The following is a 55,294-nucleotide window of genomic DNA, read 5'->3' on the forward strand; positions in this document are numbered from 1 at the left end:
CCGAGAGAGTCTTGGATTTGCGGCATAAACCAGTCCAAGTATTTATCCGCACCCCCCTCGGGTCAGACTTCAGCGCAATTCAAAAAACTATGTTTGCCGCGCACACAATTTCGACGGAGTCCAACACACTTCACTCAACAGTCACACTCTTCGCAAGATTGCGCGGCTTGTCCACATCGGTTCCCTTGGCCAATGCCGTGTGATAAGCCAGCAACTGCAACGGCACCACATGCAACAGGGGGCTCAAGGCACCGTAGTGCTCGGGCATGCGAATCACGTGGATGCCTTCGCTGCTGCTCAGTCGGCTGTCGCTGTCGGCCAGTACATAGAGCACGCCGCCGCGCGCACGGACTTCCTGCAGGTTGCTCTTGAGTTTTTCAAGCAGGCTGTCATTGGGTGCAACGGCGACCACGGGCATGGCGCTGGTGACAAGCGCCAACGGGCCGTGCTTGAGTTCCCCTGCCGGGTAGGCCTCGGCGTGGATGTAGCTGATTTCCTTGAGCTTGAGTGCACCTTCAAGTGCAATCGGGTAATGCAGGCCGCGCCCCAGGAACAGCGCGTTTTCCATTCTTGCAAAGTCTTCGGCCCAGCTGATCACCTGCGGCTCAAGCGCCAGCACCGCGGACAGCGCTGCCGGCAGATGGCGCATGGCCTTGAGGTGCGCGGCTTCTTCCTCATCGCTCAACTGGCCTTTGCTTTGGGCCAGCGCGAGTGTCAGCAGGAACAGGCCTGCAAGCTGCGTGGTGAATGCCTTGGTGGATGCAACGCCGATCTCCACGCCAGCGCGCGTGATGTAGGCGAGTTTGCACTCGCGCACCATGGCCGAGGTAGCCACGTTGCAGATGGTCAGTGTCTGTGTCATGCCCAGGCTTTGCGCATGGCGCAGCGCAGCCAGGGTGTCGGCGGTTTCACCGCTTTGCGTGATGGTGACGACCAGTGTTTTCGGATTCGGCACCGAGGTGCGGTAGCGATACTCGCTGGCGACCTCGACCTGCGTCGGTATTTTGGCAATCGATTCGAGCCAGTACTTGGCCGTGCAGCCGCTGTAATAGCTGGTGCCGCAGGCCAGGATCAACACTGAGTCAACGTCCTTGAACACCCGGTAAGCGTCGTCGCCGAACAGTTCGGGCACGATACCCGCCACACCTTCAAGCGTGTCGGCAATGGCGCGGGGCTGCTCAAAAATTTCCTTTTGCATGTAGTGGCGATAAGGGCCCAGCTCTGCCGCGCCGCTGTGCGCCTGCACGGTCTTGACCTCGCGCTGCACGGCCTTGTGGCTGCGATCGATCACCCAGTACTTGCCAAGCTGCAGGTCCACCAGGTCGCCTTCTTCAAGGTAAACGATCTGGTCGGTCACACCGGCCAGTGCCATGGCATCACTGGCCAGGAAGTTTTCCGAGTGGCCTTTGCCCACACCCAGGATCAGCGGCGAGCCGGCGCGTGCGCCCACCACACGATGCGGCTCGTCCTTGCAGAAAGCGGCAATGGCATACGCGCCATGCAGCTGGGCAACCGCCGCCTTCAGCGCTTCAAACAGGTCACCGTCATACAGGCTGTCCATCAGGTGCACGATGACTTCCGTGTCGGTCTGGCTGTCAAAGACGTAGCCCTTGGCCTGCAGGCTGGCACGCAGCTCTTCGTGGTTTTCAATGATGCCGTTGTGGACCAGCGCGACCTTGCCGGGCTTTTGTGCCACATCACCAGTGCCATGGCTGAAGTGCGGGTGCGCATTGTGCACGGCTGGCGCGCCATGCGTGGCCCAGCGGGTGTGCGCAATGCCGGTGCCGCCTTCAATTTTTTCTGCGGCCACCTGGGCTTGCAACTCTGCCACGCGCGAAGTGCTGCGCGCACGCTTCAGGCCATCGGCGTACACCGCCACGCCGCAGGAGTCATAACCGCGGTATTCAAGCCGCTGCAGGCCCTGGACCAGGATGGGAACGATATTTTGGGTAGAAACCGCTGCAACGATGCCGCACATGGAAAGCTCCTGAAAAACAATGTGCAGATGCTACGTGCTGGCAGATTTTTAATGTGATTGATATTTCATTTAATTTGAAATTTTATTTCACATAAATTTCCATATTTACTTTTATTTCATTAATATCACATGAATGGAAGAAATATACAAGTCATTCGACCTGGATGCCATAGACCTCAAGCTGCTCGACGCCATGCAAACCGACGCATCGCTCAGCAACCAGGCCCTGGCAGAACGCGTGCATGTCTCGCCGCCTACCTGCCTGCGACGCGTCAAACGGCTGCACGATGCCGGCCTGATAGAGCGGCAGATCGCCCTGCTGAACCCCGACAAGCTGGCGGCAGTCACGGGCCACGGCCTGACGGCGATTGTTGAGATCACGCTGGACCGGCAGGGTGCCGAGCAGCTGGAAGCGTTCGAGACACGCGTTGCCGCAGATGAAGCCGTGCAGCAGTGCTACCGCGTCTCGCCGGGGCCGGACTTTGTGCTGGTGGTGCATGTGGCTGACATGCCGCGCTACCTGGCGCTGGCGCAGCGGCTTTTTACCAGTGATGCGAATGTGCGGAATGTGAAGGCGTTTTTTGCTGTCAAACGGGCCAAGTTTGAGCCGAAAGTGCTGCTAGCCGGCTGAACATGCACGTTGTTTGCTATTGAATTTATAGCGCCCTGCCATTCACTACCAGGCCGGGTCTCGCCCCGGCGGGCGAGTTACCTTTCTTTGTCTCGCCAAAGAAACCTAACGGAAAGAAAGGCGACCCGCAGTCTGGGTCCCCTACGCTTCGCTGCGGGGCAACCTGCGCTGCTCGATTCCGGCGGCGGTCCAAACAACTCGCCTTCGGCTCAAACAAGTTTGGCCCGACCTTCCGCCTCCATCTGCGCTGCTCGGCCCAGCCAGGACGGGGGTGGGAGAAAAATTCGGGGAGCAGAACGCGATGCGTTCTGCGGAGTCCGGCCCCGTATCTGTTCCCGCTCCCGCAGTGCCGTTCTGGCAGGGCTGAGCAGCACAGGAGGAGACGGATCAAAATTTCAGATGTCCGAAGGCTGCGCAGCAGACAAGTTTCTGAAATTTCCGGCTCCTCCGAGCAGCGCAAGGTATCGCGAAGCGACCCTGACTGCGGGTCGCCTTTTCTTTGCTTACTTTCTTTTGGCGAAGCAAAAGAAAGTGAGTCGCCCGCCGGGGCGAGACCCGGCCTGGTAATGAAGGCGAATCGCTATAAATTTAATAGCTGGCTACGCCCATTCCGATTAGGTCAGGAGCACAAATGGCACCAAAACGGCCAGTCCTCAACCCTTAACAACCTTAACAGGCCGCCTCCAGCCAGCCAAACTGATCTGCTTGCCACGCGCCACGCTAAGCGACTCCGGCGGCGTGCTTTTGGTGATGGTTGAACCACCGCCAACCGTGCCGCCCGTACCAATCGTCACCGGCGCCACCAGCACGCAATTGCTGCCGATATGCACATCATCTTCAATCACCGTGCGGTGTTTGTTGGCACCGTCGTAATTAGCCGTGATGCTGCCCGCGCCGTAGTTGACACGCTCGCCCACCGTGGCGTCGCCCAGGTAGGCCAGGTGATTGGCCTTGGCGCCTTTGGCCAGGGTGGAGTTTTTGACTTCGACAAAATTGCCGATATGCACTTCGGCGCCCAGTTGCGCGCCTGGCCGCAGGCGGGCAAACGGGCCTATCAGCGCGCCCTCGCCGACCTGCACACCCAGCTTTTCGCCGTCGATGTGGGTGAAGGGATGAATCACCGCGCCCGCGCCGATCACGCAGTTGGCGATCACGCAGTTAGCACCCACGCGCACGCCGGCAGCCAGGCTGACATGGCCTTCAAACACGCAGTTCACATCAATCTCTACATCCTGCCCGCAAACCAGCATGCCGCGCACGTCAAGGCGTCCGGGGTCAGCCAGGCGCACGCCCTGCTCCATCAGGGCCACGGCCTGCCGCTGCTGGTAAATGCGCTCCAGCTCGGCCAGCTGCACCGGGCTGTTGACCCCGGCGACCTGGGCCGCATCGGTGATCTGGTGCGCGACCACGGCCACGCCGTCGGCGACAGCAAACTTCACGATGTCGGTCAGGTAGTACTCGTTCTGCGCATTCTTGTTGTCCAGCCGGGCCAGCCAGCTGCGCAGCAGGCGCGTCGGCACGGCCATGATGCCGCTGTAGATCTCGTTGATCTTTCGCTGCTCGTCAGTCGCATCCTTGTGCTCGACGATGGCGCGCACCTGCGCAGAAGCCTGGCTGCCGGTACGCACAATGCGCCCATAACCCGTGGGGTCAGCCATGGCCAGCGTCAATAGCGCCAGCCGCTGGCCATCGCACTGGTCGATCAGCGCCTGCAAAGTCGCGGCCTGGGTCAGCGGCACATCGCCCGACAGTACCAGCGTGACGCCGTCATCAGCCAGCAAGGGCACGGCCTGCTGCACGGCGTGGCCGGTGCCGAGTTGCGGCTCCTGGCGTGCAAATTTCAGGTCAAATACGCCCCTGGCCCCCGCCATCATTGCGCAAGCCGCTTCAACTTCGATAGCACCGTGCCCTGTGATCACCACCGCCTGGCGCGCCGAAACCCCTGCTGCACAATCCATCACATGCGCCAGCAGCGCGCGGCCGCCCAATCGGTGCAACACTTTGGGCAGCGTGCTTTTCATTCGCGTACCTTTGCCTGCGGCCATGATGACGACATCAATCGGGAGTGCCATGCGTTTTCCTGTGAATTTTCTGGGTTGTACCTGTCCGGCCAAAAGAGCTGCGGTGGCAGGACTCGGCCGTATGACCCGAATTATCGGTCTGCTGGCGCTGGCCAGCCTGCTGCAGGCCTGCAGCGCCGTAAAAATTGTCTACAACCAGGCCCCTGACCTGGCCTATTGGTACCTGGATGGCTATGTAGATTTCAACGAAAAGCAAAGCCTGCAGGTCAAGGCCGATCTGGCAAAACTGCTGGCCTGGCACCGGCAAACCCAGTTGCCCGGCTACATCGATACCCTGCAAAAACTGCAGCAGCAAATGCCCTCGGACATGGATGCGGCACAGGTTTGCGAAATGTTTTTTGATGTGCGCCGCAAGCTGCTGGCCATACCGGCCCAGGCCGAACCCGCCGTGGCGGCCCTGGCGGGCACACTGGATGCCAGCCAGCTGGCGCAGATGGAGCACCGGTTTGCCAAAGGCAATGCGGACTATCGTGATGATTTTCTGGAAGGCCCTCCCAAGGCCAGGCGCCACAAGCGCTACAAGCAGGCCGTGAGCCGCGCCGAAATGCTCTACGGACGGCTGGACAACAAGCAGTTGGGTCTGATTGGCCAGACGGTGGACGGGTCGCGTTTTGATGCGGCAAGGTCTTATGCCGAAAGAGTGCGCCGCCAGCAGGATGCGTTGCAAACCCTGCGCGCGCTGCCGACCGACCGCCCTGCCGCAGCAGACACGCCCGACAAAAACCGGGCCGCCATACGCGCGCTGTTCGATCGCTCGTTCAACTCACCCGATGCGGCTTATCGTGACTATCTCGACAGCTTGACGCAGGACAACTGCAAAAACTTTGCCGACCTGCACAACAGCACCACGCCAGCCCAGCGCGTAAGGGCCGTGGAAACCATCAACAGCTACGAACAGGACTTGCGTGCCCTGGCGGCCCGGAACAAGGGCTGAAGCCAATCGCGCCAATCTCGTGTGAGTGCGGGCTCAGTTGCCCAGCACCTGCGGCGGTATCACCGGCCTGACAGGATTGACTGCGCCTGTGCCTTCGCCGATCTGGCTGGGCGCCTGAAACTCCCGTGAGCCGCTGCTTTGCTGCTGCAGACGGTTCATGACGCGCTGCGGTTGCTGCTGTTGCCGGCGGGGTGGCGACGTGGAATGCGGGGTGCTCATAGGGGGTCTCCTTGGCCTGTGGGTATGTCCTTGCACAAGCCCCGGGCCAACACGCATCGGCATCCCGCCGGTGCGTGGTCCTGAAAAGTTTGTGGCGAAACCCCAGCTTAGGAGCAAGCCCCGGGCGGCCTTGTCATCCCGCCTGATGGCTTGTTGTCAGCAGTGTCCTACAGAAGCAGCCAACTCCCGACCGCGTCAATTCTGCAGCGCTGCCCACATTTCCTTGTCGCGCTGGGCCGTCCAGATGCGCGGATTCTTGATGCCTTTGGCTTCGTCGAAGGCACGGCTTACGTCAAAGGGCAGGCAGTGTTCATAAATAAACACATGGCCAAAAATCGGGTCCATACTTTTGCGGGTGTGGCTCATGGCCGCTTTCAGGTCCATGCCGGCGGCGGCAGCTTCCTTGCCGGCCTGGTACAAGGTTTCCACCCAGCGTTTGGTGTAATCCAGCGCCTTGTTGACATTGGCGGCGCCCTTCATGGCCTCACCGCGGCCCGGCACAATCGCCTCGGCCTTCAGCGCACGCAGGGCTTCCAGCGTGGCAGGCCACTCCTCAAGCTGCGCATCGCCGGTATAGACGCCTGCCTCGTACTCCACCAGGTCGCCGGAGAACAGCACCTTTTCTTCGGCCACCCATGCAATCGTGTCACCGCGCGTGTGACCGTAGCCGGGCTGCCAGATCTGGACCTTGACGCCGCCCAGGTCCACCACCAGCCGGCCGGGCACCTCACCCTTGGCGGCATCGCCGCCGCCTATCACCAGGGTCGGCCAGGTCAGGCCGGGCACGCTCTCGGCGTTCTGGAACAGGCGCGGAAAACGCTCCATCTCGCTTTGCATGTCCTCGGCGCCGCGCTCCACGATCAGCTCGTACGTGCCCTGGCTGGCGATGACTTCCGTGGCACCCTCTGCAATGTAAGCGCTCGCCCCCAGCACACGAACTGCGTGGTAATGGGTCAGCAGCACATATTTGATCGGCTTGTCGCTTACGGTGCGGATACGGGCAATCAGGTCCTGCGCCATGGCGGGCGTGGCCGTGGCGTCGCTCACCATGATGAATTTGTCGCCGATGATCACGCCGGAGTTGGGGTCACCTTCGGCGGTATAGGCCCAGCAATGCGCGCTGAGCTGCTCAAAGGTGATGGTTTTGTCCGTGAGGTCGGATTGGGATGCAAAAGCTTTGGACATGGGGTTTCGTGGCTTTCCTGGTTTTATCGTGGCGGGGATTGCTTTCAAATTTTACTTAATCGTAATTCATTACGCATTGTTGAATTATTGAGGTTTTCCCGCTGCCGTTGCATTGCACCGTTCTCGTGGTGGTGCATCATTGCAGCATGGCTAAATTGAAAGACGACTTTGCAATTTATTGCTGCGAGCTTTTGGCGGGCGTAGGCCCCTGCACTGCAAAACGCATGTTTGGCGGTTTTGGCATCAGCACCTCGGGCCTGAACCTGGCACTGGTGGCCGACCTGGGCGGCGGCGAAAAGCTCTGGCTCAAGGCCGACGCGGACACCCGCAGCCAGTTTGAGGCAGCGGGCTGCGAGCGGTTCAGCTATGAAATCACCCGCAACGGCGAGAAAGCCGCGCACAGCCTCAACTACTACAGCGCCCCCGAAGAAGCCATGGAATCGCCTCAGCTCATGCAACCGTGGGCGCGCATGGCACTGGAATGCGCAGTAAAAGCACGTGCGGCACCCAGGAGGCGCGCGCAGTCAGCTACAAAATCAATAGCAAAGCCAGTTAAAAAGATCAGTGCTGGAACCGGGAAGTAGCGACCCTGACGCCACCCGCCAGGCCGCCCAGCAAACCACGTGTCAGCCTGCCCACAGCACCCACGACCAGCCCCAAGGCCATTCGCAAATCGATCAGCGGCTGGGCCACGCCCACAGGCGCCTTCACGGCAACAGCCGCAAACACAGGGTCCCAACTGAAATAAACCGGGGCCGCAGCCTGCTTGCCGGCAAAGGACTCCATCACCAGCGCCTGGCCCGGCAACAGTTGCAGGCGCTCGCCCTTGTTCAGGAAATAGTCACCAGCCCGCACCTTGCTGTCCTGCCCGGCATTGTCAAAGGTGACCCAGACCCGGCCATGTGCAATACGCAACTCGCCCGTCTGGCTGGCACGCAAGGTCATGGCGCGGCCGGGGGCCAGCTTCCAGCAACCGGCAATGTCGCCCACCTGGGGCGTGCTGGCATCTGTGGCCTGCTGCAGGTAATGAATGCTTGAGGAAGAGGTGTTTGCGTGGTCCATGCTGGGCTTTCAAAAATGACCGTTATCCATTGGCGGACAGTGAATGATCAGGCCGCGGGGCTTCCCAGTCCAATGAAATCGCGGTACGCTATTCATTCCATAAGCGCATCAATCACCCATCCCCGCCAATGCTGCACTCACAAACCCACCTGCGCTCACGGCCGATCTCCGCCGGCCAGCTGCGCGCTTTTGAAGCGGTGGCGCGCCACCTCAATTTCCGCGCGGCCTCCGAGGAACTGGCCCTGACGCAGTCGGCGGTGAGCCGGCAGATCCAGGGGCTGGAAGACGATGTAGGCGTCAGCCTGTTTCACCGCCATACCCGTGCGGTGGAGCTCACCAGTGCCGGCGGCGTGCTGCTGCGCGCGGTCTCGCCCTCGCTGGACCGGATCGACGGCGCGGTGCGCCAGATACGCCAGAGCGCCGGACGCAAAAGCGTGGCGCTCACCACCTTTGCCTCGTTCGCATCAATGTGGCTGATTCCCCGGCTGGAGGTTTTCCAGCGCGACAACCCCGACATCGACATCCGGATTGATGCGTCGGACGTGGCAGTCGACCTCGACATATCGGACATCGACCTGGCCCTGCGCTACGCCCCGGCCAGCCATGTGCCTCCGCATGCGATACGCCTGTTCGGCGAGCAGATCACCGCCGTGATCAGCCCCTGGCTGCTCAAAAGCGGCCCGCGCCTGAAAAAACCGGACGACCTGGCGAACTTCACCTTGATCGAAGCCGGCGATGCGCACCACACCCATCTGGAGTGGCTGACATGGCGGCGCTGGTTTGACGAGCATGCCACGCCCAAGCTGGAAGCCAAACGCTGGCTCTACTTCAACTACGCCTACCAGATGGTGCAGGCAGCGCTGACGGGCCAGGGCGTGGTGCTGGCACGCCTGCCGCTGATCGCCGAAAGCCTGGCCTCCGGCGACCTGGTCGAGCCCTTCCCGAACATGCGCATGGACTCCCCCATGGCCTACTGGCTGGTCATAGGCCAGCGCAATATGGCGCGGCCCGAAGTCGCGGCCTTTTGCGAGTGGCTCAGGGCACAGGCCAAGCTGACCCGCGAAGCGATCGGCGATGTGCCCGACCCGGATACGCTGGACAGCCTGGATTGATTTGGTGGGGCGCAGGAAATTCGAAAGCATCCCACGCGACATGTATGGGAAACAGATTCCAGGCAAACAAGGGCTGCAGAACCGGCTTCGCCGGGCCGCAGGCGCAGCGGCCTCCCAGGAGGGCAGGGAGTTACACGAAGTGAGCGACCGTGGGGGCCGCATCAGACCGGCCAGACCACCCCGTTGTCATTGAGCAGGGCATCCAGCGGAATGTCATGCGCCTCCGGCTCCATGTCCGGTAACCAGCCGTTGGTATAGCCCAGCCCGACCTTCACAGGCCTGGGCTGCAGGGTGGCCAGCGTGCGGTCGTAAAAACCGCCGCCATAACCCAGCCTGTAACCGCCCGGCCCATAACCCACACAAGGAACAAACAGCAGGGTCGGCACTATGAGTTCGGTGCCCTTGGGCTTGGGAATGCCGTAAGCGTCCTCTTCCATGGGGCAGCCCGGATACCAGGCGTGAAACGTGAGTGTTTTATGGACCTTGTCCACCACCGGCAGGCCGATCTTGCGCGGCGACCGGCTTGCTATGCTTTCAGTAGCTAGCTGCGCCCATGATTCGCCGGCCGGAGCGTTTTTTGACTGTGAATCCTCGCTCAGAATGGCATCCTCCTGCCAGCGGTAGAGCGCTGGCAGGGGGTCAAACTCGCCCTTGATGGGCCAATAAGCACCGATCACGGTATCCGTGCGCCCCACCAGCCAGATACGCATCACGCGCTGCAACAGGTCGGCGCGCTGTAAACGGTCGGGCAGATTGAGACGTTCTTCGATCAGCGCTTTGCGGGTGCTTAATTTGTCCATAATGTCCCGATGCTATCCAAATTTCTTTTCAGTGCCATCGCCACCGCCGCACTTTGGTCCCCGGCCATCGCCCAAAACGCCGCACCCGGAGCCAATTCCGCTGGTGACACCCTGATCCTGGAGATGAACAAGGCCTTCAAGCGCGGCGACAAAAACCGGTTGGCGCAGTTGCTGCCGCAGGCCAAAGGCCATGCACTGGAGCCCTGGGCCGCCTACTGGGAACTCAAGGCCAGGCTGGCCGATGCAAACGGTCAGGAAGTCCAGGACTTCCTGACCCGCTACGCGGGCAGCTATCAGGAAGACCGCCTGCGCAACGACTGGCTGCTGCTGCTGGGCCAGCGCCGCGACTGGGAGGCCTTTGCAGCCGAGCACCCGCAGTTCCGCATGGGCGATGACAGGGAAGTGCGTTGTTATGCGCTGCTGGTCGAGCACTTGCAAACACCCGGCACGGCGGCCAATTCGGCGCGTATCGCCGAAGAGGTCAAAAAGACCTGGTTCTCGCAGCGCGACGCGGACGACGGTTGCACCACCGCCGCCGGGCGTATGGTTGGCACCAAAAACCTCACGGCCGACGATGTCTGGCAAAAAGCCCGGCTGGCGACGGAGGCCAACCGCCCGCGCGCCGTACGTGATGCCGTGGCCATCGTCTCGCCCGAGTCGGTGGGTCTGGTGACTGAACTGTTCAACAGCCCGGTGAAGTTTCTCGCCGGCAACTCGATGGCGCTTCGCAAAGCCCGCAAGGAAGTCGCCGCACTGGCGCTGATCCGCATGGCCGCAAGTGATGCGGACGGTGCAGCCAACATGATGGACACCAAATGGGGCAACCAGCTCACCAGCGAGGAGCGCAACTGGGTCTGGGGCGTGATCGGCAAACAGACGGCCACACGCCTGGGCAACGTGCCGGGCAGCCAGGCATTGGGCTACTTCAGCAGGGTCAGCAAGGAAAGCGACCTCACCGACGACATGCTGGGCTGGAAAGTACGCGCGGCCCTGCGTGCAGGCAGCCAGCCCAACTGGGCAGCTGTTTTGTCCGGCATCAACGCCATGAGCCCCGATGCGCGCAACGAGCCGACCTGGAGTTACTGGAAAGCGCGTGCACTGCTGGCGACCGCGCCCGCAACATCGCCCCCCGCCGCCGGTACCGGCACCATCACGATTTCGCCGCAACGTGCCGAAGCACTGGCGCTGCTGCAATCCATTGCATCGGTGCGCGGTTTTTATGAACAGCTGGCACTTGAAGAACTCGGCCAGAAAATCACAGTGCCCGCCAGGCCGGCACAACTGAGCGCCGAGGAAAAAGAAGGCGCCCGCCTCAATGTCGGGCTCAATCGCGCAGCCTACGCCATCGCCATAGGCTTGCGCCCCGAGGGCGTGCGTGAATGGAACTACAGCACCAACCTGGCCAAACCCGGCGGACTGAACGACCGCGAACTGCTGGCTGCAGCGCAGTTCGCCTGCGACCGCCAGATCTGGGACCGCTGCATCAACACCAGCGAACGCACCAAGCGCGAGATGGACTTTGAGCAGCGCTTCCCCATGCCGTTCAGGGAAACCGTGGTCAAGCGCTCCCAGGGCATCAGCCTGGACCCGGCCTATGTCTACGGCCTGATCCGCCAGGAAAGCCGCTTCATCATGGACGCACGCTCCGGCGTGGGTGCATCGGGCCTGATGCAGGTGATGCCGGCCACGGCGCGCTGGACCGCCAAAAAAATCGGCCTGGAAGGTTTTACCGCCGACCAGATCAACGACCGCGACACCAACATCACGATCGGCACGGCCTACCTCAAGCTGGCGCTTGACGACCTGGGCGGCTCCATGGCCATGGCCGCCGCCGCCTACAACGCCGGACCGGGCCGCCCGCGCACATGGCGCAACGGGCCGGTGCTGGACGCCGCGATCTGGGCCGAGAACGTGCCGTTCAGCGAAACCCGCGACTACGTCAAAAAAGTGCTGTCCAACACCACCAACTACGCAGCCATCCTGAGCGGCCAGCCGCAATCCCTAAAGGCCAGGCTGGGCACCGTGGGCCCGCGCGATGCGGCCCAGCCCGACCCGGACAAGACCTTGCCATGAGCGGCAAGGTACTCAGCACGGTCCCCATCCTCGCCTCGCTGGACCTGGCCGAGAGCATTGCGTTTTACACCGGCAAGCTGGGCTTTGTGCTGATCGCGCAAATGGAGGACTACGCCATTCTCGGGCGCGACGGCTGTGAAATCCATTTTTACGCCTGCGACAACGCGCTGATCGCAGAAAACACGGCCTGTTATGTCCGCACACCCGGCACGGATGCGCTGTATGAGGAATTCAGGGGCCGCGGCACCACCGTCGGGCCGCCCGAAGTGCGTCCCTGGGGCATGAAAGAGCTTTACGTACTGGACCCGCACGGCAACCTGCTGAAATTTGGCGAGCCGGCATGACAACACCTGCGGGCAAGGCGCCCAAACAAGCCGTCGAAGCACCCGCAGGCCTGCCCGCACAACTTTTCAGGGACCAGAAAGCCTGGGCCGCATGGCTGCAGGCCAACCATTCGGCCAGTCCCGGCATCTGGTTGCGCATCGCCAAAAAAGCAGCAGATATCACTTCAGTCTCCTATGCCGAAGCGCTTGACACAGCGCTGTGTTACGGCTGGATAGACGGGCACAAAAAAAGCGCCGATGAGTCCAGCTACCTGCAGCGCTTCACGCCGCGCGCGGTCCGGAGCACCTGGTCCAAAATCAATTGTGCGAAGGCGCTGGCGCTGATCGCCAGCGGGGACATGAAAGCAGCCGGCCTGCATGAAATCGAGCGCGCAAAAAAGGACGGGCGCTGGGAGGCCGCTTACGATTCGCAGCGAAACATCGCCATCCCCGATGACCTGGCGGCGGCCCTTGCCGCGGCCCCACACGCCCAAGCCTTTTTTGCGGCACTGGACTCGCAAAACCGCTACGCCATTCTTTTCAGGCTGCAGACTGCAAAAAAAGCCGAAACACGGCTCAAGCGGCTCAACACCTTCATCGCCATGCTGGAACGGCATGAAACCCTGCATCCCGTCAGGAAAAATCAGGCCAGGCAGCCTTGAACACCCACGTGTTTACCAAAACGGCGTAAGCACGCAAAATGAATGTCCATGAAAAAAATCCTCATCCTCGGCGGCACAGGTTTTGTCGGCAGCCATCTTTGCGAAAAGCTGGCGAAGCTGCCCTGCCGCGTTACCGTCGTGACCCGCAGGCGGGACACGGCCAGGCACCTGCAGTTGCTGCCCATGCTGGACATCGCGGAAGTCTCGGCGCATGACAGCAGCTCGCTGGCGCCCCTGCTGGCAGAGCACGATGCCGTGCTCAATCTTGTGGGCATACTGCATGGCAACGAAAGCGCTTTTGAAAAAGCCCATGTGCAGTTGCCGCTGGAGCTGAGCCGCGCGTGTGAGGCGGTCGGCCAGCGTCGCATCATCCATGTCAGCGCACTGGGTGCCAGCCCCAACGCGGCGTCCATGTACCAGCGCAGCAAGGCGCGCGGCGAGGCCGTGCTGCTGGGCTCGGGGCTGGATGTGAGCATGCTGCGGCCCAGCGTGATTTTCGGGGCCGAGGACAATTTCCTCAACACCTTTGCCAGGCTGCAGCAGATATTTCCGGTCATCCCGCTGGCAGCCAGCCAGGCACGCTTTCAGCCCGTGTGGGTTGAAGATGTGGCCAGCGCGCTGGTGAAATGCATCGAGGACAAAAGCACCATCGGCCAGACCTATGAAGCCTGCGGGCCCGAGGTTTTTACCCTGAAGCAGCTGGTGCAGCTTGCGGGCCGCTACAGCGGCGTCAATAACGGCGACGGCAGGCCCGTCATCGGCCTGCCCGCTGCGCTGGCCCGCCTGCAGGCCTGGCTGATGGAGCTTGCCCCCGGCGAACCCCTGATGAGCCGCGACAACCTCGATGCCATGAAAACCGACAACGTCGCCAGCGGCAAACTGCCCGGGCTGGCCGCACTTGGCATCACCGCATCGGCGCTGGGTGCGATTGCACCGTACTACCTGGGTGCACAGGGTTTGCGCAGCGGCCTGATGGGCAAACGCAAGACGGCTGGGCGCTTTTAAATAGGGCACTCATCAATCCGGCAGTTCTTTTGCATCAATGGATTTTGCAAACCGCACTAGCATGGGAGACAGGTTTTTACCCACTGTTTCACAGGAACGCATGCCATGCTAAAGCTCTATATCGGCAATAAAAACTACTCCTCCTGGTCCATGCGGCCATGGGTGCTGCTCAAGCAGGCCGGTATTGGGTTCGAGGAAGTCATGGTGCGTTTCGGCGCCGACCCGTTCTCCGCCAATTCCAGTTTCAAGCAGGCCGTCCTGGCGGTGAGCCCCGGGGGCAGGGTGCCCGTGCTGGTGGACGACGGCTTCGCGGTCTGGGACACACTGGCCATCGCCGAGTACTTGGCCGAAAAATTCCCAGAGAAAAAACTTTGGCCTCAGGATGCGCGGGCGCGCGCCCGCGCGCGCAGCGTCTGCGCCGAAATGCACTCCGGCTTTGGCGCCTTGCGCGGCGCCTGCCCGATGAATATCGAAGCCTCGCTGCCCGAGACAGGGGCCATCGTCTGGCGCGACCAGCCGGCCGTGCGCAACGACGTGCAACGCATCGTGACCATGTGGACCGAACTGCTGGAACAGCACAAGGGCCCCCTGCTTTTTGGCGAGTTCACTATTGCCGATGCCTATTTCGCACCGGTCTGCATGCGCCTGAAAACCTATGGCCTGTCAGTGCCGGGCCATATCACCGATTACGTGAGCCGCGTCTGTGCCCTGCCCGGCGTGAAGGCCTGGATAGAGGACAGCCTGGCCGAGAAGGACTTCGTCGATGCGGATGAGCCTTATCGCATGGCACGGTAGTGGCCGCCATGACCGCACGCCGATGGGGCGCTGTCATGAGCGCCATGGTGACGCCGTTTGACGCGGCTGGCGCACTCGACCTGGACGCAGCGCAACGGCTGGCACGCTGGCTGGCCGACCACGGCAATGACGGACTGGTCGTGTCCGCCACCACCGGTGAAGCGTCCACATTGAGCGATGGCGAACGCTGCGACCTGCTGCGGGCAGTCAGTGAAGCCGTCACTATCCCGGTGCTGGCCGGCATGGGCAGCAACGACACCGCCCACAGCATCACACTGACGCGCCAGGCCCAGGCACTGGGTGCGGCGGGCGTGCTGCTGGTCAGCCCCTACTACAACCGCCCGCCGCAGGCCGGCATCGAGGCCCACTTCCGCGCCGTGGCTGCAGCTACACAACTGCCGGTGATGCTGTACGACGTACCGGTACGCACCGGGCGCCGCATCAGCCACGAGGTGCTGGTGCGCCTGCTCAGCGAGGTGCCCAACATCGTCGCGCTCAAGGACGCCACCGGCGACCCGCCGGCAGCGGCCGCGCTGCTGGCAGACGCTGGGCCGTTTGAGCTGTATTCAGGCGACGACAGCTATACCCTGCCGCTGCTGGCAGTGGGCGCTGTCGGCGTCGTGGGAACCACTACCCACTGGGCCGGTGCCGAGTTCCAGGCCATGATCGCCGCCTTTGGACGCGGCGATGTGCAGTTGGCCCGGGAGATCAACCAGCGCCTGTTGCCGTCCCTGCGTTTTGTCAGCACCGAAGACACGGTCTACTCCATGTCCATCAAGGCCATGTTGCGGACACTGGGACTGGATGTCGGCGAGTGCCGTTTGCCATTACCCGCAGCGCCGGCCGGAACGCAAGAGCTGGCCCGGCAGGTGTGGGCCGGCCTGAAAAACACCGGCGCATAAAGGCTGCGGTTTGCCCGCTTGTTGAGGCGCGGCCCCTGCAGGCCCCTACACTTGGGGCATGCAGATTTTTATGGTCGGTGGTGCAGTTCGAGATGCCTTGCTGGGCTTGCCTGTGCAGGACCATGACTGGGTCGTGGTCGGCAGCACGCCCGAAGAACTGGTGGCCCTCGGCTACCTGCCTGTTGGCAAGGATTTCCCGGTTTTCCTGCACCCCGATACCCGCGAGGAATACGCGCTGGCGCGCACCGAACGCAAGACCGCACGCGGCTACCACGGCTTTGAGGTCCACGCGGCGCCGGATGTCACGCTGGAGCAGGACCTGGCGCGGCGCGACCTCACTATCAATTCAATAGCTGCCCGCGCGCATACATCGGGGGCCACAAGCACATTTGATGCTGATTTAACGGCCCTGACCGACCCCTACGGCGGGCAAAGGGACCTGCAGGCCAGGGTTTTGCGCCATGTGACGGATTCCTTCCGCGAAGACCCGGTGCGCATACTGCGGCTGGCGCGTTTTGCCGCGCGTTTTTCCGACTTCAGCGTGGCGCCCGAAACCATGCAGCTGATGAAAGACATGGTGGCCGACGGCGAAGTCGATGCACTGGTGGCCGAACGTGTCTGGCAGGAACTTGCCCGCGGCCTGATGGAGGACAAACCGTCCCGCATGTTTGAGGTGCTGCGTGAATGCGGTGCGCTGCAAAAACTGCTGCCCGAGGTAAACAGACTCTGGGGCGTTCCGCAGCGCGCCGAATACCACCCCGAAATAGATACCGGCATTCACCTGATGATGGTGCTGGACATGGCTGCCCGGCTGGGTGCACCGCTACCTGTGCGTTTTGCCTGCCTGACGCACGACCTTGGCAAGGGCACCACGCCGGCAGATCTATTACCCCGCCACATAGGCCATGAAGAGCGCAGCGCCAGGCTGCTCAAGGGCGTTTGCGAGCGCCTGCGTGTGCCGGTTGAATGCAGGGAAATCGCCGACGTGGTGGCGCGCGAACACGGCAACATTCACCGCAGCAGCGAGTTTGGCGCGGCCGCACTGGTGCGCCTGCTGGAGCGCTGTGATGCATTTCGCAAGCCGCAGCGTTTTGCCGATGTGTTGCTGGCCTGCGAATGTGATGCACGTGGCCGGCTGGGGCTGCAGGACTCGGCCTACCCGCAGCGCCCGCGCCTGCTGGCTGTTCTGACTGCGGCGCAGTCCGTGGTGACGCACCTGATTGCCGAACAGGCGCAGGCGGACGGCCATGACGGCAAAAAAATCGGTGAACTCATACATGCGGCGCGGGTGTCTGCCGTTGCGGCGCAAATGGCCACGCACCCCTGATGTAAAGGAAAACAGGCGAAACCAGCCTACAGCCAAACCACCGGGCTGTTGATAAGCTGAATGGCGATGCAGATTGACCCTTCCGCCCCCTCGCCTTCCCCACTTTTGACACCCGGCAGCCTTGCCGCGTCCGGCCCGGTTTTGCCGGCTGTCACGCAACAGACGGCGCTGTTCCTGGACTTCGACGGCACGCTGGCCGAGATAGCCTCGCAACCCGAGCTGGTCCAGGTGCCCAAAAACCTGGTGGAGACCTTGCGCCACCTTGCAGGCAGGCTGGACGGCGCGCTGGCCATCGTATCGGGCCGGCGCCTGGCAGACCTGGACGGTTTTTTGGCGCCTTTGCTGCTGCCCGCCGCGGCAGAGCATGGCGCGGTGCAACGCCTTTCAAAGGACCGCACGCTGCACTTTGCGAAACCCGACCTGCATGACATGGCGCGTGTCGCCCTGGCGCTGGCCGCGCAGCATGCAGGCCTTCACGTGGAAATAAAGTCGGCGGCGATTGCCCTGCATTACCGCCACGCGCCAGGGCTTGAAACCCTTTGCCTGGAAGCCATGGCCGAGGCCGTCAAACGCACACCGGGCGTGGACCTGATGCAGGGCAAGTGTGTTGTCGAGATCAAGCCGGCAGGCGTCAGCAAGGGCACGGCCATCCAGTCCTTTATGTCCCAACCGCCGTTTGCCGGCCGGGTGCCGGTGTTTGCGGGCGATGACACAACGGATGAAGCCGGTTTTACTGCCGTGCAGGCCATGGGCGGCCAGGGCATCAAGGTAGGCGCGGGCGACAGCCTGGCCGAACACCGCTGCGCCAGCCCGGCAAGGCTTCGCCAATGGTTGCAATCCGCATTTGAAGAAAGGACAGGCGCATGAGCAGCAGTGATCCGACAGGCCATTTCGGGCCTCCCGCAGAACCATCACTGGCGCTGGGGGTGATAGGCAACTGCGCCTTCAGTGCCCTGGTGGACCAGCGCGCCCGCATTGTCTGGTGTTGCCTGCCGCGTTTTGACGGCGACCCGGTTTTTAATGCCCTGTTGGAGCCCGGCGACAAGCAAGGCTCCAGTCCAGGTGCGTTTGCCATTGAGATTGAGGACTTCCACGAAGCAAAGCAATGGTACGAGCCGAACACGGCCGTGCTGCGCACCCAGCTGTTCGACAAGGCCGGCCAGGGTGTGGAGATCACCGATTTTGCGCCGCGCTTTTACAGCCGCTCGCGTTACTTCAGGCCGATCACTCTGGTACGGCGCATTCGCCCCATCAACGGCGCGCCGCGCATACGCGTGCTGCTGGACGTGCGCTTTGACTGGGGCCGGCGCGAGCCGCTGATCACCCAGGGCAGCAACCATGTGCGTTATGTAGGCGATGCCCTGACGCTGCGGCTCAATACCGACGCGCCCATTTCACACTTGCTGGCGCGCCAGCCGTTTGTACTGACCCGCGAACACAATTTTTTGCTGGGCGCGGACGAGTCGCTCAGCGAGGGCATTGCCGACACCGCACGCCTGTTCGAGCAGGAAACCATTTCCTACTGGCGCAGATGGAGCCAGCGCCTGCACATCCCTCTGCAATGGCAGGAGGCGGTGATTCGCGCCGCCATCACGCTCAAGCTGTCGCTGTTTGAAGACACCGGCGCCATCGTCGCGGCCATGACCACCAGCATTCCCGAAGCCCCGGGCAGCCAGCGCAACTGGGACTACCGCTACTGCTGGCTGCGCGATGCATTTTTTGTGGTGCGCGCGCTCAACAGCCTGTCCGAGGTCGGCACCATGGAGGACTACCTGCGCTGGCTCAGCAATGTGGTGCTGCAGGCCAGGGGCAGCCATATCCAGCCGCTCTACGGCATAGGGCTGGAGCGCGAGCTGCCAGAATCCACCCTGGACCACCTGTCCGGTTACCGCGGCATGGGCCCGGTGCGGGTCGGCAACCAGGCGCAGGAGCATTTCCAGCACGACGTTTACGGCAATGTGGTGCTGGGCGCGGCGCAGGCTTTTCACGACCACAGGTTGCTGCACCGCGCGAGCCACGCCGAATTCAAACAGCTTGAGACAGTCGGCGAACAGGCCGTGCTGGCTTACGACCAGCCGGACGCCGGCATGTGGGAGTTGCGCACCCGCGCGCGGGTGCATACCTCGTCGGCGCTGATGTGCTGGGCCGCCTGCGACCGGCTGGCCAAGATCGCCGTGGTGCTGAACGAACCGCACCGCGCCGCCTACTGGCAGGGCCATGCCGATGTCATGCAGGAGCGCATACTGCGCGAGTCGTGGAACGAGGAGCGGCAAGCCTTTGCCGAAAGTTTTGGCGGGCGCAACCTGGATGCCAGCGTGCTGCTGATGATCGAAGTCGGTTTCATAGCCGCCAAAGACCCGCGTTTTATCGCTACCGTTGATGCGCTCGAAAAACACCTGTGCGACGGCCCCTACATGCGGCGTTATGAAGCGCCGGACGACTTCGGCAAGCCCGAGACCGCATTCAACATCTGCACCTTCTGGCGCATAGACGCGCTGGCCCGTATCGGCCGCAAACAGCAGGCACTCGAGATTTTTGAGGCCATGCTGGCTGCGCGCAACCACGTAGGCCTGCTGTCTGAAGACACGCACCCGGTCACGGGCGAGATGTGGGGCAATTTTCCGCAGACCTATTCCATGGTCGGCATCATCAACGCCGCGGTACGTTTGTCCGCCCCTTGGGATTCGCAGATATGAGGATAGTCGTCAATTTTTCACTCCCGTTCGGGCTGAGCTTGTCGAAGCCTGTCCCGGGCCTGCCTCAAGCCCTTCGACAGGCTCAGGGTGAACGGTCGGGTCAATGACAAAGGAAAGATGCTCATGAGCCGACTGGTTGTTGTTTCAAACCGGGTCGCCGATCCACGCAAGGCTGCGGCGGCCGGCGGCCTGGCTGTGGCGCTGGGCGACGCACTGTCCGTCAGGGGCGGCCTGTGGTTTGGCTGGAGTGGAACGGTTGTCGAAGGCGGCACGCCTGGCGAGGGCGAGATGCACAGCCAGCAGGCCGGCAATGTCACCCTGACCACAGTGGACCTGTGCCGCGAGGACCACGACAGTTATTACCTCGGTTACAGCAACGGCGTGCTCTGGCCGGTGTTTCACTACCGGCTGGACCTGGCTGACTTTGACGCCGGTTTCATCGGCGGCTACCGGCGCGTTAACCAGATGCTGGCGCACAAGCTGATGCCGCAGCTATTACCCGACGACATCATCTGGGTGCATGACTACCACCTGATACCGATGGCGGCCGAATTGCGCGCCATGGGGTGCAAAAACCGCATAGGTTTTTTCCTGCACATTCCGCTGCCGCCGCCACTGATACTGGCCGCCATCCCGCAGCACGAATGGCTGGTCCGTGCGCTGTTTTCCTACGATGTGGTGGGCTTTCAGAGCGAGGCGGACGTGGCCCATTTCTCGCGTTATGTGGGGCAGGAAGTCGGCGCCGAGGCACTGGACCAGCACCAGTTCCGCGCCTTCGGCCGCACCGTGCATGCCCAGGCTTTCCCTATCGGCATTGATGTCGATGAATTCGCGGCCCTGACGCATGGCAAGGAAGCCCGCGACATGTTCGAGAGCATGAAAGAAGAGTATTCACGCCGCCGCCTGCTGCTGGGTGTGGAACGGCTGGATTACTCCAAGGGCCTGCCGCAGCGCCTGCGCACCTTCCAGAAACTGCTGCAGAAGTATCCGGAAAACCTCAACAGCGCGACCCTGATCCAGATCGCCTCGCCCAGCCGCGAAGCCCTGGACACTTACTCCGGCCTGCGCCAGGAACTCGAAAGCCTGTGCGGCTCCATCAACGGCGACTTCGGCGAGCTGGACTGGATGCCGGTGCGTTACATCCACCGCAACGTCGCGCGCAAACGCCTGCCCGGGCTGTACCGGGTGGCCAGGGTCGCCCTGGTCACACCGCTGCGCGACGGCATGAACCTGGTGGCCAAGGAATTTATTGCCGCGCAGGACCCGGCAGACCCGGGTGTGCTGGTGCTGTCGCGTTTTGCAGGAGCAGCCGAGCAGCTCAAGGAAGCGCTGCTGGTCAATCCCTACGACACCGATGGCACGGCCGACAGCATCCAGCGGGCGCTGCAGATGCCCCTGCCCGAACGCCAGGCCCGGCACCAGAAACTGCTGGCCAGCATTCGCAGCCAGGACGTGCACTGGTGGCGCAAAACTTTTCTGGATGCACTCACTGGTGTCGATACCAGCGACCACCGCCGCTAACGACCTGGCGGCACTGGTCAGGCCACAAGGGCCAACGCTGCGTAATCACCCACCTTGTCCGCGAGGCCGGCCGGCACCAGCGTGACACCCTGGGTCAAGGCGGCCAGCCTGCCGTCCAGCTGTGCCTGGAGACGCGGCAGCAGATAGTCGCGATGGCGCCAGAACACACCACCGCCCAGGCTGATGCACTGCAGGTCCAGTGTCACCACCAGGTTGTACAGGGCCCGGCCCATGATCCGGCACAACTCATCAACAATGGCTACAGCGCCCTTTTCATGAGCGCAGGCAGCTATCAATAAAGTAGCAGTATCCGGATACCCCTGAGCAGAAAATCGCCGTGCAATGGCATTGCCGGCGACCAGCGCTTCCAGGTCGCCGATATTGCCGCAGCCGCAGAGGGCGTCGTTGTTGTCGCTGACAAACATGTGGCCCGCATGGCCGGCATTGCCGTGCTTGCCGCGCAGCACACGGCCGTCCACACACAGGCCCACGCCTATGCCTGTGCTCCAGGTCACATAGGCACAGTGCTCAAAGCCCTGCAGGGCGCCCCAGCGGCGTTCTGCCTCCAGTGCGGCTATGCCGTCGTTTTCAATACGCAGCTCGCTGAACCGGCCACGCAGCGGCGCCTCCAGCAAGGCCGTTTTCCAGTCATTGGGCAGGCCGCGCGCCGGACCGGCAATGCCGCCGCAGATATTCGGGGCAGCCAGTTCCAGCAGGCCATCGCGCAACGCGAACGGGCCACAGGACGAGACACCGGCGCACCGCACCGCGCCGGGCGCCACACCGGCTTCAATGCAGGCCGCATCCACCATGCGCAGCACCTGCAGCGCCAGTGCGTCGTTGCTGCCGGTAATGACCGTGGGTTCGCTGCGCCGCGCCAGCAGTTCCAGGCCGGCGCCGCTGCTCAGGCTGACGGCCACCTTGGTGCCGCCTATGTCGATGCAGGCCTTCATCGCTTGGTCTCTTTCAGGTTGCGCAGAAGCAGCGGGGTCATGGCGCCAGTTTAGGCCACCCCGCATTGTCATGGGCCGGTCACGTGCGGCTGCTAACGTTCCGGACCAGAAACATGCACAACAGGATCCCATGCATTGCGGCATCACCGCAGCGCAAGCGGCACCGGAGGCGACAAAGTTTTTTCAACATTCAAACCACCGGAATAAAACCATGACCCGCACACGCAAACACACCCCCTGGCGCCGACTGGGCGCAGCCCTGTCCCTCGCCATGCTGGGTGCCTGCGCCCCCAGCTTCGCACAGGCCCCGGCGGCCATCGACAACAGCGCGCTGGCGCAACCCGCCTTTCGCGCGCACACGGCGACCTACGGCCTGGTCTACCGCCTGCCCAAGGACGTGATGGATGTGATGGAAGCGAAGATCACCACGCCGCTGCAACAACACCTGGTGCGCCTGAACCTGGGCGCCGAAGCCCAGACCTTCAACCTGCCGCACGTCACGGTGGTGCATATCCACAGCGCCGACCCGAGCACGCCGCAAAAGATGCTGAAGGCACTGCCCGCATTGCCGCCTGTGCTCGATGGCGTGGTGCTGAAGAACTTCTACACCACCGAGGCCGCCAAGGACGCCGGCCATCCCTGGTGGCTGGACCTGGGCATCGTCAAGACCGGCAAGGCCTATGAGGACATGATGAGCTTCAACACCCGTGCCACGGCTGCTTTCGCGCCGCTGCGCGATGGCCCGCTGCCGCGCGTGACAGGCCCGGTCTTCGCCAAAATGGGTGATGCAGGCAAGGACCTGGTACGCACCGTTGGCGTGAGCGGCGTCAACGTGATGAAGGACGGCAAGGAGCTGCGCTCGCACAACCCGCACAACACGCTGGTCTACAGCATGGCCCGCTTCACGCCGCAGGTGCAGGCCGACATGAACCAGGTTGCAGCGGAATTCAACAAGGTGCTGCCCGATGGCATGACGACCTCGTTCCAGAACGTGTCCATCGTCGAGCTGGCCTTCTCGGGCAATGTGCTGCGCGAGTTTTACCGCATCAACCTGGCCGACGGTTCCGCCGTTGACGTGTCTACCGGCCAGAAGGTGCGCTGAGCATCTCCTGCCCGTCCACCATCAGACCAGCTTGCTGAGCAGGCTGGCCACCAGGCTCAGGATGATGGTGGTGGTCAGCGGGACAAACCACTCGCGGCCGAACAACCTGAAGCGCAGGTCGCCCGGCAGCTTGCCGAACCCCAGCTTGTTGAGCAGCGGCGTGAACCAGCTGATAAACATCAGGGCCAGGAAGATGACGATCATCCAGCGGATCATTCGCCGGCCCTCATGCAAAGCGCATCGCACGCCGTGAAATGCGTGGGGGCCGTCATAAAGTGTGCGTCCTGTCGCCCTGCGCGAAACCCAGGGCCTGCCAGCCGCCATAAGGCGTTCCCGGCGAATCAACCACAAACCCGATCACCTTGAAAAGCTCGCCCATCTCGTGCTCGTTGACCAGCTTTTGCAACATCACGCGCTCGGGCAGGCTGGCATTTTCAAGCCCGTCCAGCAGGCCGCAGTTGAGCAGGAAACGGCCCTGCCCGGTATAACCCAGCACCTGCAGGCCGGCCTCCTGCCCGGCCAGTGCAATGCCTGTGAAGTTGACATGCGCCGTGATGTCCTTGCTGCCCACATCCGCCAGCGCATCGGTGTCTGCAAGGTGGTCGCGGTGGCACATCAGCGTACCCATGCTGCGCTGCGGATGGTAGTACTCATGCTCGGGGAAACCGTAGTCGACCAGGAACACCGCACCGGACACCAGCCGATCGGCCAGCGTGCGGATAAAACCCTCGGCCTGCGGGTGGATCTCGGTGACGTAATCATGCGGGCCTTCGACCTCAAACGGCGGTCGCAGGTCGGTCTGCCTGTCCGCATGGACAAAGCTGCCTTCATGGAGAGCCACGCCGCGTTCATGCCAGACACCACCCAGGCGTGCCAGCAACTTCACCGGCATGGCGTCCAGCACTTCGTTGCCCACCACCACGCCGCTCATTTGCGCCGGTAGTTCCGTCAGCCACCGCACCTTGCCCGCAAAAGCCTGCAGGCGCTCGTGCTGGCGCTGGCGCAGGCTGCCCGACAAATCGACGATGGTGTAGCGCTCAAGCTGCGGCAAGGCCTCCAGCAGTTGCTGGGCCAGCGCCCCCGAACCGGCGCCGAACTCCCACAGCTCATGGGTGCCGGTCGCTTCCAGCGCCTGTGCCAACTGGCGGGCCAGGGCCTGGCCAAACCGCGGCGACAGCTCGGGTGCGGTGACAAAATCACTGCCGCCACCCTTGACGCCGGCCGGCATCAGGCCAAATTTGCGCGAATCGTTGGCGTAATAACCCCAGCCCGGCGTGTACAGGGCCATTTCCATGAAACGGTCAAAGCCCATCCAGCCGCCGGCGGCGGCAATAGCCTCGCTCAGGTGTAACTGGAGGGGGGTCGTTAAACTAGGGGGTCTCGTCATGGCTTTCGTGGGCTGGGCATACAGCCTGGATTGTCCATGATCGCACTTCCCACGCCACCTTACGCATGCAGCAAACACCGCCGTCCCCTGTTGTTCTCGTCACCGGCGCCGCCAAGCGGCTGGGCCGCGAGATCGCGCTGGCGCTCGCGTCAAGCGGCTGGCGCGTGGCCGTGCACTACCGAGAATCGGAAGCGGACGCTACCAAAACAATAGCTGACTGCGCTCATATATCGGGAGCCTCGGCCGGTTTTTCCTGTAATTTGAGCGATGAAGGTGCCGTGCGGGCATTGCTGCCGCAGGTGATTGCCGAATTCGGCCAGGTTGACGCCGTTGTCAACAACGCCTCCACCTTTGAACACGACAGCGCCGCCAGCTTCGGTTTTGCCGCCCTGGACAAACACCTTCGCAGCAACACCGGCGCACCCATACTGCTGGCCCAGGCCCTGCATGAGCATGTCAGCGCCCGCAACGCCAGCGGCGTGGTCGTCAACCTGCTGGACCAGAAGCTCTGGAACCAGAACCCCGATTTTTTCAGTTACACACTGTCCAAGGCCGCGCTGGAAGCCGCCAACACCATGCTGGCCATCGCACTGGCACCCCAGGTGCGGGTAGTCGGCGTGGCGCCCGGCCTGACCCTGACCAGCCATATGCTGAGCCCGGAGAAGTTCGAGGCGTTGCACAAACTCTCGCCGCTGGGCCGCTCGTCCACCCCCGCCGACGTGGCCGCCACGGTGCGGTTTGCGCTGGAGAACCAGTCCATCACCGGCACCACGCTGCTGGTCGACGGCGGGCAGCACCTGATGAAATTCGAGCGCGATTTTTCGCTCATGCAGCCCGGCCAGGCTTGAGCGCGCCGGAACTTTTTGACTGACACCATGTTCAATACCCGAGGCACCCAGATTTTGACGCTCACCGGTTTGCGTTTTGACGCCAACCTGGGCATCCTGGACCATGAAAAAACCGCACCGCAGCCCATCCAGGTCGATGCCGAACTGAACCTGGGCACGCAGCCGCTGCTGCCCAGCGACGACGACATCAACCGTGTGCTGGACTACCGCAAGGTGCGCCAGATCATCATCAACGAGTGCACGGCCGAGCATGTCAACCTGCTGGAAAGCCTGATCGGCAAGCTGGCGCACCGGCTGATGCTGCTGCCGGGCGTGCTGGGCGTGCGCGTGAAGATTGCAAAACTTGAAATTTTTGACGACTGCGAAGTGGCGATTCGGGTCGAGACAGGACAGTGGTAGACATGAGTGCTCAATGGATAGATGACAAACTGGAGAGCTCTGCACGCGTGCAGAACTCGATGAAGATAGAGCGCGAGGACCACAAGCTTGAAAAGCGTTTGTGCCGCGAAGTCGGCCGCGCGATTGTCGACTTCAACATGATTGAAGAAGGCGACAAGGTCATGGTCTGCGTCTCGGGCGGCAAGGACAGCTACGCCATGCTGGACATCCTGCTCAAGCTGCAAAAACGCGCGCCCATCAATTTCGAGCTGGTGGCGGTCAACCTGGACCAGAAACAGCCCGGCTTTCCCGAGCACGTCCTGCCCGAGTATTTAAGCAAGCTCGGTGTGCCCTTTCATATCGAAAACCAGGACACCTACAGCATCGTCACCCGCGTGATTCCCGAGGGCAAGACGCTTTGCTCGCTGTGCTCACGCCTGCGCCGCGGCATCCTCTACCGCGTGGCGGGCGAGCTGGGCTGCACCAAGGTTGCGCTGGGCCATCACCGCGACGACATGCTGCAGACGTTTTTCCTCAACATGTTTTTTGCCGCCAAGCTCAAGGGCATGCCGCCCAAGCTGGTGAGCGACGACGGCAAGAACATCGTGATCCGGCCCATGGCCTATGTTGCCGAAAAAGACCTGACGCGCTGGGCGCAGGTGCGTGACTTTCCCATCATCCCCTGCACGCTCTGCGGCAGCCAGGAAAACCTGCAGCGCAAGCAGGTCGGCAACATGCTGCGCGAGTGGGAGAAAAAACACCCGGGCCGGCTGGAGAACATGTTCTCCGCCCTGCAGAACATCGTGCCCTCGCACCTGATGGATAACAAACGCCACGACTTCAAAGGCATCAAGGCCACCGGTGTTGCCGACGCCGATGGCGACAAGGCTTTTGATGCGGAAGATTTCACTGAGCCGTCAATCCCTGGCCTGTCGGTGATTGCACTGAAGCCCCGCTAGTACTGCAACCTGGAAGTAGCGAAACAAAATGAAAACGATGGATTCGCGCTCAGGGCAAGGCGCAAGCCGCAGTGAAGGCCGTGCGCCTTCACAAGGGTTGCAACGCCGCCATGGGTGCGAAGACGCGTTTTCATGTTTCGATATTTTCGGGTTGCAGTACTAACCAGCCGAACAAGCCGGAGGCATCCATGAAACAGCCGCTAAAAACCATCTTCTTTTTAGCCTTTGTCAGCCTGGTGCTGACCGGCTGCTCAGGCATGCGTGTCGTTGACAGCGACGTCACCGCATTCACGGCCTGGACCTCCGCGCCGCCAGTGCCGGGCACGCCTTACCGTTTTGAACGCCTGCCCTCGCAGCAATCGGGCAACGCCCAGCAAGAGCGGCTGGAAAGCATAGCCAGCACCAGCCTGGCCAAGGTCGGTTTGGTGCTTGACCCGGCCAAGGCACGCTTCAGCGTGCAGATCAGTTTCAACACCCAGTACCTTGAGCGTTTTCCCGACGACGGTTTTCTGCTGGGCGGCCCCGGCGTGTTTATCGGTGCAGGCACCGGCGGCGGTGCCTTCGGTTTTGGCTTTCCGATGCGCTTTGGCGAACCCTACTACAAACGCGACCTGACCTTGCTGGTGCGCGAGCTGTCAACCCAGAAGGTGGTATTTGAAACCCGCGCCTTCCACGACGGCATTTGGGGCGACACCCTGGCCGTGCTGCCGGCCATGCTGGATGCCGCGCTGCTGGGTTTCCCCCAGCCGCCACCGGGAACACGGCGCATCAATGTTGAAATCCCGCGCTAACTGAACGCACGATATGACCATTTTTCAACAACTGAAATGGAGAGACAAAAGCGCAAACGCAGCGACCCAATTTTCCGACGGGCCGCCCCTAGGAAAATTAGCCCCCTCGGGGGGCAGCGTAGTACGCGAAGCGACAAGCGTGGGGGCAGCATTTTGACTGAACCAACGCGTATCATCGCCATCCGCCATGGTGAAACCGCCTGGAACGTGGACACCCGCATACAGGGCCATCTCGACATCCCGCTCAGCGCGACCGGCCGCAGGCAGGCCGACCGGCTGGGCGAGGCCTTGAAAGACGAGCCCATCAGGGCCATTTATGCCAGCGACCTCACGCGGGCCTGGGAAACCGCTCAATACGTGGCCCGTGCCTGCGGCATTGAGGTCACAAAGGAAGAAGGCTTGCGCGAGCGCGGCTTTGGCGACTTCGAAGGAAAAACTTTTGCCGAAATTGCGGAGCTGCTGCCCGAGCAATCGCAGCGCTGGCGCAAACGCGACCCGGAGTTTGCCCCGGCCGGTGGTGAATCACTGCTGGCGTTGCGCAGCCGGGTTGTCGGCGCGGCGGAACGGCTGGCCGCGCAGCATCCGGGCGAGCTGATTGCCATGGTCGGCCACGGCGGCGTGATGGACGTGCTCTACCGTGCGGCCACCCGGCTCGACATCCAGGCGCCGCGTACCTGGGCGCTGGGCAACGCGGCCATCAACCGCCTGCTCTGGACGCCCGAAGGTTTTACGCTGGTGGGCTGGGCGGATACGCAGCACCTGGATGACGACGCGCTGGACGAAACCAACGGCTGACGGCCACCGCCCCACAAGCGGATGAACGCGATGGACGCCCCACAAGACCTGATTGGCCGACCCGTCAATGCCATTGACACACCGGCACTGGTGGTGGACCTGGACGCGATGGACCGAAACCTGGCCACCATGGCCAGATTTGCGCAGCGGCACAAGGTCAGGCTGAGGCCGCACGCCAAAATGCACAAAAGCGCCGAGCTCGCCAAACTGCAGATGGCGGCCGGTGCGGTCGGCGTCTGCGTGCAAAAGACCTCCGAGGCTGAAGCCATGGTCGCCGGCGGCGTCTACAACGTCTTCATCAGCAATGAAGTGATCTCGCCGTTCAAGCTGGCACGCGTTGCTGCACTGACGCGGGCGGTCTTGCCCCATGAGGGGAAAATCGCCATCTGCGTGGACAGCATCGAGGGCATACGCCGCCTGGCCACCAGCATGAACGAGGCCCGTGTCGCCAGCGGCGTGGCCACGGCGATTGATGTTTTTATTGAAATCAACGTCGGTCAGAAGCGCTGCGGCGTCGAGCCGGGCACAGCTGCCGTGGCGCTGGCGCTGGAAATCCGCAAACACCCGGCGCTGAACTTTGCCGGCCTGCAGGCCTACCACGGCAAGGCGCAACACCTGCGCAGCCCGGCGGAACGGCGGGAAGCCATCACCGGCGCAATCAAGGCTGCGGCATTGACCCGCCAGCTGATTGAGGCCGAAGGCGTTTCGGTGGGACTGGTCACGGGTTCGGGTACCGGCACGGCAGCACTGGAGGGCGCCAGCGGGGTCTATGGCGAGTTGCAGGCCGGCTCCTACCTGTTCATGGACGCGGACTATGCAGCCAACCAGCTGGACCCGGCGCAGCCGCGGTTTGAGCATGCGCTGTTTGTGAAAACCCAGGTCATCAGCACCCACACGACCGGCGACCCTTATGTGGTCTGCGATGCCGGCCACAAAAGCCACGCGATTGACTCGGGCCTGCCCAAAGTCCACGCCTTCAGCAGCCGCAGCAAGCTTGAGTACTTCAATGGCGGTGATGAACACGGCATCCTCAGGCCTACAGCCGGCAGCACCCGTCTGCCCACCCTGGGCAGCCTGTTATGGCTGATTCCCGGTCACTGCGACCCGACCGTCAACCTGCACGACATGATGATTGGCGTGCGCGGCGGCCTGCTTAAAGGGGTGGTTGAGCGCGTCATCAGGGTTGATGCCAGAGGCGCACTGACCTGAGGCGCGCCAGAATCCGGAGATGACATCCAGCCAGATCATCGTCCTTGCCACCCCGGTTTTCCTGCTGCTGATCGCGATTGAATTCGCCTGGGGTTATCTCAAGGGCCGCAACACATACCGCCTGAACGATGCCGTCAACAGCCTCAGCCTGGGCATGCTGAACCAGCTCAGCGCGGTGTTCACGCGGCTGCTGCGGACCGGCATCTACACCGCGATTTATTCCTCGGTGGCATTGTTTCCCGACATCGAGTTCTGGAACCACTGGTACGGCTGGCTGCTGGCGCTGGTGTTTTACGACTTTTGTTATTACTGGCTGCACCGCGCCGGCCACGAAAGCGCGGTGTTCTGGGCGGCCCACGTGGTGCACCACCAAAGCCAGGACTACAACCTCTCGACCGCCCTGCGGCAAACCAGCAGCGGCGCCCTGCTCGGCTGGATTTTTTACATCCCCATGGCCGTGGCCGGCGTGCCGCCGCTGCTGTTTGGCATCGTCACGCTGATAGACCTGCTTTACCAGTTCTGGGTCCACACCGACCATGTGCGCAAGCTGGGCTGGTTTGACCGCTGGTTCTGCTCGCCGTCCAACCACCGCGTGCACCACGCGGTCAACGACCGCTACCTGGACCGCAACTACGGCGGCATTTTGATCATCTGGGACCGTCTGTTCGGCAGTTTCAGGGAAGAGGACGAAAAGTGTGTCTACGGCACACGCAGCCCGCTCAACAGCTGGGACCCGCTCTGGGCCAATGCCGAGGTGTACTGGAGCCTGCTCAAAGACAGCTGGCATGCCAAAAACTGGGCCGACAAATGTCGCGTCTGGGTCAAGCGGCCGGGCTGGCGGCCGGCCGACGTGGCGGCGCGGTTTCCCAAGCCGCCTTTTGACATCACCCAACTGGAAGTTTTTCACCCGCCCCTGAGCCGCACCGTGCGGTGGTTTGGCGCCCTGCAGTTTGGGCTGCTGTTGCTCGGCGTGATCGCCTATCTCTGGCATGCCGAGGCCATGGCCCCGGAACCGCGCGCGGTCTGGCTGCTGGCCCTGATGGCCGGCTTGTGGAGCGTGGGTGGCCTGCTGCAGGGCCGGCTGAGCATGCTGCAGGTCTTGCTGATAGAGTCCGCCGCCCTGGCCACAGCCAGCGCGGCGCTGGGCCTGACCGGACTGCACCACGTGATGAAACCCCTGGCCCTTCTGATTGCTATTGTTTTGGTAGCTAGCCGCGCGCGTCCACCGGCGGCCAAAGGCCGATTTGATGCTTTTCTTCTGGCCGCGCTGGCCGCCAGCCTGGCCGGGGACGTGTTGCTGATGTTCCCCGCTTACTTCATCCCCGGACTGCTGGCATTTCTGGTCGCCCACCTGTTTTTCATCGCGTTGTTCCACCAGGGCGTGGCCTGGTTTCCCAGCCGCCGCATCCTGGGGCTCACGCTGGCCGCGGGCCTGGCCATGTACGCTTTTTTATGGCCCCACCTGAGCCCGGTGCTCAAGGGCGCGGTGGCAGCCTATGTGCTCGTGATCGCCCTGATGGCTGCGCAAACCATGGGCCGCGCGCTGGTCTTGCGCGACAAGGCCTCGATCACCGTCGCCATCGGTGCCGGCTTTTTCATGCTGAGTGACGCCTTGCTGGCAACCAATCGTTTTGTGCAGCCCCTGCCGCTGGCACAGCTGTGGGTGCTGGGCACCTATTACGTGGCGCAAATCCTGATCGCCAGCCACGCCCGGCCGGTAGTTCCGTCAGGACACAAACAGGTCTAAACCACCGTCCTGCCGGTTGGCAGGCACCGTCACGCCCAGGTGCCGATAGGCCGCCAGCGTGGCAATCCGACCGCGCGGCGTGCGCTGCAGATAGCCCTGCTGGATCAGGTAGGGCTCTATCACGTCCTCAATCGTGCCCGACTCTTCGCCGATGCTGGCCGCAATGTTGTCCAGCCCGACCGGGCCGCCGTCAAAACGGTGGATCACGGCTTCGAGCAGCTTGCGGTCCATCACGTCAAAACCCTGCGGGTCCACATCCAGCATGGCCAGTGCCTTGTTGGCAATGTCCATCGTGATATGACCCTTGCCCTTGACATCCGCATAGTCGCGCACGCGGCGCAGCAGGCGGTTGGCGATACGGGGGGTACCGCGCGAGCGGCGTGCGATTTCATGGCCGCCCTCTTCGTCCATGGGCACGTTGAGCAGGCCGGCACTGCGCCTGACGATGCGGGTCAGGTCCTCGGCGGTATAAAACTCCAGCCGCGCCACGATGCCAAAACGGTCACGCAGCGGATTCGTCAGCATGCCGGCCCGCGTGGTGGCGCCCACCAGCGTGAAGGGCTGCAAATCCAGCTTGATGCTGCGCGCTGCGGGGCCTTCGCCGATCATGATGTCGATCTGGTAGTCCTCAAGCGCGGGATAAAGGATTTCCTCGACCACCGGACTCAGGCGATGGATCTCGTCGATAAACAGGACGTCGTTTTTTTCCAGGTTGGTCAGCAATGCCGCCAGGTCCTTGGGTTTCTCCAGCACCGGGCCCGAAGTCTGGCGCAGGTTCACACCGAGTTCGTGCGCAATGATGTGGGAGAGCGTGGTTTTGCCGAGGCCGGGCGGGCCGAACAGCAGCACATGGTCGAGCGCCTCGCTGCGCTTTTTGGCGGCTCCTATAAAAATCTCAAGTTGCTCGCGTACCTTGGCCTGGCCGACGTACTCGTCAAACAGCTTGGGCCGCAGGGCACGTTCAATCGCTTCTTCGCCGGGCGACGCGGGCGCTGCCGACATCACCCGCTTGGCAGGCGGCACACCGGACATGTCGAAATCGTCGGTTTGAATACTCATTTCGCCAATGCCTTCAAGGCCAGCTTGATGCCATCACTCACGCCGATGTCTTTGGGCAAGGCTTTCAACGCCAGCGCCGCATCGCGATCGCTGTAGCCCAGCGCCACCAGCGCCTGCAGGATGTCGGACTGGCTGTCGCTGCTGACATTGACATGTATGCCCATGTCGGCGCCCAGCTTGCCCTTGAGCTCCAGCAAAAGGCGTTCGGCTGTCTTTTTGCCTATGCCGGGCACCTTGATGATGCGGCCGGCCTCCTGGGTGGTCACGGCCTGGGCCAGGTCTTCCACGCTCATGCCGCTGAGCACGCTGAGTGCGGTGCGCGGACCCACGCCGGAGATCTTGATGAGCTGGCGGAAAGCGGCACGTTCGGCGTGACTACCGAAGCCATAGAGGATTTGTGCATCTTCCCGCACCACAAAATGCGTCAGCAGGCTGACTTTCTCACCCAGGGCCGGCAGGTTGTAAAAAGTACTCATGGGCACCAGCACCTCGTAGCCGACGCCGTTACAGTCCACCAGGATTTCCGGAGGATTTTTTTCGGCCAGCTGGCCAGCTACTCTTCCAATCATTTTTTTCCTGCCATGGGCAAATCTTATCAGCCGGGTACAAGCCGGGAATTAGGCGGACAATCCGGGTTTGCGATTCACTTTTCAGGAAAACCCCCGCCTTGATTCTTCGCCACACTTTCATGCCGCCCAACAATACCCGCATGGGCCATTTGTGTGGCCCTATGGACGTGCATATCCGCACCATAGAAGCGGGGCTTGACGTCACGATCGCGCACCGCTTTGAGCAGTTCAAGATCGACGGCACCAAGGTGCGGGCCACCCAGGCACTGGAAGTGTTGCAGGCGCTGTATGAAATGGCGCAGCGGCCCATCGCCGAAGAAACCGTGCAGCTCATGCTGGCGGGCGACACCGCTTTGAGCCGGGCGCCGGACGGCAGCATGGCCTTGTCCACCCGGCGCGCCGACCTGCGCGCCCGCACCACCAACCAGGGCACCTACCTGGAGAACATCGCCACGCACGACATCACCTTCGGCATAGGCCCGGCCGGCACCGGTAAAACCTACCTGGCGGTGGCTTGCGCTGTCGACGCGCTGGAGCGTAGCGCGGTGCAACGCATTGTGCTGACACGCCCGGCGGTGGAAGCCGGCGAGCGGCTGGGCTTTTTGCCGGGCGACCTGAGCCAGAAGGTGGACCCCTACCTGCGCCCGCTCTACGACGCCCTGCATGAGCTGATGGGATTTGAGCGCGTCCAAAAAGCCTTTGAACGCCAGCAGATCGAAATTGCGCCGCTGGCCTTCATGCGCGGCCGCACCCTGAACCACTCCTTTGTCATCCTGGACGAGGCACAAAACACCACGCCCGAGCAAATGAAGATGTTCTTGACCCGCATTGGTTTTGGCAGCAAGGCCGTGGTGACGGGCGACGTCAGCCAGGTCGACTTGCCGCGCACGCAGCTCAGCGGCCTGGTGGATGCCGAGCGGGTGCTCAAACGCGTCAAGGGCATTGCCATCACCCGCCTGACCAGCTCGGATGTGGTCCGGCATCCGCTGGTGGCACGCATTGTGGATGCTTATGACAAGACGCAAAGCGGCCCCGCCGGTCTGGACGATCCGGTCGACGCTATCGAATCGATAGCTGGTCCCGCTCGTAAATCAAGCGCCAGGAGCAGAAATGGCTCTTAAAAACCTGCAACTGTCGCTGCAGTTCGGCAATTTGAAAGACGCCGCCCGGCACCGCGCAGCCCTGCCGCGCCACAGCGTGACACGCTGGATACGCCACGCGCTGGAGAACGACGCCGAGATCACCGTGCGTATCGTGGACGCCGAAGAAGGCCAGGCGCTGAACCGCGACTACCGGCAAAAAGATTACGCCACCAACGTGCTGACCTTTGACTACACACAAGAACCCGTCGTCACCGCCGACCTGGTGCTCTGCGCGCCTGTCGTGGCCAAAGAGGCCAAAGAAAACAAAAAAACCTTGCAAGCCCATTACGCGCATTTGCTGGTGCACGGCACCCTGCATGCGCAGGGCTACGATCACGAAACCAGCCAGCAGGATGCCGAAGAAATGGAAGCACTGGAGACCAGGGTGCTGGCGGGACTTGGTTTCAGGAACCCGTATTAAACGCAACCCATCACAAACCCAAAGGACAGAGGCCATGCACACGCACCACCAACACCTGTTCAAAACAGACCTGAGCAAGCTGCGCCCCACCCAGATCACGGTGGGCTATGCAGAGGTCCAGGAAAAACGTGGCCTGTGGAGCGGTATGGGCAAAACCCAGCGCAAGCAGTTTCTGGACAACCACTGGTTTCCCGCCGTGCGTGGCCCGAACGACAACTTCTACATCGTCGACCACCACCACCTGGGGCTGGCGCTGCTGGAGGAAGGCGTGAGCCAGAGTTTTGTCGTGCTGCTCAAGGACCTGAGCCTGCTGTCCAAGGACGAGTTCTGGACGGTGATGGACCACCACCAGTGGGTTCACCCCTACGATGCGCGCGGCCGCCGCCGCACCGTGGCGGACCTGCCTAGGGCGCTGGACCAATTGACGGACGATCCCTATCGCAGCCTGGCAGGTGAGGTACGCCACGCCGGCGGCTTCCCCAAGGATGCCACGCCCTTCGCCGAGTTCCTGTGGGCCGATTTTTTCCGCCGCCGCATCAGTGCCAAACAGATAAAGCGTGATGCAGATGCAGGACTGCAACAGGCGCTCACGCTGTGCCATAGCCCTGAAGCCGCGCACCTGCCGGGCTGGTCGGGTGCTGCAGCGCCGCTCGCCGTCTAGGCGCATCACGTATTTTTGTGGACACAGCCCCGCCAGCATCAACGCGAAGTGCCTGGTGGCCTGACATGCTGGCGGGCGTCTCGGTGGCGGGTGTACTGCTGCCCGAGTCCGTGGCCTATGCCGCGATTGCCGGTGTGGAACCCATGCACGCCCTGCTGGCCGCCTTGATCGGCTTGTGCCTCTACCCCTTGTTCGGGACCAGCCGCTTCGCAGTGGTGGCGCCCACATCGTCCGCAGCAGCGGTATTCGCCTCGGCGGCGGCGACAGGCGGCCCGGTCATGGGCTATACGCTGGTCAGCCTGACCGGGGCACTGTTCCTGGTTGCTGCCGCAATGCGCGCGGGCTTTCTGGGGGCCTTCATATCGCGTCCGGTACTGCGCGGCTTTGCCTGGGCATTGGCCGTGACCATCATGCTCAAGCAGGTGCCGCAGCTCATGGGCGTACACGCCAGCGGCGCCCAGTTCGGTCCGCTGGCATGGAGCCTGCTCACCGAAGCGCCCCATACCCACCTGCCCAGCCTGGCGCTGGGCGCGGCAGCGCTGCTGCTGTGGCTGGGGCTATACCACGGGGTACAGCGCTGGCTGTTCCTGCCCATCTCCCTGGTGGTACTGGCACTGGGCGTCGCGGTGTCGGTCGGCCTGGGCCTCGGAGCGCATGGCGTGGCACTGGTTGGAGACATCAACTGGCAGGCGCTGTCCTGGAGCCTGCCCCGCATGAGTACCGAACACTGGCTACGCGCCATGGAAATCGCACCAGCACTTCTCCTGATCCTGTTTGCCGAGTCCTGGGGTTCGGTGCGCTCGCTGGCCCTGCAGAACGGTGACAAGGTCGATGCCAACCGTGAGCTGCTGGCCCTGGGCGCAGCCAATGTTGCCAGCGGCATGATGCAGGGCCTGCCTGTGGGGGCAGGTTTCTCGGCGGCATCGGCCAACCACGCCGCCGGCGGCCACAGCAAATGGGCGGGCATCGCCGCTGCACTGGCGCTGGCGCTGCTGTTGTGGCTGGCCCGGCCATGGATAGCGCTGCTACCCGTGCCAGTGCTGGCCGCCGTGGTGGTCGGTATTCTTTCGCACAACCTGTGGCCGCGTGCGGTATTGGCCAGCCTGCATCTGGGCGGGGACGCGTGGCTGGCGGGGGCGGCCGCGCTGGGCGTCTTGCTGTTCGGCGTGCTGTTTGGCATGCTGCTGGCCGTGGGCCTGTCGCTGCTGCTGGCCATGCGGCGCTTTGCGCAGCCGATTGTCACGGAACTCGGCCAATTACCCGGAACGCGCGATTACATTGATCAGGCACGCCACGCCAATGCCGCGCGGGTGGCAGGCACCCTGATCATGCGCCCCGAAGAACCCCTGTTCTTTGCCAATGCGGAGCGCATATTCCAGGTGGTGCGCCAGCGCGCCGATGCCTGTGCAGCCCGCGCAGTCGTACTCAGCCTGGAGGTATGCGATGACCTTGACAGCACGGCGGTCGAAGCGCTCGGGGAATTCGTCGTCGGGCTGAACCGGCAAGGGGTCTCGGTCCTGCTGGCACGCGTCAAGGACAGGCCGCGCGAGGCGCTTTTGCGCTCAGGTCTCGCCGAGAACGCCGGGGGGGGCGTTTCATTGTTCTGGAGCGTGGATGATGCCGTGAATGCCATACCGGCAAAAACGGCTACGCCACACTGACTGGAATCGTCACCGGCCCGTCATTGACCAGGTGCACCTGCATGTCGGCCGCAAACTGGCCAGTCTGCACCACGGGATGGGCCAAGCGTGCCTGCGCCACAAAGTAGTCATACAGCCGGCGCCCTTCATCCGGTGCTGCAGCGCTGGTGAAGCTGGGCCGGTTGCCGCCCGACACATCGGCGGCCAGGGTGAACTGACTCACAATGAGCAGGCCGCCATTCAGCCCCTGACCGTCCAGATCCTGCACACTGCGGTTCATCTTGCCGGCTTCGTCTGAAAAAATCCGCAACTTCAGGATTTTGGCGAGCAACTTGTCGGCCTGCAGCTCGCTGTCGCCACGTTCAGCGCAAACAAGCACCAGCAGACCCTGGCCGATCTGGCCGACCGTGGCATCCGCAACCACCACACGGGCCCCGGTGACCCGTTGCAAAACAGCCTTCATATCCAGGCGCTCAGTCCGTCACGCCCGCCGCCACAAACAGCGGCTTGCCAACCGGCCCGGAAAGAAAGCTGACAAATTGCTGCGCCAGCGCCTGCTGTTTGCCTGAGGCCAGCGGTGCGGCGATGTACGAGGTGTAGTTCTGCACCTCGGCCGGCACGGGGCCGGCGAATTTCAGGCCCTTGCCCTGGTAAAGGAAGATTTCAGTGATGGCGCCAAAGCCGATTTCACTGCCCTTGCCTTTGATGACGTGCTCCATCACGGCAGCGCCGTCGGGATAGCGCGTTGTCTTGCCCTCAACCTGTGCATACACATCCATTTTTTTGAGCAACCCCTCCAGGTACAGACCCGTCGATGCACGGTTAAAGACCAGCGAATCCGCAGCAAGCACCGAGCGTTTGAGCGCCTCGGCATTTGAGACATCCGGCACCGCTGCGCCTTCGCGCACGGCCACACCCATGCCGACACGGCCTACATTGGCGCGCGTTTCAGCCAGCTTGCTGGCGGCAGCAAACTCACCAATGACGGCGGGCGGCGCAATCACCACGTCAAATGCCGGATTGCCATCCATGCGCTTGCGCAACTCCGGTGCCGTGTTGAAGGTGATCTTCGCGACATGCCCGGTCTGCTTTTCAAACGCGCTTGCGGCGGCTTTCAGGCCGGGCTCAATGGCGCCGGCACTGAGTACCCGGATGTCCTCGGCAAATGCAGTGCCCACCAGACCGGCTGCCAGCAATGCGCCAGCCAGCACATGGCGAAGACGTGAAATGTGATTCATGGGAAATTCCTCAAAGAGACCCGGGGGTGGAAGAAGGATTCTGCCAAATACCGCATGCGCCACCTGAACGCCGTATCAGATCAGGTCCGCCTCATCGCCAAAATGCGGTTCCACATCGCTGGGCAGCAACTGCACATTGGCGCGCAGGCCGGGCACAGCACTCATCAGGGCCTGCTCGACGCTGGTACGCACGGCCGCAGCGCGTCCCAGGGACCAGCTGGCCGGCATGTGCATGTGCAGTTCCACAAAACGGCGCTGGCCGGACCGGCGCGTGGTCAGGTGGTCAAAACGGATGGTGGGGTGCCTGAATTCTTCCAGCGTTTTGTCAATCTCGGCCAGCACTTCAGGCTCCAGGGCTCCGTCCATCAGGCCCTGCGACGAGCGCCACATCAGTTGAAAGCCTTCCCACAGGATGTTCAGCGCCACACCAATGGCCACCAACGCATCAAGCCACAGCCAGCCCGTCAGGGCCACGGCGCCAATGCCGACCACAACACCGGCCGAAGTCCAGACATCGGTAATCAGGTGCCTGGCATCAGCCTCCAGCGCGATGGAGCGATACGTTTTGGCAGAGCGAAACATCACCCAGGCCAGCAAACCATTGAGTGCCGAGCTGACAACGGACAGGGCCAGCCCCCATCCCACCTGTTGCAGGGGCTGGGGGTTGAATACCCGGTGCCCCGCCGCCCAGATGATGGCGGCTGCGGCTGCAATGATCAGCGCCCCCTCGAAGCCGGATGAAAAATACTCGGCCTTGTGATGGCCATAGGGGTGGTCGTCATCGGCAGGCCGTTCGGCAATGGTGACCATGGCAAGGCCAAACAGGGCGCTGGCCAGGTTGACAAACGACTCCATCGCATCGGACAGCAGCCCGATCGAATCCGTGATGTACCAGGCGCCCGTTTTGAGCACGATAGTGACAATTGCCACAAACACGGAAGCCTTGAGCATGCGCTTCGGTGTCCAGAATGACCAGGTAAATAGGCTCATGTAGACATTTTGGTGACTCAAGTCACAAACAACAAGGAAAATCCTTGCAACATTCTCTCCAATAAAGGCTATGTCTATAAGATCTTCATACACATAAGGACAAGAAGGTCACCATGAAAAACAAATACAGGCCGATATCTGCCGGACTCGCATGCTTGTGCCTGTGCGCCAGCGTATTCGCGCAAGATGCAAACACGCCACCCGTGCAAGCCATTGACACGCCAGTCCCTGCCGCCGCGCCGCTGGCAGCCTACGCAGGATTTTTGAAGTCGGTACGCGGCGATGTACAACTGCTTGATGCGGGCGGTGCCGCCCGGCCCGCACACGCAGGCGAACAGGTACAGCCCACCGACCGCATTGTGACGGGTGCCGGCGCCGCCGCCAGCCTGGTGCTTCGCGACGGCACCGTCATCGTTGTCGGCCCAACGTCCCGGCTGGACCTCAAGACCTTCAAGTTTGACGCAACCACGCAAGAGGGCAACCTGCTGGTCGCCCTGCTGCAGGGCTCGATGCGCATGGTGACCGGGCTGATCGGCAAAGCCCATCCCGAAACCGTGCGTATAGAAACAAAATCAGCTTATGTCGGTATTCGCGGTACCGACTTCATCGTCCAGGCGGACCCGCTGCCATGACCCGTCAACGACCTTCATTTTCCACCCTTGTCCTTCTGGCCGGACTCGGTCTATTGCTCGCGGCATGCAGCTCGCCCGGTACCCGTGTCGTGCTGCTGCCGCAAGACAACGGCCAGCCCTCGGCGGTGGAAGTCCACGCCAGCGGCGGCGAACAGGTGCTGTCCAAACCCTACCAGCGTGCCATCGCGCTGGCCAGCGCCACCGGCGCGCCCCGGGTCGACGAGGTGGACCCGGCCAGGGTCAGGGCCGAAAACCAGAGCCTGTTCGACTTGCGGCCACCAAAGCCGGAACGTTACGTCGTGCACTTTGGTGTGGGCGGCATCCTGGTCACACCCGCATCACAACAAGTCATGGATGCGGCCCTCGCGAACGCCCTGGCACGCAGTGGCGGCGACATCGTGATCACGGGCCACACCGACACCGTGGGACCAGGTCCGCTCAACGATGAGCTGTCACGCCTTCGCGCCCTGGAGGTGCGGCAGATGTTCATTGACCGGGGGTTTCCCGCCGAGCGGATTGAGGCCACCGGGCGAGGCGAACGCGAGCTTGCGGTCACCACGCCCGATGAGATTGAGGAGCCGCTCAACCGGCGCGTGGTTATCGAGGTTCGATGAGAAAAAGGGGGGTGATCCCCGTGCAACCTGCGCGAGCAGCTATCAAAAATGAAGCAGGCCAGCTGCGTACAACAGCTCTGGCACGGAGCGCCTGACAAATCTGGCCGGCCACCATGCAAAAATGCGGCATGCTGAACATGCTGCAACGTCGCTGGCCATGGGTCCTGGCCTGGTGCCTCATCACGGCCCTGGGGTGTATGTTGCTGGGGCGCCTTGCGCTCCTGCAGTTGCGCGAGGCGTTTGAAACCGACATGCGAATTGCCCACCGCCTGCTCAGCCAGCGTGTGGTGCAACATGACGCCGTGATGGCCACGCTGGCCCTGCTGCAGCCCCAACGCGATGCTTCGCAGTCTGCCCAGCCCGAGCAGCGGCTGGGTTCGGTCTACCCGCAAATCCTTTCTGTGCAACGGCGCGACCCCGGTACCTCCTGGCCGCAGGACAGCCTGCGCCTCGCCGAAGAAAAATCACGCCAAAGCCACCACGCCGAACTGGCTGATGTTGACTTCAACACAGGCCGCTACCAGTTGGTGCTGGGCGCCGACCCCACCAGCCATGCCTTGCTGATTGACCTGCGCAGCACCGTGCCCTGGAGCGAATGGCCCATGCAGCCCGAGCAAAGCCCGGTGCGTGTCAGCCTGGACTATGGCGGCCAGAGTTTCCTGCTTCAACCCGGACACCTCGCCGGGACCGGCTGGCGTTTTGACTTTCACAAACACCTGGCTACCGACAGCCAGCCTTTTGACGTGGTGGCCCTGCGCCAGGTGGGCTGGCCTGAATTGCCCTGGGGCGAAATGCTGGCCTGGGCCGTGCTGGTTGCGGTCCTGCTGGGCGCCTGGATGGCGGTGCTGCGCCAGCGCACAGCGCGCCGCCGTGCCGAAGAATTGTTGCGCCTGGGCCAGGTCGCGCGCTTGAATTCACTGGGTGAACTCGCCGCCGGCATGGCCCATGAACTGAACCAGCCGCTGACCGCCGTGCTGGCCAACACCCAGGCCGCCAGCCGCCTGCTGGATGAAGACCCGCCCGAACTGGGCACTGCGCGCGTCGCGATGACACAAGCGGTGGAGCAGGCCAGGCGGGCGTCCGGGGTGGTGGGACGACTGCGCCGCGTCATCGAGCGACCGGAACTGGCTGGCGAAGTGCGGCCGGTACTGCTGCAGGAAACCGTGCGCAATGCGCTCTACCTGCTGGAACCCGAATTCAGGCGCCGCAACGTCATGCTGCCTGAGATCGAATCCGATGGCCAGCCGGGCGCGGTCCTCGCGGACCCGGTGGCGCTGGAGCAGGTCATCCACAACCTGCTGATGAACGCATTGCAATCGCTGGAGCAGGTGGCCGCGCCCCAACGCCAACTCACGCTGACGCTGCGCGAGGACTCACACCATGGCATCTTGAGCCTGCGCGACAGCGGCCCCGGCATCCCGCCTGAACTGCTGGCGCGGATTTTTGAACCCTTCTTCACAACCCGGACTGGCGGCCTGGGTCTGGGCCTGAGCTTGTGCGAGACCCTGGTCAGCAACATGGGCGGCACGCTGAGCGCCCACAACATCACACCGCAAGGCGCCGAATTCCGCCTGAGCCTGCCGTTGGCGGCTACGTCCGCAGGAGCCACGCCATGAGCGAAACAAACGCAACTGCGGCCACACTGTCCCCTCTCATCCACCTGATCGACGACGACGAAGCCGTGCGCAGCAGCCTGGCCCTGCTGATTGGCACCGTGGGTTTGCGTGTGCAGCCCTGGGCCGATCCGCAGGCCTTCGTACATGGGTTTGACCGGCAAACCATAGGCGCAATCGTGCTGGACGTGCGTATGCCCGGCGTAAGCGGCTTGAGCACCCTCGACACATTGATCAGCCAGGGCGTGGACCAGCCCATCATCATGCTGACCGGCCACGGCACGGTGGAGATGTGCCGCCGCGCCTTCAAGGCCGGGGCCGCGGAGTTTCTGGAAAAACCGGTGAACGACGAACAACTGCTGGAAGCACTGCAAAACGCCGTGCGCCAGCATGTCCAGTCGCGTGAACGGAACAAGATCGACCAGCATGCACAAGCGCGCTTTGCCCAGTTGACCGAGCGCGAGCGCGAGGTATTGGGCCTGATCGTCGCCGGGCTGACCAACAAGGAAATCGGCCGAGCGCTGGATGTTTCGCCACGCACAGTGGAAACCCACCGCGCCAACCTGTTTTCAAAACTTGAAGCCGAGTCGCTGGCGCAGCTCATACGACATTACGCATCGCTTGTCGATGCAGACTCCAAGCCTGCAGCGTAGCCACTCCGTAGTTCTACGGAGCCCGTCGCGTAGCCCTACGAATGGGCAAAGGTGTCGCCATTTTTTAAAGTTCTCCCACGGTTGATTGAACCGTTTCACAAAGAATTGATGGAGAACACCATGCGCAACGTTATCAAGGTTTCCGCTCTTGCCCTGTCCCTCGTGGCCGCAGCCGCCAGTGCCCAGTCGGTTCGTACCGAGAAAAACATGTCTCTCGAACTGGCCAACCAGATCGCAGCAGCCAGCGTTGCCGCTTGTGCTGCCAACGGCTATGCCGTGGGCGTCACCGTGGTGGACCGCGCCGGCACCGTGCGCGCAGTGCAGCGTGCTGACAATGCCGGCCCGCACACCCTGGGTGCCAGCCTGCAAAAAGCCTTCACCTCGGCCTCCGCCAAAAACACCACGCAGGCGATGATGGAAGGCGCACAAAAGAACCCGGCTGCAGCCAACCTGGTCAACATCCCCGGCTATCTGCTGCTGGGCGGTGGCGTGCCGGTCAAGGTGGGCAATGAAGTAATCGGTGCCGTAGGTATAGGCGGCGCGCCAGGCGGCCACCTCGACGAAGCCTGCGCAATGGCTGCGCTCGACAAGGTCAAGGACCAGCTCAAGTAAGCACCAGGCATCCACAAGGAGAACACCATGCGCAGGACCTTTTTTTACCCATTGCGACATCTTGCAGCAGCTGCCGCAATTGGCTTTGCGGCGGTAACAGGCGGTCCTGCCATGGCCCAGACAGCGCCCGGCGCATCTGAAGCGGCGGCCTACACGGGCCTGCATGCTGCGGCTCAAAAAGGCGACGTGGCCAAGATCGAAAGGCTTGCCGCAACCAGGGCCGACCTCAATACACGCGACGGCAATGGCCGCACGCCTATACATGTTGCGGCCTTTGCAAAACAGCGCGACGCGATCCGTGCGCTGGCCAGGGCCGGCGCCGACATCAACCTGCTGGACAAGGACCGCTACGACGGCGTGACGATTGCATCGGTTGCCGATGATGAAGAAACCCTGCGCGTGCTGCTCGCTTCGGGCGCCAGCGCGAAACTGGTGACCAGCCGCTATGACGGCACCGCGCTGATTGCGGCTGCACACCTGGGCCACGACGGCGTGGTGAAACAGCTGATCGCCGCCGGCGCACCGCTTGACCACGTGAACAACCTGCACTGGACGGCTGCGATCGAATCCATCGTGCTGAGCAATGGTGGGCCGCGCCACCAGGAGAGCCTGCGTGCACTGATCGCCGCAGGCGCGAACCTCCAGCTCAGCGACCGGCAAGGCAACACGCCGCTGCAACTTGCAAAGTCGCGCGGCTACCGCGAGATGGTGCAGATGCTTGAGCAGGCAGGAGCCCGCTAAGGGTTGTTACCGGGGCGGCCGCCTTATGGCGCCGCTACGATGACTTGCGCGCACCACCACGGCTGCGTGCTATTCAAACAACCCTGAGGAGACAACAACATGAAAACCCACAAACGCGGCATAACCTTGGTGATCGGCGGCCTGCTCGCCCTGGCGGCCGGCGGCCTTTTTGCGCAGGCCTCAGGCCTGACACGCGTCATGGTCGGCAAGGCAGATGTGTCGGTGCCCGGCCGCGAAGCGGTGGTGGCCCGCGTTGAAGTCGCGCCCGGCGCCAAGGCCGGCCGCCACACACACCCCGGTGATGAGATCAGCTATGTGATGGAAGGCGAAGCCACACTGCTTGTCGACGGCCAGCCGCCAAAGCAGGTCAAGGCCGGTGAGTCATTTGTGGTGCCCGCAGGCGTGGTGCATGACGCCCACAACAATGGATCCAGCCCCATCAAGCTGGTCGGTGTGTATGTCGTTGAGAAGGGCAAACCGCTGGCAACGCCTGCGCCCTGAGCATAGGGCCGGGGACCAGTTGCATTGGTGAGATGCTCACCAATGCCCTGCCAGACTGAGGTTCAGAAAATTTGAACCTCGTCAAAAGCCCTCACCAGCCGCAGTGATGCCGCCGGTTATCGTCAGCGAGTCGACCGTGCCATGCAGTTCAAGCGGGTTGACGCCAGGGCCGTGGGTGGTCAGGCCACCCGCAATACTGACCTCGCGCGCCCAGGCACCAGGCTTGAAACTCAGGGCAATAGCCGAAAGCTTGACCACCACGCCCTTGACCAGCGAGTCACCGGTGCCCCCAAAAGTTTCGATGCCGCGGTGCACCACAATGCTGCCCACCGGCTGGCTGATCTGCATGCCCACAGCCCCATCGGCATGGGTGACCACGCGGTCAAACTCGGCCGAATGCACCGTGCCGGCATACACGTTGTAACCACGCGAGCCCTGGCCAAAGGTTTCTATGGGGGCGTTGACCACCAGCTCGTTGACCGTGCCGAAGTTGACAAACCCAATGCCGCTGGGGCCGTAGGAGGTGATCTTGTCTTCGGCCACCCAGTTGTCCACCGAGCCCCAGTTGTCCAGGACCATATCGTTCTGTCCGTAGGTGGTCACCGGACCCAGGTTGTGCACGCTGTCCACGAAAGCACCATAAACGGTGAACACGCCACCGGAGATACAGTTGGCCACGCCCGGCGCAATGCCACCATGGCTATAAACTGCACCGGTTTCCAGCAGGCTGACAACCATACGGCCGCCCACGTCACCCGCACCGCTGACAAAAATGCCACTGCCATGCACGGGCGCACCGGCGCGGCCCGCCGACAGCCCCGTCAGCTCTGCGGTGATGATGACGGCTTTGTCGGTCTGCTGGTTCCACAGCGTGAAGGCTCCGGGAATCACCTCCACCCCAAAACCCGCGGGTCGCACGTCGTAACCACGCGCATCGGCGGCCACAATGTCCACATCATGCGCCTCGACATGGCCGCCCCTCACCTTGTCACGCGCCAGCAGCAGTACCACGCCATGCACGACCAGGTTTTGCAGCAAAAGACGGCCCAGTTGATCAACGCTGGTGTCATTGAAGACAGCCCATTTGTCGATGTCCGTCACCAGTTCCAGGTTGTCCACGCTGTTGTCAATCGACAGCTGGAGCCCATGCTGGCCCGCGGCAAAACGCAGCGTGGTTTGCGGGTCCGCGCCTGTCAGGGTCTGGCCGGGCGACAGGCGCAGCGAGGGCACATCGGCCAGGCTTTCGGTCAGGGTGATGTGGCGGACACTGGCGTCCGCTGTAGCTGCCTGTAAGGCGGCCGTGGTGGAAACCTGGCGATGTGGCTTGGTCATGGCAAAGACTCCATATCCCGGGCGCGGTGCTGGCAGCCCCGGTTAAACCCGAGTTTTGCCAGCCAGTATGAACCTTTTCTGCGGCTTATTTATGAAATCGTCACGCGCGCAAACTTGCGTTTGCCCACCTGTACGACATAAGTACCGGCATTCAACTTCAGCGCCTTGTCACTCACCACGCTTGAATCCACGCGAACGCCGCCGCCCTCGATCAGGCGGGTGGCCTCGCTGCCCGAAGGCGCAAGGCCCGCTGCCTTGAGCAGCGCGCCTATGCCCAGGGGTGCGCCAGATACGGACACATCCGGAATCTCATCAGGCACCCCGCCCTTGCTGCGGTTGATGAAGTCCTGCTCGGCCGCATCGGCGGCCGCTGCGCTGTGAAAACGCGCCGTGATTTCCTTTGCAAGCGCAACCTTGGCGTCTTTCGGATTACGCCCGCCGTCAACCTCGGCTTTCAGCGCGGCGATATCCGCTTCACTTTTGAAAGACAAAAGCGTGTACCACTTCCACATCAGCACATCGGAGATCGACAACACCTTGGCAAACATGGTGTTGGGCTCTTCGGAAATGCCTATGTAGTTGTTCTTGCTTTTGGACATCTTGTCCACGCCGTCCAGGCCTTCCAGCAATGGCATGGTCAGGATGCACTGCGGTTCCTGGCCGTATTCCTGCTGCAGATGCCGGCCCATGAGCAGGTTGAACTTCTGGTCGGTACCGCCCAGTTCCAGGTCGCTTTTAAGCGCGACAGAGTCATAACCCTGCATCAGCGGGTACAAAAACTCATGCACGCTGATGGGCGTGCCGGCCTTGAAACGGTCATTGAAGTCGTTGCGCTCCATCATGCGCGCCACCGTGTAGCGGGACGCCAGCTGGATCATGCCGGTGGCGCCCAGGGGTTCGCTCCACTCGCTGTTGTAGCGAATTTCGGTTTTGGCCGGGTCCAGCACCAGGCTGGCCTGCCGGTAATAGGTTTCCGCATTGACCTTGATCTGCTCGGGGGTCAGCGGCGGACGGGTCGCGTTGCGGCCGGACGGATCTCCAATCAGCGAGGTGAAATCACCGATCAGGAAAATCACCTGGTGCCCCAGATCCTGCAACTGGCGCATCTTGTTGAGCACCACCGTGTGGCCGATATGGATGTCCGGTGCGGTCGGGTCCAGCCCCAATTTGATGCGCAGGGGCACACCGGTGGCTTCGCTGCGGGCGAGTTTTTTGACCCAGTCGTCCTGGGGGATTAACTCTTCGCAACCCCGCAAAGAGACGGCCAGGGCCATCTTTACACGGTCAGTTACCGGGAAATTTGTAACAAGCTCTTGATTCATAAGGGTTTTTCACATGTCGGGGTATTGTCCGACAGATATACTTGGGGCTCTCCTGCATCAGAGCGCCATTTTAGTGGGCGGGCAACCTGGCTTAAGAGTTGCTAAGAAATGGCCGTGTCAGGAACGGAATTTTTGAATCGGATCAACCCGGCCCCCAAGGCAATCACGGCCGGGCTGGCCACCGAAGCTTTTAGATACAGCAGTTGCGCCAATACCGGCCTGAAGCCAGGGTCTGGTGGTGCGATGCCTCAAGTTGGGAATTTGTTTTGCGTCTGTCCACCCTATCCCGCATAGTTACCGCCCTTATTGATAACCTTCGCCGCCACCCCAAACGGGTGACCGGCAGCCTTGCCGCCCTGTTACTGGGCACCGGTGTCACGGCATTTGGTGTAGCCCCTATGGCCCCTGACGCCTCCGACCTGCCCGTCCGCCAGGTAATGGAAGCCGTTGAAGCCCTGCCTACCCAGCCGCAAACCGACATACTGAGCGATTTCCGCTTCAACCTGTTTCGCACCGAAAGCACGCGCAGCAGCGACACCGCTGATACCCTGCTCAAACGCCTGAACATCGACGACACAGCCGCAGCCGCCTTTTTGCGCACAGACAGCAATGCAAGGCTGGTACTGACAGGCCGACCCGGTAAAAACGTCACCGTTGAAGCCAGCGACAGCCAGCAACTGCTCAAGCTCAGCATGCGCTGGCCCACCGACGACGAAACACAATTCAAACGCCTGGTGATCGAGCGCACCACCACGGGCCTCGTCTCACGTGTTGAAACTGCACCTTATGTCAGCTCCAACCGGCTGGCCAGCGGCAGCATCCAGACCTCGCTGTTCGCCGCTACCGACGAAGCACGCATTCCCGACGGCGTGGCCGTGCAGCTAGCGGAAATTTTCTCCAGCGACGTTGATTTCCGCCGCGCCTTGCGCAAGGGCGACCGCTTTAACGTGGTGTACGAGACCCTCGAAGCCGATGGCGAGGCGCTGCGCACCGGCCGCGTGCTGTCGGCTGAATTCGTCAATGCCGGCAAGGCCTACCAGGCCATGTGGTTCCAGCCTCCGGGCGTGGACGCGACGGGTGCTGCGCACAAAGGCGGCTATTACACGCTGGATGGTCAGAGCCTGCGCCGCGCCTTCCTGAGCTCGCCCGTCGAGTTCTCGCGCATCAGCAGCGGTTTTTCGATGCGTTTTCACCCCATCCTGCAAAAATGGCGCGCCCACCTGGGTACCGACTTTGCAGCCGCAACCGGCACACCGGCACGTGCCGTCGGTGACGGTGTGGTTGAGTTCTCCGGCGTGCAGAACGGCTATGGCAACGTGGTTTTCATCAAACACCGCAACGGCCAGGAAACCGTTTACGCCCACCTCAGCAAGCTGATGGTGCAAAAGGGACAGAACGTCAGCCAGGGCCAGACCATTGGCCTGGTGGGCTCAACCGGCTGGGCGACCGGCCCACACCTGCACTTTGAAGTGCGCGTGAATGGCACCCAGCAGGACCCCATGACCATGGCAAGGCAAAGCGAGACGATTCCTCTCTCGGCCGCGGCCATGCCCGCCTTCAAGCAACTGGCCCAGAACGCCAGGATCGAGTTGCAGGCGGCTACCACCATAGGCCAGACCCGGGCGGAATAAACGATCTGTCCGGACCTGTCAAAAAAAGCGCTCCTGATGGGCGCTTTTTTTATGCCGGTCCGTGCGGCAAAATGCGCATATGTCCGATCTTTACATTGGCCTGATGTCAGGCACTTCACTGGACGGCGCCGATGGTGTTTTGCTTGATTTCTCAGCAGCCGGATTGCGTGTCGTGGCGGCGGCGAGCGAACCTTTTACCCAACACTTTCGCACCGAGCTGCTGGCGCTCAACACCCCTTCTGGCAACGAGCTGCACCGTGCAGCCCTGGCCGGCAACGAGTTGGCGACGGTGTATGCAAAGGTCGTGAGCGCCCTGCTCGCCAAAGCGGCGCCACAAGGCGTCCTGCCCTCCCAGATCAGCGCCATAGGCGCACATGGCCAGACCGTCAGGCATCAGCCGCCAACCAGTCCCGGCGCGCCCAAAGGCTCAGGCTACACCCTCCAGCTCAACAACCCCGCACTGCTGGCCGAGCTGACCGGCATTGATGTGGTGGCCGACTTCCGCAGCCGCGATGTGGCGGCAGGCGGCCAGGGTGCGCCGCTGGTGCCGGCCTTTCACCAAAGCATTTTTGGCCAGTTGAACAGCATGGTCGCAGTGCTGAACCTGGGTGGCATTTCCAACCTCAGCGTGCTGCCGCCCGCTGGCACGGCACCCGTGCTGGGTTTTGACTGCGGGCCGGGCAATGCGCTGATGGACGCGTGGTGCCAGCAGCACACCGGCCAGCCTTTTGATGCCGGTGGCGCCTGGGCCGCCAATGGAAAGCTGGTGCCCGCGTTGCTGGCCAGCCTGCTGGATGAACCCTACTTTTCCAAACATCCACCCAAAAGCACAGGCCGGGATCTTTTCAGCATGCAGTGGTTGGCCGGAAAACTTGCCCCCTTTGCAGCGGAGCGCCCCGAGGACATCCAGAATACATTGGCAGAATTCACTGCCAGCGCTTGTATAACGGGCGCAACCAGCTATGCAAAAGATAGCAAAGAGCTGATCGTCTGCGGTGGCGGCGCGTTTAACCTGCACCTGATGCAGCGACTGCAGGCGGGTTTGCCATCGCTGAGGGTGTCTTCTTCAGAGGCCCATGGCCTGCCGCCCCTGCAGGTTGAAGCGGCAGCCTTTGCGTGGCTGGCACGCCAGGCCGTCCTGCGGCAGCCCGGCAACCTCGCCAGTGTGACGGGTGCGGCCGGTCCGCGGGTGCTGGGCGCCATTTACCCGGCGTGAAACACGCCTAACCCTGGCCGGCAGCCTCGGCGGACTCAGCCTTTTTGACCACCCGCACCTCCGGCGAAAGCTGCCAGAAAATCCCTGCAGAGGCGAGCGTCATCAGGCCCATGCAGGCAAAGGTCGCCTGAAATGAATGCAGTGTCTGCAGCGCCTCAGCATTGCCGAAAAAGCCGGTAAAGGCCGCCAGCACGGCACCTGCCGCCGCGACACCCATGCTCATAGCCAGCATCTGCACCATGGACAGCAGGCTATTGCCACTGCTGGCCATGCTGCCATCCAGGTCGCGCAGGGTGACCGTGTTCATGGCGGTGAACTGCATGGAGTTGACTGCACCGAACAGGCCCAGCTGCAGTATGTGCAGCCACAAGGGCTGGGAAGGCGCAACAAAGGCAAAGCTTGCCATCGCCAGCCCCACCAGCATGGTGTTGGTGACCAGCACCTTGCGGTAGCCGTATCGCGTGATCAGCGGTGTCGCAAAGCGTTTGACCAGCATGCTCGCCATGGCCACCGGCACCATCATCATGCCGGCCTGCATGGGCGAATAACCCAGGCTGAGCTGCAGCAGCAGGGGCACCAGAAAGGGCATGCAGGAGCTGCCCAGGCGCGAGAAAAGGTTGCCCAACAAACCAATGCTGAGTGTGGGAACGGAAAAAAGATGCGGTGAAAAAAGCGGGTCCGGCCGCTTGGCCGCGTGCAGCCAGTAGGCCGCCAGGCTGGCCATGCCGAACACCAGCAAAACCAGCACACTGGCCTGCTTGAGGCCCAGCCCCGACAAACCGTCCACTGCCAGCGATATAGACACCATGCCAAACGCCAGCATCAGGTAACCCGCCAGGTCAAAGCGCGGCGTGTCCGGCCGGGGGTTGTCCTCCATGTAAAACACCGTGGCCACACAACCGAGCAGGCCGACCGGGATATTGATGAGAAACACCCAATGCCAGGTGGCCACTTCGACCAGCCAGCCGCCCAGCGTGGGGCCGATCATCGGGCCGACAAGGCCGGGAATCGCAATAAAACTCATGGCCTGCAGGAAACGCTCGCGCGGATAGGCCCGCAGCACCGCCAGCCGCCCCACCGGCAGCAACATGGCACCGCCCATGCCCTGCACCACACGCGCAGCCACCAGTTGGCTCAGGTTGCCCGACAGCGCGCAGGCAATGGAGCCGATCACAAACAGCGAGATGGCCGCCATGTACACCCGCCGGGCGCCAAAACGATCGGCAACCCAGCCGGAGGCGGGAATCAGCATGGCCATGGTCAGGGAATACGCCACCACCACCGACTGCATGCGCAGCGGGCTTTCACCAAAACTTTTGGCCATGGCCGGCAAGGCCGTGTTGACGATGGTGGCATCCAGCGTCTGCATGAAAAACCCTATGGCGACCAGCCAAAGCAACATGCGCAGTGATTTTTCGTCGGTTTGGGAGGCCATCGGCATTTTTCCAATACTCAGGTCTTGCGCTGATATGCGGGGCTCAGACAACAAAAAGCCGCCTCAGGGGCGGCTTTCAGGACAGGTCTGCGTTGGGGCTCAGGCTGAGAAGCTGGAACCGCAGCCGCAGGTGCTGGTGGCGTTGGGGTTTTTGATAACGAACTGGGCGCCTTCAAGGTCGTCCTTGTAATCGATTTCGGCACCGACCAGGTACTGGTAACTCATGGCGTCGATCAGCAGGGACACACCATTTTTGGTCATGGTCGTGTCGTCTTCGTTGGTGATCTCGTCAAAGGTAAACCCGTACTGGAAACCGGAGCAGCCGCCACCCTGCACGAACACGCGCAGCTTCAGGTCCGGATTGCCTTCTTCGGCGATCAGGTCAGCCACTTTGGCCGCAGCACTGTCGGTAAAGACAAAAGGTGCGGGCATTTCGGTCTGGATGTTTTCGGCAACTGCGCTCATGGGGAACTCCGTTTATTCAAGCTTGACCGGTAAATAGTACAGCAAATCGATCAACCATATCGCCCACATGTTTTCAATGGGCCCGGCATTGCCAGTACTCACTCTCCAGCTTTGGCCTTACAGCACTCAGATATTGTTGGCAGCCAGCTTTAAAACCGGCTTTTCTTCCATTTCCTGGCTGGTCGGCCGCAGCTGCCCAAAGATGACCGCACCCTGGTGCATTTCAAGGGCCTTGTAGGACACATCACCTTCAATTTTGGCTTTGGGCTGCAACTCCAGCAACTCGGAGGCATGGACCGGGCCCATCACACGGCCATTGATGATGACGTGGTCGGCATGAATGCGGCCGGTCACGCTGGCGGATTCGCTGATGACCAGAATGCTGGAAATGCCCTCGCCGGCACAAATATCGCCAATCACCTCGCCGTCAATACGCAGGCCGTCCGTGAACTTGAGGTTGCCCTCAATGCAGGTGCCCTGGGCAATCAGGCTTTTGATGGGAGGCTGCTTTTTCTTGCCGAACATATGTCAATCCTGTCCTAAAAAAGATCGCGGATTCAAAGACCGCAGGTTCACTTTAGCTTGAAGGTCTGGACGGAGCGGATGGCCGCGCCTTCCAGGACTTTAGCTGTAACAGTTTGTACCACGGCTTGGGGAGGCAGGTCGAGAATGCCTTCAATCCGCCGGTATTGCTTGAGCTGCAAGCTTTGTGCCCCACCCGGCAAATTGGCCGTCCAGGGCTTGCCCGCCAGGGTTCCGTTCACCGTCATGTCCAGCTTGCCGTTGAAGTCGGGTGCGCCCTTGACCGGCTGGATCACCAGCACCTGCCACTTGAGCTGCGTATTGGACAGCAGCTCGGCCTGCAGGCTGCGTATGGACACACCGTCCGCGCCGCCGGCCGGCAGGAGTTTTTCAAAAAATCCGAGATCGTCGCGCAGCAGCAGGTTGTCGGATTCCAGCTGGCGGATCTGGGCGGCCATCTTTTCCTGGGCGGCTTTTTCAGCCGTGAGCAGGCTGCCCGAGGTGTTGGCAATCGATTGCGCCCTTTCGCGGTCCGCGCGCAAAACGCTGACTTCCGCGCGCAGCAGCTGCAGCTCCTGCTTGGCATTGGTGTCCAGGCCGGCAATGCCCTTGCCGAACTCGAAGGCCCACAAGGCAATGGCCGCTGAAAAGCCCAGCATGACGGCACCCAGTATCCAGCGCACGGGCCAGGGCAAGGCGCTGCGTACGGACATGCGGGGGGAGCTGATGGTCAGGCGACGGCGAAAGAGGCGGAATTTCAAAAGAGGTTCTGCGGTTTTTCAACGAAGGAAAAGCATTGTGCACGCAAAACAGGCGCGCCCCGGACGCATTGGGTAAAGCACGGTAACCGCGCGGCAAGGCGGGCCCCGCTTTGCAGGCACCATGAAAAAAGCCGCCTGGCGTGAACCGCGGCGGCTTTTTTCGGCAGCAAAAACGAATTAACGCTTGCTGAACTGCTTGCGACGGCGAGCTGAACGGAAGCCGACTTTTTTACGTTCGACTTCACGTGCATCACGCGTTACAAAACCAGCCTGGCTCAGTGCCGGCTTGAGTGTGGTGTCATAGTCGATCAGCGCACGGGTAATGCCGTGGCGGATCGCGCCGGCCTGGCCGGACTCGCCGCCGCCGTGGACGTTGACCATGATGTCAAACGTCTCGACGTGGTTCGTCAGAAACAGGGGCTGACGCACGATCATGATCGAGGTCTGGCGACCGAAGAACGCTTGAATGTCCTTGTCGTTGACCGTGATCTTGCCGGTGCCTTTTTTGATAAACACGCGGGCGACGCTGGATTTGCGACGGCCGGTGCCATTGTTCCATTCACCAATCATCAATAGCTCCTTAGATGTCCAGCACTTTAGGCTGTTGGGCGGTATGCGGATGCTCTGCACCACCGTACACCTTGAGTTTCTTGATCATGGCGTAGCCGAGCGGGCCTTTTGGCAGCATGCCCTTGACGGCTTTTTCCAAAGCGCGGCCAGGGTGCTTGGCTTGCATGTCACGGAAATTGGTGGCAGTGATGCCGCCTGGATAACCGGAATGGCGATAGTAGATCTTGTCCAGCGCCTTGGCGCCGGTAACGCGCAGCTGGGCTGCATTGATGATGACGATGAAGTCACCGGTATCGACGTGAGGCGTGTAAATGGCCTTGTGTTTGCCGCGCAAACGGAGAGCAACTTCGCTGGCTACTCGTCCGAGGACCTTGTCGGTCGCGTCAATCACAAACCACTCGTGCGTCACGTCAGCGGGTTTTGCGCTGAAGGTTTTCATGAGTTTCTCTTTTTCAAAAGGGTTTGTCGGGTTCTTTTCTACGGTCGGCGTTCTTCTGATGAGAACCTCTTAGGTAGTAAATCTGGCAGTGAATGACTCCATTGCCGTACTCCGCCGCGGAACCACATAGGCGCTGCGAAGCCCTCGATTATATGAAAAATCAAGGGCTTGCGTCAATTTTCCTGTTTTGGGCCTGACAGCAAGACCCCCGCCGGCTGCCAGGGGTAGTGGCAAACAGTTACCATGAGCCCATGTTTTCTTATCGCCACGCCTTTCACGCCGGCAACCACGCCGATGTGCTCAAGCACACCACGCTGATCGCGTTGATGAAGTATTTGACCCAAAAAGACACGGCACTGACCGTGATCGACACCCACGCTGGCGCCGGCCTGTACCGCCTGGACGGCGACTACACAGAAACCAGCGGGGAAGCCAAAGACGGTGTTTTCAGGCTGTTTTTGGAGCCCAAAGTGCCTGCGGCCGCCGTCAAACGTGCGCAACCAGCTACAAAAACAGTAGCACCCACGGATACCCTCGCGCCGGCATTGCAGGACTATGTCGATGTGTTGCGCGCCCTGAACCCGCAATTTGCAGAAACCGGCAACCCGGCGCACCTGAAGATCTACCCCGGTTCGCCCTTTATCGAGCAGCAGTTTTTGAGCGGCCGCGACAAGCTCAAGCTGTTTGAATTGCACCCGACGGACTACAAGTCGCTGACGGGCAACATCGAGCAGCTCGGCGTGGGCCGCCAGGTGTCGGTCGCCCGCGAAGACGGTTTTGAAGCCCTCAAGACCTTTTTGCCGCCGCCCGCCCGCCGCGCCATGGTGCTATGCGACCCGAGCTACGAAATGAAGTCGGACTACGCCCGTGTCACGGCCTGCATGGCGGATGCCATCAAGCGGTTTGCCACCGGGACTTATGTGGTCTGGTACCCCGTCATCCCGCGGCCCGAAGCCCACGACCTGCCCCGCAAACTCAAAACCCTGGCCGTCAAGGCCGGCAGGAGCTGGCTGAATGCGGTTTTAACGGTCAAATCAAGC

The 55,294-nt window shown here is 62.1% G+C and carries 58 protein-coding genes (1 of these 58 cut by a window edge); 36 read left to right on the forward strand and 22 right to left on the reverse strand.

Annotated features, from left to right (window positions below; translation table 11 throughout):
- Positions 1-130: 130 nt before the first annotated feature.
- The gene (gene glmS, locus ACFQND_RS00005; protein WP_371434785.1) at positions 131-1,978 is read right to left on the reverse strand and encodes a glutamine--fructose-6-phosphate transaminase (isomerizing); all 1,848 of its coding nucleotides are present in this window, start codon (positions 1,976-1,978) and stop codon (positions 131-133) included.
- Positions 1,979-2,111: 133 nt separating this feature from the next.
- Here glmS and ACFQND_RS00010 point away from each other — a divergent pair, with 133 nt between their 5' ends.
- Positions 2,112-2,609, forward strand: coding sequence for an Lrp/AsnC family transcriptional regulator (locus ACFQND_RS00010; protein ID WP_371434784.1), 498 nt, complete (start codon positions 2,112-2,114; stop codon positions 2,607-2,609).
- Between the two features lie 653 nt (positions 2,610-3,262).
- Here ACFQND_RS00010 and glmU read toward each other — a convergent pair.
- Positions 3,263-4,681 (reverse strand): bifunctional UDP-N-acetylglucosamine diphosphorylase/glucosamine-1-phosphate N-acetyltransferase GlmU, encoded by a 1,419-nt coding sequence (gene glmU, locus ACFQND_RS00015; protein ID WP_371434783.1) that lies wholly within the window; start codon positions 4,679-4,681, stop codon positions 3,263-3,265.
- Positions 4,682-4,751: 70 nt separating this feature from the next.
- Here glmU and ACFQND_RS00020 point away from each other — a divergent pair, with 70 nt between their 5' ends.
- Positions 4,752-5,624 carry a DUF6279 family lipoprotein gene (locus ACFQND_RS00020; RefSeq protein WP_371434782.1) on the forward strand — a complete coding sequence of 291 codons (873 nt, stop codon included), beginning with the start codon at positions 4,752-4,754 and terminating at the stop codon, positions 5,622-5,624.
- A gap of 33 nt (positions 5,625-5,657) precedes the next feature.
- Here the strand turns inward: ACFQND_RS00020 and ACFQND_RS00025 are convergent, their stop codons facing one another.
- Together ACFQND_RS00025 and ACFQND_RS00030 are read right to left on the reverse strand one after the other, a co-directional pair.
- Positions 5,658-5,843, reverse strand: a complete 186-nt coding sequence (locus ACFQND_RS00025) for a hypothetical protein (protein ID WP_371434781.1) — start codon at positions 5,841-5,843, stop codon at positions 5,658-5,660.
- Positions 5,844-6,038: 195 nt separating this feature from the next.
- Positions 6,039-7,028, reverse strand: a complete 990-nt coding sequence (locus ACFQND_RS00030; protein WP_371434780.1) for an MBL fold metallo-hydrolase — start codon at positions 7,026-7,028, stop codon at positions 6,039-6,041.
- A gap of 146 nt (positions 7,029-7,174) precedes the next feature.
- Between ACFQND_RS00030 and ACFQND_RS00035 the strand changes: the two genes are divergently transcribed.
- Complete coding sequence (locus ACFQND_RS00035) at positions 7,175-7,612, forward strand: TfoX/Sxy family protein (RefSeq protein ID WP_371434779.1); 438 nt, start codon at positions 7,175-7,177, stop codon at positions 7,610-7,612.
- Here the strand turns inward: ACFQND_RS00035 and ACFQND_RS00040 are convergent.
- Positions 7,590-8,090 (reverse strand): DUF2917 domain-containing protein, encoded by a 501-nt coding sequence (locus tag ACFQND_RS00040; RefSeq protein ID WP_371434778.1) that lies wholly within the window; start codon positions 8,088-8,090, stop codon positions 7,590-7,592. The genes ACFQND_RS00035 and ACFQND_RS00040 overlap by 23 nt on opposite strands.
- Positions 8,091-8,218: 128 nt before the next feature.
- Between ACFQND_RS00040 and ACFQND_RS00045 the strand changes: the two genes are divergently transcribed.
- Positions 8,219-9,202: a LysR substrate-binding domain-containing protein gene (locus tag ACFQND_RS00045; protein ID WP_371434777.1), complete on the forward strand. Its 984-nt coding sequence runs from the start codon at positions 8,219-8,221 to the stop codon at positions 9,200-9,202.
- A 161-nt stretch (positions 9,203-9,363) separates the two neighbouring features.
- On the opposite strand, the gene ACFQND_RS00050 is transcribed toward ACFQND_RS00045, so the two are convergent.
- On the reverse strand, positions 9,364-10,002 hold the full coding sequence (locus ACFQND_RS00050; RefSeq protein WP_377411823.1) for a 5-formyltetrahydrofolate cyclo-ligase: 639 nt from the start codon (positions 10,000-10,002) through the stop codon (positions 9,364-9,366).
- A gap of 9 nt (positions 10,003-10,011) precedes the next feature.
- Here ACFQND_RS00050 and ACFQND_RS00055 point away from each other — a divergent pair, with 9 nt between their 5' ends.
- The 10 genes from ACFQND_RS00055 to otsA all read left to right on the forward strand — a co-directional run bounded on the left by ACFQND_RS00055 (position 10,012) and on the right by otsA (position 21,306).
- On the forward strand, positions 10,012-12,075 hold the full coding sequence (locus tag ACFQND_RS00055; RefSeq protein WP_371434775.1) for a lytic transglycosylase domain-containing protein: 2,064 nt from the start codon (positions 10,012-10,014) through the stop codon (positions 12,073-12,075).
- Positions 12,072-12,419, forward strand: a complete 348-nt coding sequence (locus ACFQND_RS00060; RefSeq protein ID WP_371434774.1) for a bleomycin resistance protein — start codon at positions 12,072-12,074, stop codon at positions 12,417-12,419. The genes ACFQND_RS00055 and ACFQND_RS00060 overlap by 4 nt, the downstream gene beginning before the upstream one ends.
- Positions 12,416-13,060, forward strand: a complete 645-nt coding sequence (locus ACFQND_RS00065) for a YdeI/OmpD-associated family protein (RefSeq protein ID WP_371434773.1) — start codon at positions 12,416-12,418, stop codon at positions 13,058-13,060. Before ACFQND_RS00060 ends, ACFQND_RS00065 begins: the two co-directional genes overlap by 4 nt.
- A 48-nt stretch (positions 13,061-13,108) precedes the next feature.
- A complete protein-coding gene (locus ACFQND_RS00070) occupies positions 13,109-14,065 on the forward strand; it encodes a complex I NDUFA9 subunit family protein (RefSeq protein WP_371434772.1) in 957 nt (318 codons plus the stop codon).
- Between the two features lie 105 nt (positions 14,066-14,170).
- Complete coding sequence (locus ACFQND_RS00075; protein ID WP_371434771.1) at positions 14,171-14,860, forward strand: glutathione S-transferase family protein; 690 nt, start codon at positions 14,171-14,173, stop codon at positions 14,858-14,860.
- Positions 14,861-14,868: 8 nt separating this feature from the next.
- Positions 14,869-15,762: a 4-hydroxy-tetrahydrodipicolinate synthase gene (gene dapA / locus ACFQND_RS00080; protein WP_371434770.1), complete on the forward strand. Its 894-nt coding sequence runs from the start codon at positions 14,869-14,871 to the stop codon at positions 15,760-15,762.
- 58 nt (positions 15,763-15,820) lie between these two features.
- Positions 15,821-17,089 carry a multifunctional CCA addition/repair protein gene (locus ACFQND_RS00085; RefSeq protein ID WP_371434769.1) on the forward strand — a complete coding sequence of 423 codons (1,269 nt, stop codon included), beginning with the start codon at positions 15,821-15,823 and terminating at the stop codon, positions 17,087-17,089.
- 66 nt (positions 17,090-17,155) lie between these two features.
- On the forward strand, positions 17,156-17,956 hold the full coding sequence (gene otsB / locus ACFQND_RS00090; RefSeq protein ID WP_377411830.1) for a trehalose-phosphatase: 801 nt from the start codon (positions 17,156-17,158) through the stop codon (positions 17,954-17,956).
- Complete coding sequence (locus ACFQND_RS00095) at positions 17,953-19,785, forward strand: glycoside hydrolase family 15 protein (RefSeq protein WP_371434767.1); 1,833 nt, start codon at positions 17,953-17,955, stop codon at positions 19,783-19,785. The genes otsB and ACFQND_RS00095 overlap by 4 nt, the downstream gene beginning before the upstream one ends.
- Before the next feature lie 123 nt (positions 19,786-19,908).
- On the forward strand, positions 19,909-21,306 hold the full coding sequence (gene otsA, locus ACFQND_RS00100) for an alpha,alpha-trehalose-phosphate synthase (UDP-forming) (RefSeq protein WP_371434766.1): 1,398 nt from the start codon (positions 19,909-19,911) through the stop codon (positions 21,304-21,306).
- Between the two features lie 17 nt (positions 21,307-21,323).
- Here the strand turns inward: otsA and ACFQND_RS00105 are convergent, their stop codons facing one another.
- A complete protein-coding gene (locus tag ACFQND_RS00105; RefSeq protein ID WP_371434765.1) occupies positions 21,324-22,259 on the reverse strand; it encodes an ROK family protein in 936 nt (311 codons plus the stop codon).
- 211 nt (positions 22,260-22,470) lie between these two features.
- On the opposite strand from ACFQND_RS00105, the gene ACFQND_RS00110 reads away from it, so the two are divergent.
- Positions 22,471-23,361: a hypothetical protein gene (locus ACFQND_RS00110; protein ID WP_371434764.1), complete on the forward strand. Its 891-nt coding sequence runs from the start codon at positions 22,471-22,473 to the stop codon at positions 23,359-23,361.
- A gap of 21 nt (positions 23,362-23,382) precedes the next feature.
- Here the strand turns inward: ACFQND_RS00110 and ACFQND_RS00115 are convergent, their stop codons facing one another.
- Together ACFQND_RS00115 and ACFQND_RS00120 are read right to left on the reverse strand one after the other, a co-directional pair.
- Positions 23,383-23,577 (reverse strand): DUF2905 domain-containing protein, encoded by a 195-nt coding sequence (locus ACFQND_RS00115; protein WP_371434763.1) that lies wholly within the window; start codon positions 23,575-23,577, stop codon positions 23,383-23,385.
- Between the two features lie 52 nt (positions 23,578-23,629).
- The gene (locus ACFQND_RS00120) at positions 23,630-24,748 is read right to left on the reverse strand and encodes a class I SAM-dependent methyltransferase (RefSeq protein ID WP_371434762.1); all 1,119 of its coding nucleotides are present in this window, start codon (positions 24,746-24,748) and stop codon (positions 23,630-23,632) included.
- 65 nt (positions 24,749-24,813) lie between these two features.
- On the opposite strand from ACFQND_RS00120, the gene ACFQND_RS00125 reads away from it, so the two are divergent.
- From ACFQND_RS00125 to ACFQND_RS00155, 7 genes are all read left to right on the forward strand, one after another.
- Entirely contained in the window at positions 24,814-25,596 is a 783-nt protein-coding gene (locus tag ACFQND_RS00125; RefSeq protein ID WP_371434761.1) for an SDR family oxidoreductase, read from the forward strand.
- 27 nt (positions 25,597-25,623) lie between these two features.
- Positions 25,624-25,995 (forward strand): dihydroneopterin aldolase, encoded by a 372-nt coding sequence (locus ACFQND_RS00130; protein WP_371434760.1) that lies wholly within the window; start codon positions 25,624-25,626, stop codon positions 25,993-25,995.
- A 2-nt stretch (positions 25,996-25,997) separates the two neighbouring features.
- Positions 25,998-26,933, forward strand: coding sequence for a tRNA 2-thiocytidine(32) synthetase TtcA (gene ttcA, locus ACFQND_RS00135; RefSeq protein WP_371434759.1), 936 nt, complete (start codon positions 25,998-26,000; stop codon positions 26,931-26,933).
- A gap of 188 nt (positions 26,934-27,121) precedes the next feature.
- Entirely contained in the window at positions 27,122-27,724 is a 603-nt protein-coding gene (locus tag ACFQND_RS00140; protein WP_371434758.1) for a DUF4136 domain-containing protein, read from the forward strand.
- 153 nt (positions 27,725-27,877) lie between these two features.
- Complete coding sequence (locus ACFQND_RS00145) at positions 27,878-28,519, forward strand: histidine phosphatase family protein (RefSeq protein WP_371434757.1); 642 nt, start codon at positions 27,878-27,880, stop codon at positions 28,517-28,519.
- A 30-nt stretch (positions 28,520-28,549) separates the two neighbouring features.
- A complete protein-coding gene (locus tag ACFQND_RS00150; protein ID WP_371434756.1) occupies positions 28,550-29,728 on the forward strand; it encodes a DSD1 family PLP-dependent enzyme in 1,179 nt (392 codons plus the stop codon).
- Between the two features lie 19 nt (positions 29,729-29,747).
- A complete protein-coding gene (locus ACFQND_RS00155) occupies positions 29,748-31,475 on the forward strand; it encodes a lysoplasmalogenase family protein (protein WP_371434755.1) in 1,728 nt (575 codons plus the stop codon).
- On the opposite strand, the gene ruvB is transcribed toward ACFQND_RS00155, so the two are convergent.
- Both ruvB and ruvA read right to left on the reverse strand, forming a co-directional pair.
- Entirely contained in the window at positions 31,455-32,534 is a 1,080-nt protein-coding gene (ruvB, locus tag ACFQND_RS00160) for a Holliday junction branch migration DNA helicase RuvB (RefSeq protein WP_371434754.1), read from the reverse strand. The genes ACFQND_RS00155 and ruvB overlap by 21 nt on opposite strands.
- Positions 32,531-33,103: a Holliday junction branch migration protein RuvA gene (gene ruvA / locus ACFQND_RS00165; protein ID WP_371434753.1), complete on the reverse strand. Its 573-nt coding sequence runs from the start codon at positions 33,101-33,103 to the stop codon at positions 32,531-32,533. Before ruvA ends, ruvB begins: the two co-directional genes overlap by 4 nt.
- 98 nt (positions 33,104-33,201) lie before the next feature.
- Here ruvA and ACFQND_RS00170 point away from each other — a divergent pair, with 98 nt between their 5' ends.
- The 4 genes from ACFQND_RS00170 to ACFQND_RS00185 all read left to right on the forward strand — a co-directional run bounded on the left by ACFQND_RS00170 (position 33,202) and on the right by ACFQND_RS00185 (position 36,988).
- Positions 33,202-34,224 (forward strand): PhoH family protein, encoded by a 1,023-nt coding sequence (locus ACFQND_RS00170; RefSeq protein ID WP_371434752.1) that lies wholly within the window; start codon positions 33,202-33,204, stop codon positions 34,222-34,224.
- A complete protein-coding gene (gene ybeY / locus ACFQND_RS00175; RefSeq protein WP_371434751.1) occupies positions 34,214-34,666 on the forward strand; it encodes an rRNA maturation RNase YbeY in 453 nt (150 codons plus the stop codon). Before ACFQND_RS00170 ends, ybeY begins: the two co-directional genes overlap by 11 nt.
- A 34-nt stretch (positions 34,667-34,700) precedes the next feature.
- Entirely contained in the window at positions 34,701-35,327 is a 627-nt protein-coding gene (locus tag ACFQND_RS00180; protein WP_371434750.1) for a ParB-like protein, read from the forward strand.
- A gap of 65 nt (positions 35,328-35,392) precedes the next feature.
- Positions 35,393-36,988 (forward strand): SulP family inorganic anion transporter, encoded by a 1,596-nt coding sequence (locus ACFQND_RS00185; RefSeq protein ID WP_371434749.1) that lies wholly within the window; start codon positions 35,393-35,395, stop codon positions 36,986-36,988.
- Here ACFQND_RS00185 and dtd read toward each other — a convergent pair.
- From dtd to ACFQND_RS00200, 3 genes are all read right to left on the reverse strand, one after another.
- Positions 36,975-37,430, reverse strand: coding sequence for a D-aminoacyl-tRNA deacylase (gene dtd, locus ACFQND_RS00190; RefSeq protein ID WP_371434748.1), 456 nt, complete (start codon positions 37,428-37,430; stop codon positions 36,975-36,977). The genes ACFQND_RS00185 and dtd overlap by 14 nt on opposite strands.
- A gap of 10 nt (positions 37,431-37,440) precedes the next feature.
- Entirely contained in the window at positions 37,441-38,205 is a 765-nt protein-coding gene (locus tag ACFQND_RS00195) for a substrate-binding domain-containing protein (protein ID WP_371434747.1), read from the reverse strand.
- Between the two features lie 75 nt (positions 38,206-38,280).
- A complete protein-coding gene (locus ACFQND_RS00200; RefSeq protein WP_371434746.1) occupies positions 38,281-39,195 on the reverse strand; it encodes a cation diffusion facilitator family transporter in 915 nt (304 codons plus the stop codon).
- A 113-nt stretch (positions 39,196-39,308) separates the two neighbouring features.
- Here ACFQND_RS00200 and ACFQND_RS00205 point away from each other — a divergent pair, with 113 nt between their 5' ends.
- The 7 genes from ACFQND_RS00205 to ACFQND_RS00235 all read left to right on the forward strand — a co-directional run bounded on the left by ACFQND_RS00205 (position 39,309) and on the right by ACFQND_RS00235 (position 44,561).
- Entirely contained in the window at positions 39,309-39,827 is a 519-nt protein-coding gene (locus ACFQND_RS00205) for a FecR family protein (protein ID WP_371434745.1), read from the forward strand.
- Positions 39,824-40,441, forward strand: coding sequence for an OmpA family protein (locus tag ACFQND_RS00210; protein WP_371434744.1), 618 nt, complete (start codon positions 39,824-39,826; stop codon positions 40,439-40,441). The genes ACFQND_RS00205 and ACFQND_RS00210 overlap by 4 nt, the downstream gene beginning before the upstream one ends.
- A 113-nt stretch (positions 40,442-40,554) precedes the next feature.
- Positions 40,555-42,057, forward strand: a complete 1,503-nt coding sequence (locus tag ACFQND_RS00215; RefSeq protein WP_449301342.1) for a sensor histidine kinase — start codon at positions 40,555-40,557, stop codon at positions 42,055-42,057.
- Positions 42,054-42,707, forward strand: a complete 654-nt coding sequence (locus ACFQND_RS00220) for a response regulator transcription factor (protein WP_371434743.1) — start codon at positions 42,054-42,056, stop codon at positions 42,705-42,707. Before ACFQND_RS00215 ends, ACFQND_RS00220 begins: the two co-directional genes overlap by 4 nt.
- 120 nt (positions 42,708-42,827) lie before the next feature.
- Positions 42,828-43,319, forward strand: coding sequence for a GlcG/HbpS family heme-binding protein (locus ACFQND_RS00225; RefSeq protein WP_371434742.1), 492 nt, complete (start codon positions 42,828-42,830; stop codon positions 43,317-43,319).
- 27 nt (positions 43,320-43,346) lie between these two features.
- Positions 43,347-44,060, forward strand: a complete 714-nt coding sequence (locus tag ACFQND_RS00230) for an ankyrin repeat domain-containing protein (RefSeq protein WP_371434741.1) — start codon at positions 43,347-43,349, stop codon at positions 44,058-44,060.
- Between the two features lie 99 nt (positions 44,061-44,159).
- Positions 44,160-44,561 (forward strand): cupin domain-containing protein, encoded by a 402-nt coding sequence (locus tag ACFQND_RS00235; RefSeq protein WP_371434740.1) that lies wholly within the window; start codon positions 44,160-44,162, stop codon positions 44,559-44,561.
- 81 nt (positions 44,562-44,642) lie between these two features.
- Here ACFQND_RS00235 and ACFQND_RS00240 read toward each other — a convergent pair whose 3' ends face one another.
- Together ACFQND_RS00240 and tyrS are read right to left on the reverse strand one after the other, a co-directional pair.
- On the reverse strand, positions 44,643-45,893 hold the full coding sequence (locus ACFQND_RS00240) for a hypothetical protein (RefSeq protein WP_371434739.1): 1,251 nt from the start codon (positions 45,891-45,893) through the stop codon (positions 44,643-44,645).
- A gap of 89 nt (positions 45,894-45,982) precedes the next feature.
- Positions 45,983-47,215, reverse strand: coding sequence for a tyrosine--tRNA ligase (tyrS, locus tag ACFQND_RS00245; RefSeq protein ID WP_371434738.1), 1,233 nt, complete (start codon positions 47,213-47,215; stop codon positions 45,983-45,985).
- Positions 47,216-47,613: 398 nt separating this feature from the next.
- On the opposite strand from tyrS, the gene ACFQND_RS00250 reads away from it, so the two are divergent.
- Both ACFQND_RS00250 and ACFQND_RS00255 read left to right on the forward strand, forming a co-directional pair.
- Positions 47,614-48,846, forward strand: coding sequence for a M23 family metallopeptidase (locus ACFQND_RS00250; protein WP_371434737.1), 1,233 nt, complete (start codon positions 47,614-47,616; stop codon positions 48,844-48,846).
- 79 nt (positions 48,847-48,925) lie between these two features.
- Complete coding sequence (locus ACFQND_RS00255) at positions 48,926-50,062, forward strand: anhydro-N-acetylmuramic acid kinase (RefSeq protein ID WP_371434736.1); 1,137 nt, start codon at positions 48,926-48,928, stop codon at positions 50,060-50,062.
- A 7-nt stretch (positions 50,063-50,069) separates the two neighbouring features.
- Here ACFQND_RS00255 and mdtD read toward each other — a convergent pair whose 3' ends face one another.
- From mdtD to rplM, 6 genes are all read right to left on the reverse strand, one after another.
- The gene (mdtD, locus tag ACFQND_RS00260; RefSeq protein WP_371434735.1) at positions 50,070-51,503 is read right to left on the reverse strand and encodes a multidrug transporter subunit MdtD; all 1,434 of its coding nucleotides are present in this window, start codon (positions 51,501-51,503) and stop codon (positions 50,070-50,072) included.
- 93 nt (positions 51,504-51,596) lie between these two features.
- Complete coding sequence (gene erpA, locus ACFQND_RS00265) at positions 51,597-51,962, reverse strand: iron-sulfur cluster insertion protein ErpA (RefSeq protein ID WP_096698577.1); 366 nt, start codon at positions 51,960-51,962, stop codon at positions 51,597-51,599.
- A gap of 126 nt (positions 51,963-52,088) precedes the next feature.
- Positions 52,089-52,487 carry a bactofilin family protein gene (locus ACFQND_RS00270; RefSeq protein ID WP_371434734.1) on the reverse strand — a complete coding sequence of 133 codons (399 nt, stop codon included), beginning with the start codon at positions 52,485-52,487 and terminating at the stop codon, positions 52,089-52,091.
- Positions 52,488-52,534: 47 nt separating this feature from the next.
- Complete coding sequence (locus ACFQND_RS00275) at positions 52,535-53,245, reverse strand: DUF6776 family protein (RefSeq protein ID WP_371434733.1); 711 nt, start codon at positions 53,243-53,245, stop codon at positions 52,535-52,537.
- 177 nt (positions 53,246-53,422) lie between these two features.
- Positions 53,423-53,815 carry a 30S ribosomal protein S9 gene (gene rpsI, locus ACFQND_RS00280; RefSeq protein WP_371434732.1) on the reverse strand — a complete coding sequence of 131 codons (393 nt, stop codon included), beginning with the start codon at positions 53,813-53,815 and terminating at the stop codon, positions 53,423-53,425.
- Between the two features lie 10 nt (positions 53,816-53,825).
- Positions 53,826-54,254: a 50S ribosomal protein L13 gene (rplM, locus tag ACFQND_RS00285; protein WP_371434731.1), complete on the reverse strand. Its 429-nt coding sequence runs from the start codon at positions 54,252-54,254 to the stop codon at positions 53,826-53,828.
- Positions 54,255-54,505: 251 nt separating this feature from the next.
- Here rplM and ACFQND_RS00290 point away from each other — a divergent pair, with 251 nt between their 5' ends.
- Positions 54,506-55,294, forward strand: partial view of a 23S rRNA (adenine(2030)-N(6))-methyltransferase RlmJ gene (locus ACFQND_RS00290; RefSeq protein ID WP_371434730.1) — the 5' portion only. The gene runs 177 nt beyond the window's last position; 789 of the gene's 966 nt are visible here — the first part of the coding sequence; the start codon lies at positions 54,506-54,508; its stop codon lies off the right edge, out of view.

It is taken from the genome of Polaromonas aquatica (assembly GCF_042659145.1).
In the GTDB taxonomy this organism is placed as follows: Bacteria; Pseudomonadota; Gammaproteobacteria; order Burkholderiales; family Burkholderiaceae_C; genus Polaromonas; species Polaromonas aquatica.

Coding starts and splice junctions, on each gene's coding strand:
- glmU (WP_371434783.1), bottom strand. CDS start 4,681: ATGGCACTCCCGATTGATGTCGTCATCATGGCCGCAGGCAAAGGTACG.
- ACFQND_RS00240 (WP_371434739.1), bottom strand. CDS start 45,893: ATGACCAAGCCACATCGCCAGGTTTCCACCACGGCCGCCTTACAGGCA.
- ACFQND_RS00200 (WP_371434746.1), bottom strand. CDS start 39,195: ATGAGCCTATTTACCTGGTCATTCTGGACACCGAAGCGCATGCTCAAG.
- ybeY (WP_371434751.1), top strand. CDS start 34,214: ATGGCTCTTAAAAACCTGCAACTGTCGCTGCAGTTCGGCAATTTGAAA.
- ACFQND_RS00185 (WP_371434749.1), top strand. CDS start 35,393: ATGCTGGCGGGCGTCTCGGTGGCGGGTGTACTGCTGCCCGAGTCCGTG.
- ACFQND_RS00210 (WP_371434744.1), top strand. CDS start 39,824: ATGACCCGTCAACGACCTTCATTTTCCACCCTTGTCCTTCTGGCCGGA.
- ACFQND_RS00060 (WP_371434774.1), top strand. CDS start 12,072: ATGAGCGGCAAGGTACTCAGCACGGTCCCCATCCTCGCCTCGCTGGAC.
- ACFQND_RS00040 (WP_371434778.1), bottom strand. CDS start 8,090: ATGGACCACGCAAACACCTCTTCCTCAAGCATTCATTACCTGCAGCAG.
- ACFQND_RS00110 (WP_371434764.1), top strand. CDS start 22,471: ATGACCCGCACACGCAAACACACCCCCTGGCGCCGACTGGGCGCAGCC.
- ACFQND_RS00085 (WP_371434769.1), top strand. CDS start 15,821: ATGCAGATTTTTATGGTCGGTGGTGCAGTTCGAGATGCCTTGCTGGGC.
- ACFQND_RS00250 (WP_371434737.1), top strand. CDS start 47,614: ATGGCCCCTGACGCCTCCGACCTGCCCGTCCGCCAGGTAATGGAAGCC.
- ACFQND_RS00045 (WP_371434777.1), top strand. CDS start 8,219: ATGCTGCACTCACAAACCCACCTGCGCTCACGGCCGATCTCCGCCGGC.
- ruvB (WP_371434754.1), bottom strand. CDS start 32,534: ATGAGTATTCAAACCGACGATTTCGACATGTCCGGTGTGCCGCCTGCC.
- ACFQND_RS00155 (WP_371434755.1), top strand. CDS start 29,748: ATGACATCCAGCCAGATCATCGTCCTTGCCACCCCGGTTTTCCTGCTG.
- ACFQND_RS00215 (WP_449301342.1), top strand. CDS start 40,555: ATGCAAAAATGCGGCATGCTGAACATGCTGCAACGTCGCTGGCCATGG.
- rplM (WP_371434731.1), bottom strand. CDS start 54,254: ATGAAAACCTTCAGCGCAAAACCCGCTGACGTGACGCACGAGTGGTTT.
- ruvA (WP_371434753.1), bottom strand. CDS start 33,103: ATGATTGGAAGAGTAGCTGGCCAGCTGGCCGAAAAAAATCCTCCGGAA.
- ACFQND_RS00205 (WP_371434745.1), top strand. CDS start 39,309: ATGAAAAACAAATACAGGCCGATATCTGCCGGACTCGCATGCTTGTGC.
- ACFQND_RS00220 (WP_371434743.1), top strand. CDS start 42,054: ATGAGCGAAACAAACGCAACTGCGGCCACACTGTCCCCTCTCATCCAC.
- dapA (WP_371434770.1), top strand. CDS start 14,869: ATGACCGCACGCCGATGGGGCGCTGTCATGAGCGCCATGGTGACGCCG.
- ACFQND_RS00030 (WP_371434780.1), bottom strand. CDS start 7,028: ATGTCCAAAGCTTTTGCATCCCAATCCGACCTCACGGACAAAACCATC.
- ttcA (WP_371434759.1), top strand. CDS start 25,998: ATGAGTGCTCAATGGATAGATGACAAACTGGAGAGCTCTGCACGCGTG.
- ACFQND_RS00035 (WP_371434779.1), top strand. CDS start 7,175: ATGGCTAAATTGAAAGACGACTTTGCAATTTATTGCTGCGAGCTTTTG.
- ACFQND_RS00225 (WP_371434742.1), top strand. CDS start 42,828: ATGCGCAACGTTATCAAGGTTTCCGCTCTTGCCCTGTCCCTCGTGGCC.
- ACFQND_RS00140 (WP_371434758.1), top strand. CDS start 27,122: ATGAAACAGCCGCTAAAAACCATCTTCTTTTTAGCCTTTGTCAGCCTG.
- ACFQND_RS00050 (WP_377411823.1), bottom strand. CDS start 10,002: ATGGACAAATTAAGCACCCGCAAAGCGCTGATCGAAGAACGTCTCAAT.
- ACFQND_RS00065 (WP_371434773.1), top strand. CDS start 12,416: ATGACAACACCTGCGGGCAAGGCGCCCAAACAAGCCGTCGAAGCACCC.
- ACFQND_RS00230 (WP_371434741.1), top strand. CDS start 43,347: ATGCGCAGGACCTTTTTTTACCCATTGCGACATCTTGCAGCAGCTGCC.
- otsA (WP_371434766.1), top strand. CDS start 19,909: ATGAGCCGACTGGTTGTTGTTTCAAACCGGGTCGCCGATCCACGCAAG.
- erpA (WP_096698577.1), bottom strand. CDS start 51,962: ATGAGCGCAGTTGCCGAAAACATCCAGACCGAAATGCCCGCACCTTTT.
- ACFQND_RS00120 (WP_371434762.1), bottom strand. CDS start 24,748: ATGACGAGACCCCCTAGTTTAACGACCCCCCTCCAGTTACACCTGAGC.
- ACFQND_RS00150 (WP_371434756.1), top strand. CDS start 28,550: ATGGACGCCCCACAAGACCTGATTGGCCGACCCGTCAATGCCATTGAC.
- ACFQND_RS00255 (WP_371434736.1), top strand. CDS start 48,926: ATGTCCGATCTTTACATTGGCCTGATGTCAGGCACTTCACTGGACGGC.
- dtd (WP_371434748.1), bottom strand. CDS start 37,430: ATGAAGGCTGTTTTGCAACGGGTCACCGGGGCCCGTGTGGTGGTTGCG.
- ACFQND_RS00010 (WP_371434784.1), top strand. CDS start 2,112: ATGGAAGAAATATACAAGTCATTCGACCTGGATGCCATAGACCTCAAG.
- ACFQND_RS00055 (WP_371434775.1), top strand. CDS start 10,012: ATGCTATCCAAATTTCTTTTCAGTGCCATCGCCACCGCCGCACTTTGG.
- ACFQND_RS00025 (WP_371434781.1), bottom strand. CDS start 5,843: ATGAGCACCCCGCATTCCACGTCGCCACCCCGCCGGCAACAGCAGCAA.
- ACFQND_RS00070 (WP_371434772.1), top strand. CDS start 13,109: ATGAAAAAAATCCTCATCCTCGGCGGCACAGGTTTTGTCGGCAGCCAT.
- tyrS (WP_371434738.1), bottom strand. CDS start 47,215: ATGAATCAAGAGCTTGTTACAAATTTCCCGGTAACTGACCGTGTAAAG.
- ACFQND_RS00105 (WP_371434765.1), bottom strand. CDS start 22,259: ATGAAGGCCTGCATCGACATAGGCGGCACCAAGGTGGCCGTCAGCCTG.
- ACFQND_RS00195 (WP_371434747.1), bottom strand. CDS start 38,205: ATGAATCACATTTCACGTCTTCGCCATGTGCTGGCTGGCGCATTGCTG.
- ACFQND_RS00125 (WP_371434761.1), top strand. CDS start 24,814: ATGCAGCAAACACCGCCGTCCCCTGTTGTTCTCGTCACCGGCGCCGCC.
- ACFQND_RS00095 (WP_371434767.1), top strand. CDS start 17,953: ATGAGCAGCAGTGATCCGACAGGCCATTTCGGGCCTCCCGCAGAACCA.
- otsB (WP_377411830.1), top strand. CDS start 17,156: ATGCAGATTGACCCTTCCGCCCCCTCGCCTTCCCCACTTTTGACACCC.
- ACFQND_RS00075 (WP_371434771.1), top strand. CDS start 14,171: ATGCTAAAGCTCTATATCGGCAATAAAAACTACTCCTCCTGGTCCATG.
- mdtD (WP_371434735.1), bottom strand. CDS start 51,503: ATGCCGATGGCCTCCCAAACCGACGAAAAATCACTGCGCATGTTGCTT.
- rpsI (WP_371434732.1), bottom strand. CDS start 53,815: ATGATTGGTGAATGGAACAATGGCACCGGCCGTCGCAAATCCAGCGTC.
- ACFQND_RS00130 (WP_371434760.1), top strand. CDS start 25,624: ATGTTCAATACCCGAGGCACCCAGATTTTGACGCTCACCGGTTTGCGT.
- ACFQND_RS00180 (WP_371434750.1), top strand. CDS start 34,701: ATGCACACGCACCACCAACACCTGTTCAAAACAGACCTGAGCAAGCTG.
- glmS (WP_371434785.1), bottom strand. CDS start 1,978: ATGTGCGGCATCGTTGCAGCGGTTTCTACCCAAAATATCGTTCCCATC.
- ACFQND_RS00270 (WP_371434734.1), bottom strand. CDS start 52,487: ATGTTCGGCAAGAAAAAGCAGCCTCCCATCAAAAGCCTGATTGCCCAG.
- ACFQND_RS00115 (WP_371434763.1), bottom strand. CDS start 23,577: ATGATCCGCTGGATGATCGTCATCTTCCTGGCCCTGATGTTTATCAGC.
- ACFQND_RS00020 (WP_371434782.1), top strand. CDS start 4,752: ATGACCCGAATTATCGGTCTGCTGGCGCTGGCCAGCCTGCTGCAGGCC.
- ACFQND_RS00235 (WP_371434740.1), top strand. CDS start 44,160: ATGAAAACCCACAAACGCGGCATAACCTTGGTGATCGGCGGCCTGCTC.